The 56,696-nt window shown below is 68.7% G+C and carries 49 protein-coding genes and 1 pseudogene (2 of these 50 only partly in view); 17 read left to right on the plus strand and 33 right to left on the minus strand.

The genetic code is table 11. The features are described 5' to 3' along the window. A protein-coding gene (locus I7X12_RS04100; RefSeq protein WP_198062601.1) for a PAS domain S-box protein crosses the window boundary here: on the plus strand, window positions 1-4,102 show its 3' portion. The gene continues 1,940 nt to the left of window position 1, outside the view; only the last 4,102 of its 6,042 coding nucleotides appear in the window; the start codon falls outside the window, past its left edge; it ends in the stop codon at window positions 4,100-4,102. A 71-nt stretch (window positions 4,103-4,173) separates the two neighbouring features. Here I7X12_RS04100 and I7X12_RS04105 read toward each other — a convergent pair whose 3' ends face one another. Beyond that, on the minus strand, window positions 4,174-5,628 hold the full coding sequence (locus I7X12_RS04105; RefSeq protein ID WP_198062602.1) for an FAD-dependent oxidoreductase: 1,455 nt from the start codon (window positions 5,626-5,628) through the stop codon (window positions 4,174-4,176). 249 nt (window positions 5,629-5,877) lie between these two features. Between I7X12_RS04105 and I7X12_RS04110 the strand changes: the two genes are divergently transcribed. Continuing rightward, the gene (locus tag I7X12_RS04110) at window positions 5,878-6,285 is read left to right on the plus strand and encodes an ArsR/SmtB family transcription factor (protein ID WP_198062603.1); all 408 of its coding nucleotides are present in this window, start codon (window positions 5,878-5,880) and stop codon (window positions 6,283-6,285) included. Window positions 6,286-7,233: 948 nt separating this feature from the next. On the opposite strand, the gene I7X12_RS04115 is transcribed toward I7X12_RS04110, so the two are convergent. Continuing rightward, window positions 7,234-7,644 (minus strand): ArsR/SmtB family transcription factor, encoded by a 411-nt coding sequence (locus I7X12_RS04115; protein WP_198062604.1) that lies wholly within the window; start codon window positions 7,642-7,644, stop codon window positions 7,234-7,236. Between the two features lie 253 nt (window positions 7,645-7,897). On the opposite strand from I7X12_RS04115, the gene I7X12_RS04120 reads away from it, so the two are divergent. Beyond that, window positions 7,898-8,347, plus strand: coding sequence for a pyridoxamine 5'-phosphate oxidase family protein (locus I7X12_RS04120; RefSeq protein WP_232343028.1), 450 nt, complete (start codon window positions 7,898-7,900; stop codon window positions 8,345-8,347). Window positions 8,348-8,439: 92 nt separating this feature from the next. Beyond that, entirely contained in the window at window positions 8,440-8,622 is a 183-nt protein-coding gene (locus I7X12_RS04125) for a hypothetical protein (RefSeq protein WP_198062605.1), read from the plus strand. Window positions 8,623-8,668: 46 nt separating this feature from the next. Here the strand turns inward: I7X12_RS04125 and I7X12_RS04130 are convergent, their stop codons facing one another. From I7X12_RS04130 to I7X12_RS04180, 11 genes are all read right to left on the minus strand, one after another. Continuing rightward, a complete protein-coding gene (locus I7X12_RS04130; RefSeq protein WP_198062606.1) occupies window positions 8,669-9,922 on the minus strand; it encodes an ABC transporter substrate-binding protein in 1,254 nt (417 codons plus the stop codon). 3 nt (window positions 9,923-9,925) lie between these two features. Continuing rightward, on the minus strand, window positions 9,926-11,173 hold the full coding sequence (locus tag I7X12_RS04135) for an ABC transporter substrate-binding protein (RefSeq protein WP_198062607.1): 1,248 nt from the start codon (window positions 11,171-11,173) through the stop codon (window positions 9,926-9,928). Window positions 11,174-11,196: 23 nt separating this feature from the next. After that, a complete protein-coding gene (locus tag I7X12_RS04140) occupies window positions 11,197-12,462 on the minus strand; it encodes an ABC transporter substrate-binding protein (protein WP_198062608.1) in 1,266 nt (421 codons plus the stop codon). A 144-nt stretch (window positions 12,463-12,606) separates the two neighbouring features. Then, window positions 12,607-13,935 (minus strand): ABC transporter substrate-binding protein, encoded by a 1,329-nt coding sequence (locus tag I7X12_RS04145; RefSeq protein ID WP_198062609.1) that lies wholly within the window; start codon window positions 13,933-13,935, stop codon window positions 12,607-12,609. A gap of 87 nt (window positions 13,936-14,022) precedes the next feature. Continuing rightward, a complete protein-coding gene (locus I7X12_RS04150; RefSeq protein ID WP_198062610.1) occupies window positions 14,023-15,267 on the minus strand; it encodes an ABC transporter substrate-binding protein in 1,245 nt (414 codons plus the stop codon). Between the two features lie 55 nt (window positions 15,268-15,322). Then, window positions 15,323-17,254 carry an ABC transporter ATP-binding protein gene (locus I7X12_RS04155; RefSeq protein ID WP_198062611.1) on the minus strand — a complete coding sequence of 644 codons (1,932 nt, stop codon included), beginning with the start codon at window positions 17,252-17,254 and terminating at the stop codon, window positions 15,323-15,325. Further along, window positions 17,251-18,267 carry an ABC transporter ATP-binding protein gene (locus tag I7X12_RS04160; RefSeq protein ID WP_198062612.1) on the minus strand — a complete coding sequence of 339 codons (1,017 nt, stop codon included), beginning with the start codon at window positions 18,265-18,267 and terminating at the stop codon, window positions 17,251-17,253. Before I7X12_RS04160 ends, I7X12_RS04155 begins: the two co-directional genes overlap by 4 nt. Continuing rightward, entirely contained in the window at window positions 18,267-19,442 is a 1,176-nt protein-coding gene (locus tag I7X12_RS04165) for a FecCD family ABC transporter permease (RefSeq protein WP_198062613.1), read from the minus strand. The genes I7X12_RS04160 and I7X12_RS04165 overlap by 1 nt, the downstream gene beginning before the upstream one ends. A 2-nt stretch (window positions 19,443-19,444) precedes the next feature. Next, window positions 19,445-20,368 carry an FAD-dependent oxidoreductase gene (locus I7X12_RS04170; protein ID WP_198062614.1) on the minus strand — a complete coding sequence of 308 codons (924 nt, stop codon included), beginning with the start codon at window positions 20,366-20,368 and terminating at the stop codon, window positions 19,445-19,447. Then, window positions 20,369-21,676, minus strand: coding sequence for an ABC transporter substrate-binding protein (locus I7X12_RS04175; protein ID WP_198062615.1), 1,308 nt, complete (start codon window positions 21,674-21,676; stop codon window positions 20,369-20,371). 67 nt (window positions 21,677-21,743) lie between these two features. Next, entirely contained in the window at window positions 21,744-22,775 is a 1,032-nt protein-coding gene (locus I7X12_RS04180; protein WP_198062616.1) for a HEAT repeat domain-containing protein, read from the minus strand. Window positions 22,776-23,008: 233 nt separating this feature from the next. Here I7X12_RS04180 and I7X12_RS04185 point away from each other — a divergent pair, with 233 nt between their 5' ends. Beyond that, window positions 23,009-23,335, plus strand: a complete 327-nt coding sequence (locus I7X12_RS04185) for a NifU family protein (protein WP_198062617.1) — start codon at window positions 23,009-23,011, stop codon at window positions 23,333-23,335. A gap of 387 nt (window positions 23,336-23,722) precedes the next feature. Here the strand turns inward: I7X12_RS04185 and I7X12_RS04190 are convergent, their stop codons facing one another. Both I7X12_RS04190 and I7X12_RS04195 read right to left on the minus strand, forming a co-directional pair. After that, window positions 23,723-24,658 (minus strand): thiamine pyrophosphate-dependent enzyme, encoded by a 936-nt coding sequence (locus I7X12_RS04190; protein WP_198062618.1) that lies wholly within the window; start codon window positions 24,656-24,658, stop codon window positions 23,723-23,725. Between the two features lie 3 nt (window positions 24,659-24,661). After that, window positions 24,662-26,563, minus strand: coding sequence for a 2-oxoacid:acceptor oxidoreductase subunit alpha (locus tag I7X12_RS04195; protein ID WP_198062619.1), 1,902 nt, complete (start codon window positions 26,561-26,563; stop codon window positions 24,662-24,664). Between the two features lie 316 nt (window positions 26,564-26,879). On the opposite strand from I7X12_RS04195, the gene I7X12_RS04200 reads away from it, so the two are divergent. After that, window positions 26,880-28,007 carry a sensor histidine kinase gene (locus I7X12_RS04200; RefSeq protein ID WP_198062620.1) on the plus strand — a complete coding sequence of 376 codons (1,128 nt, stop codon included), beginning with the start codon at window positions 26,880-26,882 and terminating at the stop codon, window positions 28,005-28,007. A gap of 15 nt (window positions 28,008-28,022) precedes the next feature. Here I7X12_RS04200 and I7X12_RS04205 read toward each other — a convergent pair whose 3' ends face one another. From I7X12_RS04205 to I7X12_RS04220, 4 genes are all read right to left on the minus strand, one after another. Then, the gene (locus I7X12_RS04205; RefSeq protein ID WP_198062621.1) at window positions 28,023-29,177 is read right to left on the minus strand and encodes an acyl-CoA dehydrogenase family protein; all 1,155 of its coding nucleotides are present in this window, start codon (window positions 29,175-29,177) and stop codon (window positions 28,023-28,025) included. Window positions 29,178-29,274: 97 nt separating this feature from the next. Next, on the minus strand, window positions 29,275-30,210 hold the full coding sequence (locus tag I7X12_RS04210) for a calcium/sodium antiporter (protein WP_198062622.1): 936 nt from the start codon (window positions 30,208-30,210) through the stop codon (window positions 29,275-29,277). Window positions 30,211-30,339: 129 nt separating this feature from the next. After that, complete coding sequence (locus I7X12_RS04215; RefSeq protein ID WP_198062623.1) at window positions 30,340-30,942, minus strand: chemotaxis protein CheC; 603 nt, start codon at window positions 30,940-30,942, stop codon at window positions 30,340-30,342. Between the two features lie 130 nt (window positions 30,943-31,072). Continuing rightward, window positions 31,073-31,762, minus strand: coding sequence for an O-methyltransferase (locus I7X12_RS04220; protein ID WP_198062624.1), 690 nt, complete (start codon window positions 31,760-31,762; stop codon window positions 31,073-31,075). A 148-nt stretch (window positions 31,763-31,910) separates the two neighbouring features. Between I7X12_RS04220 and I7X12_RS04225 the strand changes: the two genes are divergently transcribed. Both I7X12_RS04225 and I7X12_RS04230 read left to right on the plus strand, forming a co-directional pair. After that, on the plus strand, window positions 31,911-33,284 hold the full coding sequence (locus tag I7X12_RS04225; RefSeq protein ID WP_198062625.1) for a cytochrome P450: 1,374 nt from the start codon (window positions 31,911-31,913) through the stop codon (window positions 33,282-33,284). A gap of 100 nt (window positions 33,285-33,384) precedes the next feature. Beyond that, window positions 33,385-33,858 carry a redoxin domain-containing protein gene (locus I7X12_RS04230; protein WP_198062626.1) on the plus strand — a complete coding sequence of 158 codons (474 nt, stop codon included), beginning with the start codon at window positions 33,385-33,387 and terminating at the stop codon, window positions 33,856-33,858. 226 nt (window positions 33,859-34,084) lie between these two features. Here I7X12_RS04230 and I7X12_RS04235 read toward each other — a convergent pair whose 3' ends face one another. The 8 genes from I7X12_RS04235 to I7X12_RS04270 all read right to left on the minus strand — a co-directional run bounded on the left by I7X12_RS04235 (window position 34,085) and on the right by I7X12_RS04270 (window position 41,099). Beyond that, window positions 34,085-34,222 carry a hypothetical protein gene (locus tag I7X12_RS04235; RefSeq protein ID WP_198062627.1) on the minus strand — a complete coding sequence of 46 codons (138 nt, stop codon included), beginning with the start codon at window positions 34,220-34,222 and terminating at the stop codon, window positions 34,085-34,087. A 125-nt stretch (window positions 34,223-34,347) separates the two neighbouring features. Continuing rightward, entirely contained in the window at window positions 34,348-35,868 is a 1,521-nt protein-coding gene (locus tag I7X12_RS04240) for an NADH-quinone oxidoreductase subunit N (RefSeq protein WP_394355628.1), read from the minus strand. A 5-nt stretch (window positions 35,869-35,873) separates the two neighbouring features. Next, the gene (locus I7X12_RS04245) at window positions 35,874-37,490 is read right to left on the minus strand and encodes a complex I subunit 4 family protein (protein ID WP_198062629.1); all 1,617 of its coding nucleotides are present in this window, start codon (window positions 37,488-37,490) and stop codon (window positions 35,874-35,876) included. Next, window positions 37,490-39,586, minus strand: a complete 2,097-nt coding sequence (nuoL, locus tag I7X12_RS04250) for an NADH-quinone oxidoreductase subunit L (RefSeq protein ID WP_198062630.1) — start codon at window positions 39,584-39,586, stop codon at window positions 37,490-37,492. Before nuoL ends, I7X12_RS04245 begins: the two co-directional genes overlap by 1 nt. A 1-nt stretch (window position 39,587) precedes the next feature. Beyond that, a complete protein-coding gene (gene nuoK / locus I7X12_RS04255) occupies window positions 39,588-39,893 on the minus strand; it encodes an NADH-quinone oxidoreductase subunit NuoK (RefSeq protein ID WP_198062631.1) in 306 nt (101 codons plus the stop codon). Next, the gene (locus I7X12_RS04260; protein WP_198062632.1) at window positions 39,893-40,282 is read right to left on the minus strand and encodes a hypothetical protein; all 390 of its coding nucleotides are present in this window, start codon (window positions 40,280-40,282) and stop codon (window positions 39,893-39,895) included. The genes nuoK and I7X12_RS04260 overlap by 1 nt, the downstream gene beginning before the upstream one ends. Beyond that, the gene (locus I7X12_RS04265) at window positions 40,279-40,548 is read right to left on the minus strand and encodes an NADH-quinone oxidoreductase subunit J (RefSeq protein WP_006885661.1); all 270 of its coding nucleotides are present in this window, start codon (window positions 40,546-40,548) and stop codon (window positions 40,279-40,281) included. The genes I7X12_RS04260 and I7X12_RS04265 overlap by 4 nt, the downstream gene beginning before the upstream one ends. Window positions 40,549-40,814: 266 nt before the next feature. Beyond that, window positions 40,815-41,099 carry a DUF7520 family protein gene (locus I7X12_RS04270; RefSeq protein WP_198062633.1) on the minus strand — a complete coding sequence of 95 codons (285 nt, stop codon included), beginning with the start codon at window positions 41,097-41,099 and terminating at the stop codon, window positions 40,815-40,817. 314 nt (window positions 41,100-41,413) lie between these two features. Between I7X12_RS04270 and I7X12_RS20835 the strand changes: the two are divergent. Next, a pseudogene (locus tag I7X12_RS20835) lies at window positions 41,414-41,794 on the plus strand (VOC family protein). Between the two features lie 72 nt (window positions 41,795-41,866). Here the strand turns inward: I7X12_RS20835 and ctaD are convergent. The 3 genes from ctaD to I7X12_RS04290 all read right to left on the minus strand — a co-directional run bounded on the left by ctaD (window position 41,867) and on the right by I7X12_RS04290 (window position 44,721). Beyond that, window positions 41,867-43,714: a cytochrome c oxidase subunit I gene (gene ctaD / locus I7X12_RS04280; RefSeq protein ID WP_198062634.1), complete on the minus strand. Its 1,848-nt coding sequence runs from the start codon at window positions 43,712-43,714 to the stop codon at window positions 41,867-41,869. Window positions 43,715-43,949: 235 nt separating this feature from the next. After that, window positions 43,950-44,195, minus strand: coding sequence for a DUF6684 family protein (locus tag I7X12_RS04285; RefSeq protein ID WP_198062635.1), 246 nt, complete (start codon window positions 44,193-44,195; stop codon window positions 43,950-43,952). A 118-nt stretch (window positions 44,196-44,313) separates the two neighbouring features. Beyond that, complete coding sequence (locus I7X12_RS04290) at window positions 44,314-44,721, minus strand: DUF7541 family protein (protein ID WP_198062636.1); 408 nt, start codon at window positions 44,719-44,721, stop codon at window positions 44,314-44,316. A gap of 255 nt (window positions 44,722-44,976) precedes the next feature. On the opposite strand from I7X12_RS04290, the gene I7X12_RS04295 reads away from it, so the two are divergent. Then, window positions 44,977-47,700 carry a DUF7527 domain-containing protein gene (locus I7X12_RS04295; RefSeq protein WP_198062637.1) on the plus strand — a complete coding sequence of 908 codons (2,724 nt, stop codon included), beginning with the start codon at window positions 44,977-44,979 and terminating at the stop codon, window positions 47,698-47,700. Window positions 47,701-47,721: 21 nt separating this feature from the next. Here the strand turns inward: I7X12_RS04295 and I7X12_RS04300 are convergent, their stop codons facing one another. Next, window positions 47,722-48,027 carry a hypothetical protein gene (locus I7X12_RS04300; protein WP_123533187.1) on the minus strand — a complete coding sequence of 102 codons (306 nt, stop codon included), beginning with the start codon at window positions 48,025-48,027 and terminating at the stop codon, window positions 47,722-47,724. 219 nt (window positions 48,028-48,246) lie between these two features. On the opposite strand from I7X12_RS04300, the gene I7X12_RS04305 reads away from it, so the two are divergent. Together I7X12_RS04305 and I7X12_RS04310 are read left to right on the plus strand one after the other, a co-directional pair. Continuing rightward, on the plus strand, window positions 48,247-49,632 hold the full coding sequence (locus I7X12_RS04305) for an adenylosuccinate synthase (protein WP_198062638.1): 1,386 nt from the start codon (window positions 48,247-48,249) through the stop codon (window positions 49,630-49,632). A 202-nt stretch (window positions 49,633-49,834) separates the two neighbouring features. Next, window positions 49,835-50,944, plus strand: coding sequence for a glutamate-cysteine ligase family protein (locus I7X12_RS04310; protein ID WP_198062639.1), 1,110 nt, complete (start codon window positions 49,835-49,837; stop codon window positions 50,942-50,944). 58 nt (window positions 50,945-51,002) lie between these two features. On the opposite strand, the gene I7X12_RS04315 is transcribed toward I7X12_RS04310, so the two are convergent. Next, window positions 51,003-51,182 carry a hypothetical protein gene (locus tag I7X12_RS04315; protein WP_198062640.1) on the minus strand — a complete coding sequence of 60 codons (180 nt, stop codon included), beginning with the start codon at window positions 51,180-51,182 and terminating at the stop codon, window positions 51,003-51,005. A 137-nt stretch (window positions 51,183-51,319) separates the two neighbouring features. Between I7X12_RS04315 and I7X12_RS04320 the strand changes: the two genes are divergently transcribed. Beyond that, window positions 51,320-51,514, plus strand: coding sequence for a methytransferase partner Trm112 (locus tag I7X12_RS04320; RefSeq protein WP_006885672.1), 195 nt, complete (start codon window positions 51,320-51,322; stop codon window positions 51,512-51,514). A gap of 49 nt (window positions 51,515-51,563) precedes the next feature. Next, window positions 51,564-52,142: a DUF7524 family protein gene (locus tag I7X12_RS04325; RefSeq protein ID WP_198062641.1), complete on the plus strand. Its 579-nt coding sequence runs from the start codon at window positions 51,564-51,566 to the stop codon at window positions 52,140-52,142. A 30-nt stretch (window positions 52,143-52,172) separates the two neighbouring features. Here the strand turns inward: I7X12_RS04325 and I7X12_RS04330 are convergent, their stop codons facing one another. After that, a complete protein-coding gene (locus tag I7X12_RS04330) occupies window positions 52,173-53,399 on the minus strand; it encodes a DR2241 family protein (protein WP_198062642.1) in 1,227 nt (408 codons plus the stop codon). A gap of 211 nt (window positions 53,400-53,610) precedes the next feature. Between I7X12_RS04330 and I7X12_RS04335 the strand changes: the two genes are divergently transcribed. The 3 genes from I7X12_RS04335 to I7X12_RS04345 all read left to right on the plus strand — a co-directional run. Continuing rightward, on the plus strand, window positions 53,611-54,636 hold the full coding sequence (locus tag I7X12_RS04335; RefSeq protein ID WP_198062643.1) for a M48 family metalloprotease: 1,026 nt from the start codon (window positions 53,611-53,613) through the stop codon (window positions 54,634-54,636). Continuing rightward, window positions 54,633-55,730: an outer membrane protein assembly factor BamB family protein gene (locus I7X12_RS04340; RefSeq protein WP_198062644.1), complete on the plus strand. Its 1,098-nt coding sequence runs from the start codon at window positions 54,633-54,635 to the stop codon at window positions 55,728-55,730. The genes I7X12_RS04335 and I7X12_RS04340 overlap by 4 nt, the downstream gene beginning before the upstream one ends. Before the next feature lie 87 nt (window positions 55,731-55,817). Next, window positions 55,818-56,696, plus strand: partial view of a LolA family protein gene (locus I7X12_RS04345; protein WP_198062645.1) — the 5' portion only. It continues 180 nt past the right edge of the window; the window shows 879 of its 1,059 coding nt (coding positions 1-879); the start codon lies at window positions 55,818-55,820; its stop codon lies off the right edge, out of view.

A 56,696-nucleotide genomic window follows, 5' to 3' on the forward strand; every position in this document is an offset into this window, starting at 1 on the left:
GCGCAAGCGCCGCCAGCGCGAGTACGAGCAGATCTTCGACGGCGTCAACGACGGGATCGTCGTTCAGGACCCCGAGACGGCCCAACCGCTCGACGCGAACCGAACGTTTCTCGACCGTCTGGGGTACGACAGCGTCGCCGCGGTCCGCGAGGCGGGCCTCGTGGGGCTCAGCGCGACCGATGCGGGGTACACGGCCGAACGGGCGCGGGAGATCTGCCGCCGCGTCATGGAGACGGGCGAACCAGAGACCGTCGAGTGGCTCCAGGAGACGAACGCGGGCGAGCGCCGCTGGGTCGAGGCGACGGTCGACGCGGCGGTTATCGGCGGCGAAGACCGCGTCGTCTCGATGCAACGGGACGTGACCGAGCGCAAGCGCCGCGAGCGGCTGATCCGCGCGCTCCACGAGTCGACCGACGACCTCCAGGAGGCGGAGACGCCCGAAGAAGTCTGCGAGGCCGCCATCGACGCCGCGACCGAGGTGCTAGACCTCTGGCTGCCCACCTGCTGGCTCCGCGGAGGCGACGACGAGAGCAGTGACGCGGACGTGCTCGCCCCGGTCGCCGCCGGCGACGCGGTCGCGGATCTCTCCCCGGGCGACGGGCCGAAGCCGCTCGAGCCCGGCGATCTGGAGTACGAGGCCTACGAGTCCGGCGAACGGGGCGTCTACGACCCGGCGGCGCTCGACGGCGGGACGCCACCGGGGGACGCGGTGCTCGTCCCGCTGGGCGAGCGCGGGCTGTTCGGCGCGGTCGACCGGGACGGCGACGGGTTCGACGACGTGACGCTCGACGCCGCGGGGATCCTCGCTCGCCACGTCACCGCCGCACTGGACCGCGTCGAACGCGCTCGGGAACTCCGGGAGAGCGAGCGCCGCTTTCGGCTGATCGCCGAGCACATCGACGAGGTCGTCTACGTGGCGACGGCCGACTTCTCCGAGATACGCTATATCAACGACGCCTACGAGGACATCTACGGACGCCCCGTCTCGGAGCTCGCGGCCGACCCCACGTCGTTCGTCGAGGCGGCCCACCCCGACGACCGGGCCGACTACGAGGCCGACGTCGAGCGCTTGATCGCGGACGTCGAAGCGGGCGACCCGGCGGACACCTACGACGGCGAGTACCGGATCGAACGCGACGGGGAGACCCGGTGGGTCACCGTCACCCGGTTCCCGGTCGAAAACGAGGACGGGACCGTCGATCGGATCGTCGGCCGCGTGCAGGACGTGACCGAGCGCAAGCGCCGCCAGCGCGAGTACGAGCAGATCTTCGACGGTGTCACGGACGCGATCACGGTGTTCGACCCCGAGGCCGGCGACATAACCGACGTGAACGAGACCTACCGGGAGATGCTGGACTACGACCTCGAGACGATCCGGGAGCTGGGGATCGAGGGGCTCAGTGCAACCGACGAGGGCTACAGCGGCGACCGGGGGTGGGACCTCATTCGCGAGGTCGCCGAGACGGGCGAGCCCGAAACCGTCGAGTGGCGCGCCGTGACCGGCTCGGGCGAGCGGGTCTGGCTCGAAGTCACGCTCGCGCCGGCGGCGATCGGCGGCGAACTGCGGGTGCTGTCGATACAGCGCGACGTGACCGAGCGCAAGCGCCGCCAGCGCGAGTACGAGCAGATCTTCGACGGCGTCACGGACGCGATCACGGTTCAGGACCCGGAGACGGGCGAGATGCTCGACTGTAACGAGCGGATGTGCGAGCTGACGGGATACGACCGCGAGCAACTGCTCGCGGACGGGATGGACGCGGTCACCGTCCCGGAGGAGGGGTACTCGAGCGAGCGCGCCCGGGAGAGAATCCAGGACGTGATGGACGGCGAGGAGCCGGGCAGCCACGAGTGGCTGCTAGAGCGCGCCGACGGGGAGCGCCGACGGGTCGAAGTGACCGACACGCCGGCGACGATCAACGGCCAGCGCCGGTACCTGGCCATCATCCGCGACATCACCGAGCGGCGTCGAACCGAGCGGCGGCTCGGAGCGATCCTCGACCGGATCGACGAGGCCATCTTCGTGACCCGCGCCCGGGAGTTAACCGTCGCGTCCCAGTCGCCCGACTACGTGAGTTCCGGCTACGAGCGGATCTGGGGCCAGTCCCTGGAGGCGATCCGCGAGACCTACGAGGACGGCTTCTTCGGGACGCTCCACCCCGACGACGAGAGCGAGTACCGGGCGTTCGTCGAGGCGGTCGTCGCCGACGTCGAAGACGGGACGGCGGCCGACAGCTACTCCCACGAGTACCGTATCGAGCGCCCCGACGGCCAGCTGCGGTGGGTCCAGTCGGACTACTACCCCACCGACTGGGAGACCGGCGCCGACCGGCTCGTGATCGTGAGCCGCGACGTCACCGACCGGAAGGCCCGCGAACGGCGGATCGCGTCGTTCGACGACGCGACCGACGACCTCGCGACCGCGGACACCCCGGCGGAGGCGACGCGGACGGCCGTCGAGGCGGCCGCCGAGACGCTCGGTCTCCCGGCGGTCGGCGCGTTCCTCTACGACGGCGACGACGGCGTGCTCCGGCCGGAAGTCCTGACCGGGCCGCTCCCCGCCGACGAGGCCGTCGACCCCGTCGGGCCGGGGGACGGCCCGCTCTGGGACGGGTTCGCGACGGGAACGATCGTCGCCCCGGACGGCGGACGCGACGAGGCCGGCTTCGTCGGCGGTGGGAACGGGGCCGACGGCGGCGGCCCCGGCGTGCTGGCCGAACTGTCGACCTGGCGCGCGCTCGCGCTCGGCAACCACGGCGTCCTGCTGGTCGGCGCCCCCGAGGGCGAACTCGGACCAGAGACGATACAGGGAGCACACGTGCTGGCCGCGACGCTGGAGGCTGCGCTGAACCACCTCGAAGGGCGCCAGCGGCTCGAAGCTCGCGAGGAGCAGCTCCGCACCCAGACCGAGCGGGCCGAGCGCCTCGACCGGATCGCCCGGCTCACCCAGCGGGTCGAGGCCGCCATCACGGACGCGACCGACCCCGGCGAGGTCGAGCGGGCCGTCTGCGAGCGCCTCGCCAGCTCCGGCCCCTACGACCTGGCGTGGGTCGGTGGCGTCGAGGTCGGCACGGACCGTCTCGTCCCGCGCGCGGTCGTCGGCGCCTCGGAGGGGTACGTCGAAGGACTGGACCTGACGACGACCGACGACACGGCCGACCCTCACCCCGCGGTCGCGGCGTGGGGCCACGAGGCGGTGCGGGTGGCAGACTCGCTCGTCGGAGCGGGGCCGGCCGACGACTGGCGGCGTCGGAGCCTCGCGGAGGGGTTCCAGTCGCTGTGTGCCGTCCCGCTGACCTACGACGGGACCACCCACGGGGCGTTGACCGTCGGCACGGACTCGCCGAAGGCGTTCGGCGAGCGCGAGCGCGAGGTGCTCGCGCAGCTGGGCACCTCGATCGCGAACGCGCTCGCGGCCGTCGAGCGCCGACGGGCGCTGGAGTCCGACGAGACAGTCGAACTGGAGTTCGCCGGCCCGGGCGAGACGCTCCCGTTCGCCCGTGCCGCCGACACGGCCGACTGTCGGGTGTCCCTCGAGCGGACCGTCTCCCGACGGGACGGCTCGGTCAGCGTCTACTACGGCTTCGAGGGCGACGTGCCCGACGACGCGCAGACCATCGCGCGCCGAACGCTGCCCGGGACCGTCGACGTGGTGGCCGAGGAGGCGTCGTCGACGCTGGTGGAGACGCGGGCCGACGAGTGGTTCGGCGCACCGCTGGCGGAGTACGGCGGCGTCCTGCGCGAGGCGACGGCCGACCCCGACGAGGCGACGGTCGTCGTCGAGGTGCCGCGCCAGGCAGACGTGCGGTCGTTCGTCGACCGGTTGGCGGGGGTCGCGCCGTCGCTCGACCTCGTCGCTCGGCGCCAGCACCGGCGCCGGGACCGGACTCCGGCGGAACTGGCCGACCGAGCGCGCGAGCAACTCACCGACCGACAGTTCGAGGTCCTGCGGACCGCCCTCTCGGCCGGCTACTTCGAGTGGCCCCGGGCGAACGACGGCGGCGAGGTCGCCGGCCGCCTCGACATCACGCAGCCGACGTTCAACAAGCACCTCCGGATCGCCGAACGGGAGGTCTTCGGGCTGCTGTTCGACACCGATAGCTGACCCGCGGTCGTCCCGCCCGTGGCCGTGTGAACCGGGGCGCCCGGACGGCGACGGCAGTCGGCCGCTCGAGCTCACCGGACACCCTCTCGCTCGAGCGCGGCCAGCCGCTCGCACAGCGCGGGACCGAGCGCGACCGTCCGCAGGCGGCCGACCGCCGCCAGCGGCGACGCGGCGGCGTCGGGAACCGGGTAGTCGTGGTCGGACCGACCGTCCGCAGTCGTCCCGAAGAGAGTCGCGAGCCGTCGGGCGCGACCCGCCGCGTAGGCGCCGACGACCGCCGACGCCGGTCGCCCCGAGCGTGTGAGCGCCCTGACGAACGCGAGGGCGTCCTCGACCGCGAGGGCGGTCCGGAACCCGGTCGCCGGTGCGACGGGACAGGCGACCGGCCCGCAAGCGGCTACGCGGCCGTTCCCCCAGGACCCGGGCGGGGGCGACCGGTCGGGTACTCGAACCTGCCGGACGGTCGTCGGCTCGGCACCGTCGAGTCCCGTCGGGACCTCGATATCGTTCGGCAACGCCGTCTCGGGGGCGAGGTCGTCGCTCGCCTGGCCGCGGTCCGGGACCCGGGCCGTCACCCGGACGCACTCACGGGACTCGTCGGGACAGGGGAGCCGTTGCACGAGCGCGGCGTCGTGGTACCGCTCCCGGATCCGATCCCCACCGAGGCCGTCGTCCGTTTCCGTCTCGTACTGGACCAGCGTCGCTGACTCGACCAGGGATCGGCTGGTCGGGCGAAACGAAGGGTCCAGTCCGCCGGCGTCGACGACCACGTCGAACCACTCGCGGACGCCGTCGGCGAACTCGACGGCGACGCCGTCGTCACGGGGGGAGAGGGCGACGACTGGCGTGTCGCGCCGGCGCTGGCGACCGCCGAGGCGCGCTTCGAGCGCTCGGCGGAGCCCGCAGGTCCGGACGAGGACCGGCGACGCCTCGGTCGCCGACCGGTCCCCGACGGACGCGGCGTCGGTCGGAGCAGTCGAGTCGACGTCTCGGACGGTGACGCCACGGACGGCGACGCCGCGGCTCCGCACCGTCGAACCGACGTCGACGGCGTCGAGAGTCGCCAGCGCCGACGGTGTCAGGGCGGTCACCCGCGACCGAACCGGCGCGTCCTCGCCAGCCACGATCAACGGGTCGTACCCCGCTCGCCGGAGCAACAGCGCGAGCGTCGCGCCGACCCCGGTGGCCCCGACGACCAGGACCTGTCTGTCGGGATAGCCGCCGATCGCGTCGTCGGTCGGCACCCGGACCGCCCGGTCGCCGGACCGGTCGGTGCGGTCGGCCTCTCCGGTCCGGACCGTCGGGTCGTCGGCGCCGTCGTCGGACCCCGACCCCTCGTCGGGACGGGGTCGCCGACCCGCCGGCCGGTCGGAATCGGTCGCCGATTCCTCGTCGGTCGGCGGGTCGTGAGACGGCCCGGCGGCGCGACCGGAGTCGGTTCGCCACCGGTCGAGCGGACGGCCGGTCCGGCTTCGCCCGCCCGACGCGCAACGGCCACTCGGATGCGACGGTCGACGATTCTGCATTCGGTGACCGTTCGCGGCGGCCGTACCTAAGGGGTCGAACCGTGTTTCAGACCGGGAAACAGCGCGCCCGACCGGGGCGCTGTCGCCGAGCGGTGACCGCCCGGCCACAGCGCGCCCGCACGGTCGACGCGGCACCCGTGCGATCAGTTGTCATCACAACGTGTGTAGCCTCCGCGACCGGGCGGGGACAACGCCAGTTGCCAGTACACCGAGGGGAGTCGGGCCGGACGGTACGGACGAGACGGACCGATGGTACTCACCGAATCAGTGCGGTCGGAGCCAGCCCAGACGCCTGCCGACGCGACGGGCGACCTCTCGACCGACGAACTCCTGGAACTGCTGGACGCGGCGTACACGAGACCGATCCTCGAAGCGATCCGGACCGAGGCGAAACCCGCCCGAGCGATCGCGGAAGCCTGTGGTGCGTCCCGTCCGACGGTGTACCGACGACTGAACCGGCTGCAGGAGGCCGGCCTCGTCGACACCGACCTCGCGTGCGACGCCGAGGGGCACCACCGGACGGTGTTCGAGGCCGCGTTCGACTCGCTGACCATCGGATTCACCGACGACGGTCTCTCGGTGAAAGCCACCGGGTCCGACGTCGGCTCCGGCGCCACCGCCGACGACCGCGAGCCGGTACCGGCCCGCTCGCGTTGATCGCCGGAGTCGCGGTTGCGCCGTCCGGACCGTCCGTGTCCGCCGATCTCCCAGTCGTTCCTCGCCGAGTCCCCGACCCCGAGGCGGCCCCGCTCGGACCCGCGTGTTTCAGAGCCCGAAACACTGGTCGCCGTTTGATTACGGTCCGGGGGCTATCACCGATCACCCGCCCGGGCCGGAGGCGGGCGCAGTATCCGGTCGCTGTCACGCCCTCCGTGACGCGGACTCGACCCATCCCCTCCGTCGAGTCGTCCGGTCCCCTCCGTCGAGTCGTCCGGTCCCCTCCGTCGAGTCGTCCGGTCCCCTCCGTCGAGTCGTCCGGTCCCCTCCGTCGAGTCGTCCGGTCCCCTCCGTCGAGTCGTCCGGTCCCCTCCGTCGAGTCGTCCGGTCCCCTCCGTCGAGTCGTCCGGTCCCCTCCGTCGAGTCGTCCGGTCCCCTCCGTCGAGTCGTCCGGTCCCCTCCGTCGAGTCGTCCGGTCCCCTCCGTCGAGTCGTCCGGTCCCCTCCGCCGGACCCGCTCGTCGTCACGGGGACAGTCCACCCACCCCCTCGGCCCACCCCCTCCAACGGGGCTGGCTCCCGCCACCACCGCTGTCGGCCCCACCGCCCTGTCGGGCCGCGCCCGCCGTCTTCGGTCCCACGGCCCGTCTCTCCCGCGGCCGATTCGAGCCGGGTCCCCGCCCGCTTCGGCCCCCACGACTCGACACGGCCCCCTGCGACCACCGACTCGACTCCGGACCCGATAGGTCTCGCTGCCCGTCGACCGGAGCCGAGCGAGCGCCGAGCCAGGGATGGAGCGACGACTCGAGTCTCCGAGTTATAGTAGAATTTGAAAGCGTTTGCACGGTCGATCGCATGCGATCATGCGATCGTCCGAGCGATGTCTTTCAAATTCTACTATAGACGGTCCGGTTCCCGTTCCGTCGCCCTCGCGCACCGTTGTCGAGGGTCACCGTTCTCCGTCGCTGGCCGTCTCGACCGCCTCGGTGTCCGCGACGGCCCGGCGTGCGTCGTCGAGCAGCCCGTCCCCACCGGCGACCAGCACCAGCGGGTCGCCCGCGGGGGCGTACACGTCCATCTCCGTCCCCTTCTCGGAGTACCACTGGTCGACGACGGTGACGAGACCGGCCTCGGCGAGGTTGTCGAGGTGGTAGTCGGCGTTCTGGATCGACGTGTCGACACGCTCGGCCAGGTCCGACTGTGTCGCCGGCTCACGGTAGAGTTCCGAGAGGATCGACCGGGCGAGCTCGGAAGAGAGGACCGAGAAGACGACACCGGAATCGACGCCGTCGAGCCCGACGACCTCCGGCTGGCCGTCCGGCTGGTCGGCTCGTGACTTTCGAGGTAACAGGTGGCTCATACCCGATACAACCAGCCAGCCCCCCAGAAGTGGTCGCACTACGTCTGTCGACACCCCGACGCTCCCGGGCTAGATATATTGATCCGACGCGTACGACCGACCCGTCACGGGACGGACGCTGTTCCGGCCTACCGATCGCTCGGATCCCACTCACCCCTCGTTCGGTGAGCCTCTCGTCCCGATTGGGGACGGTCGGTAACGATTACTCATCGGGCTCCCAACAGCTTTCGAAGCGGAGAGCCAATGAACTCGTATGCAAGGCCTTCGCTGGATCCAGATGAGCGAGGACGAGCGCGACGCGTTTCTCGGACACGGCGGGGCGGGAGTCATCTCGTTCTCGACGCCGCCGGGCGACCCCCCGTTCACGCTGCCGGTCTCGTACGGCTACGACGAGGGCCTGGGGAACTTCTACTTCAAGCTCGCCGTGCCGCCGGACAGTCCGAAAGCCGAGGCGATCGACGAGCCGGTTTCGTTCACGTCGTACGCTCGGACGGACGAAGGGTGGCGCAGCGTCGTCGCCACCGGGACCCTCGAAGCGGTGGCCGACATGCCCGAGGACTCGGTCGCAGCACAGGGGATGTGGGCGGTCGACATCCCGTCGGTCGACATCTTCGAGCGGCCGCGCGAGGACGTACCGTTCAGTGACTTCCGGCTGGCGCCCACGCGGATCTCCGGGCGCAAGGAAGCACAGACCGAACCGTGACGGGGATGGGGCCACGACGCCAGCGTGGCTCTCGTTCGTCGTGCCAGCGGGCGGACCACGACGACTCCGCTGCCGGCGGGGGGCGGTGACGCGTGGCCGACCGGGTCGGGCTCGCCGAGTCGGTAGCGATCGCGGTCGGCGGGATGGTCGGCGGCGGGATCGTCGCGATCCTCGGCGTCGTGGTCGCGCCGACGGTCGGCGTCGAACTCCTGTATTTCGAGCGCGAGCCGATCCGGAAAGAACTGCGAGAGCTGGAGGGCGGCGGGTCGCGGTGAACCGCCCGCGTGGCCACCGCCGGCGGGACCGGTGTCGTCGAGATGCTCAGATCGCCCCGTCGACGATATCCGTGACCCGCTGGCGGTCGAACAGCTCCTCGTCACTCGTCACGTCACCGAACTCCTCGGGGAACAGCTGCTTTGCCGCCCGTTCGGTGAGGAACAGGTTGTGGATCGGTCCCTGGCGGAGGTAGCCGCTCCGGTAGACACGGCCGTTCTGGACCGCCGTCAACTCGCTCGCGACGGGGTGGTCCGCCATGTAGGCGAGGACGGTGTCACGGAATTCGGCGGCGGACTTGCCCTCGTGGCCACGGACCAACAACACGTCGGGGTCGACGGTGAGGAGGTTCTCGTAGTCGAGCTCCCCTCGGTTCTCGGTGCTGAGGTTCTCGATGCCGGTCCCCGCGAGGGCGTCGCTCACGCCGAGGTCGTTCCACTGTTTCTTGCTCGTCCCCTGGTCGGTGAGCCGGTACGGCGAGAACGTCTCGGGCTCGTTCGTGCCTTCGTAGGTCAGAAACACGGTCGGCCGTTCGCTGGCCGGAGGGAGCCGCGACTGCAGGTCGGCGACGAACTCGTCGTGGAGCGACTGCATCGCCTCGAAGCGCTCGCGCTCGTCGAACATCGCGGCCAGCTTCTCGAAGGCCTGATAGAGGGTGTAGTATCGGTGTTCGTGCCACCCGTCCGACCGCCGGAAGATCATGTTCCCGAGGAACGGCGCGACGTTCTCGCGGATCTCGTCGATGTCGTCGTCGCCCCAGTCGAACCAGTTGCGCAACATCCCCGTGTCGATGAGGTGAACGTCGCTCTCCAGTTCGTAGAACAGCTCTTTCGACATCCCCGCCTCGACCAGGTCGTTCGCCTCGATCTCCGATTCGTCGACGCTCACGCCCGGAAGCTCGTCGTAGGGTTCGGTGTAGTACTCGCCGGATTGCCCGATGCCGACCATTCCCTCGGCCTGTCCGAGCGCGACGCCCATGTCGGCGTAGTCCCCCCCGTAGGGCACCCACGTTTCGGGCACCGCGTCGAAGGTCACTTTCCCCATCGGCGCCATCGACACCGAATACGACTGCGACCCGCTCGCGGTCGCCGTCTCGGTGGCTGTCGGTTCGCCGTCGGCCGGCGCCTCTGTCGCTGTGTCTGTCGGCGTGGCTGACGGCGTAGTTCCGTCGCTCGCCGGGTCCGTCGGCGCCGATTCGCCGCCCGCACAGCCGGCGAGCAGGCCGCCGCTCAGGACGGCACTGTACCTTAGATAGTCGCGTCGGGTCGGTGCGTCGGTCTCGGTGGTGTCGTCGTCGGTCATGGTTCAGATGTCTCCGTTGACGATGTCGGCCACGCGCTGGTGGTCGAACAGCCAGGCACTCTCGTCGGCGAACGTCTCGTAGCCGTTCCACTCGCCGAACACCTCGGGGTAGAACTGCTTTGCGGCCATCTCGGTCTGGAAGAGGTTGATGATCGGCCCCTGGTAGGCCGTTCCGCCGGGGTAGAGCCGGTCGTTCCGGACGGCGGTGAGCTGGCTCCCTAAGTCGCTGTCGCGCAGCACCTGCTTTTTCTCCTCGAAGGTCTCGGCGGTCACGTGCGAGACGGCGTACTGTAAGACGAGGATGTCCGGGTCGATGTCCAGCAGGACCTCCCAGTCGACGTCCTTCGCCGTCTGAGGGTCGAGGTCTTCGAAGGCGTCGTTCATCCCGAGGTCCTGATACTGCTTCTTGCCGTTACCGGCCGCCACCTTGTACAGTGAGAGGGTGCCCGTCTCGAACTCGTCGTTGACCGACAGGAGTCCGACCTCGGGGCGCTCGGACTCGGGCGGGAGCCTGGCCTGAACGTCCGCGACGAACTCGTCGTGGACCGACTTGAGCGCCTCGTAGCGCTCGCGCTCCCGGAAGACCGCGGCGACCTTCTCGAAGGCCTCGTACAGTGAGTAGTACTCGTAATCGTGCCAGTCGCCCTGTCGAAGTCGAATGACGTTGCCGATGATCGGACCGATCTCCGTCGCCACCTCCTCGAAGTCGTCGGTCTCCCAGCTGTCGTCCAGTAGCTGGATGAAGTTCGGGTCCATCAGGTGGACGTCACAGTCCAGTTCGTAGAACGTCTCCTTGCCGATGGCGCCGTCGGCCCAGATCTGCTCGACGTCCGCGAAGGAGACGTCGACACCGGGGAGGTACTCGAAGAACTGGGTCGGCCAGTTCTGCGCGAAGATGGCCGCCTCCTGGCCGTCGTGCTGGCCGAGCGCGATACCCATGTCGCCGTACGTGCTGAAGTAGGTCATCCACGTCTCGGGGACGGCGTCGAACGCGACCTCGCCGGCGGGCGCCATCTCGACGGTGTACGACGTGTCCCCGGCCGTCGCCGTCTCGGTGGTCGTCGCGGACTGCGTCGCGGTGTCGGACGGTGTCGCCGTGGGTTCGCCGGGCGTCTCGTTGTCGGCCGCCGGAGCGGTCGCAGTCGACTCGCCGCCGCGACAGCCGGCCAGCAAGCCGCCGCTCAGGACGGCACTGTACTTCAGGTAGTCGCGTCGGGTCGGTGCGTCGGTCGAAGTGGTGTCGTCGGTCATGTCAGTTCCTCTCGCATTATCGGTCACGCCTCGACGCCGTCGGTGATGATACTCGCCAGCCGGTCGCGGTCGATCAGCTCGTCCTCACTGAACTCCGCGGGGAAGTACCCTGTCGCGTAGCGCTCGATCATGAAGAGTTTGTGGAGCGGTCCGCTGTAGATCGGACCGCCGCGGAACACCCGCCCCTCCTGGACGGCCGTCAGTTCGCCGCCGACGGGGTGGTCGCGCATGTGCTCGACGACGCGCTCCTCGAACGCCTCCCGGGAGAGCCCCTCCCCGTGGGTCCTGACCAGCAGCGAGTCGGGGTCGACCTCGAGCATCGCCTCGTAGTCGAGACTGCCCCTGTCGGTCGTCGAGAGCCCGTCGATCCCCGTGTCCGCGAACGCGTCCGACAGGCCGAGAACCCGGAAGTGTTCCTTGTTCGCCCCGTTCCCGGACAGTCGATACGGGTAGAACTCGTCGGGCTCCTCTCCGCCCCAGACGAGGGCCGCGTTCGGCCGGCCGTCGGGCGCGGGCAGGCGTGCCCCCACGTCGGCGACGAGTTCGTCGTGAATCTCCCGGATCGCTTCGTATCGCTCGCGCTCCTGAACGACCGCGGCGACCTTCTCGAAGGCGTCGTACAGCGTGTAGTAGCGGTAGTCGTGCCAGTCGTCCGTCCGCCGGAAGATCACGTTCCCGAGGAAGGGAGCGACGTTGCCCCGGATCTCCTCCAGGTCGCTCTGGTCCCACGCCTGGAACCAGTCGGTCAGTGCGTTGGGGTCGATGAGGTGCAGGTCCGCGTCCATCTCGTAGAACGGCTCCTTCGAGACGCCGTCCGACCACAGCTCCGTGAGTCCCTCGAGGTCGATCGAGACGCCCGGTAGCTCCTCGTAGTGCAGCGTCTTGTAGCGGGCCTGGAGCCAGATCGACTCGGCGGCGTCGCCGTGACCCAGCGCGACCAGCATGTCGACGTAGTCGGCGGTGAAGGGCGCGACCGTCTCCGGCACCTCGTCGAACTCGACGGTACCGACCGGTTCCATCGTCACCAAGTACGACTGCCGGGGCGTCGCCGTCGGCGCCTCGGTCGCGGTCGCTTCCGCAACTTCGCTCGCTGGCGTCGCCGTCGGGGTGGCCGTCTCCGTGGCCGCGTCGGCCCGCGCGTCCGCCGGTTCCGGCGACCCCGTCCGCTCCGGCGTCTCCGCGTCACCGCTCCCGCTACAGCCCGCGACGAGGCCGCCGCCGACCACTGCCGCGTACTGCAGGTACTCTCGTCGACTCGGTGCGTCGTCTGCCCTGGCGTCGTCTGCCATAGAGTTTAGGCCGACCTAAAATAATTTAATTCCTTCGATGTGTCACCGAACCAGTCGGACGAGCTGACCGCGACCGGTCGACGGGCCGCACGTTCGTGGCGACAGCGAGGTGACCGACTCGTCCGGTCGTGCAACGGTCCGCGTTCAGCCGTCGCCGGTGACGATGTCGGCGAGTCGCTGGCGGTCGAACACCTGCTCCTCGGCGGGGATATCGGGGAGTTTGCCGGAGGCAACCTTCCCGGGCCACTCGCCGAACGCCTCGGGGTAGAGCTGTTTGCCGAGCATCTCCGTCTGGAAGAGGTTGATGATCGGCCCCTGGTAGGCCGAGCCGCCGACGTAGAGCTCATCGTTCTGGACGGCGGTCAGCTGCTGGCCCAGCGAGCTGTCGCGCATGCCCTCGACGGTCTTGCGCAGCGCGTCCTCGCCGTTCCAGTCGCGGTAGTTCACCCCGAAGTGGAAGACGATCACGTCGGGATCGGCGTCGAGCAGCCCCTCGTAGTCGACCTTCGTGCCGGACTCGCCGCCGTACTCGCCCTCGAAAGCGTCGACGACGCCCATGTCGCGGTACTGCTTTTTCCCGTGGGTCTTCTCGAAGCCCGTGTACGGGTCGTAGATGTGGAAGCTACCCTCCGTCTCGGGGTTTATCATAGCGTTGAGGACGCCGACGCTGGGCCGTTCGGACTCGGCGGGCACGCGCGAGCGCATCTCTTCGAGCGCGCCGGTGTAGAACTCGTTCAGCGCGCTCGCTCGCCCGGGCACGCCGAACAGGTCGCCGTAGCGGCTGACGTACTCCGGGATCGTGTAGTAGGGGTACTCCTCGCCCGCGGGCCACGTCGACCACCCGTCGCCGCGCTTGCGACGGCTCGCGTTGCCAAAGAAGGGCGCGATGTTGTCGCGGAGCTCGGCGGCCTCCTCCTCGGAGAGCCCGTAGTAGGTGAGATAGCGGTTCGGGTCGCTGGCGAACAGATCGGGGTCGAGTTCGTAGAGGAACTCCGTCCGGACCGCCCAGTCGTCGGTGACGACCTTGTCGAGCGAGTCCGGGTCGGGGGCGGAGACACCCGGGAGCTTGTCGTAGAACCCGGTGAACCAGAACTGGGGGCCCTCCGAGGCGACGAGCGTGTCGGCCTGGCCGAGCGCGGTCAGCACGTCGGCCTCGAAGCCCCAGCCGTCGACGACGCGCTCGGGAGCAGCGTCGAGTTCGAGGGTCCCGACCGGCGCCATCGTCGCCGAGTACGTCTGGGTCTCCGTCGGCGTTGGCGTCTCCGTGGCCGTCTCGGTCTCGTCCGCGGACGGCGTCGCCGTCGGGGTCGCCGTCTCGGTCGGCGCCGGCGTGTCGGTGGTGGCCGACCCCGGGGTGTCCGTCGCGTCGCTCCCACCGACACACCCGGCGACGACCCCGCTCCCGAGGACGGCGCCGTACAGCAGGTACTCTCTCCGCGTCGATCCAGCCTCGTCGTTCGGCTCGTCTGCCATGATTTTAGGCCGGCCTAAAAAATATAAAGAGCTTTCGGATGTGAGCCGGACCAGAGACGAACGGACTCGTCGCGCCTCGCCGGCCTCTCAGACCTCGAACTCGCCGTTGACGACGTCTGCGACGCGCTGACGGTCGAACAGCGTGAGTTCGCCCTCGCGAAGCGTCTCCATCCCGTTCCACTCGCCGAAGGCGTCGGGGTAGAACTGCCTCGCCGCGGCCTCCGTCTGGAAGAGGTTGATGATCGGCCCCTGGTAGGACGTGCCGCCGCGGTAGAGCCGGTCGTTCTGGACGGCCGAAAGCTGGCTGCCGATCGAATCCTCACGCATCGTCTGCATCTTCGCTTCGAACTCCTCAGTCGAGACGTGCGAGAAGCCGTACTGGAACACGATGGCGTCGGGGTCGACTTCGAGCAGCTGCTCGTAGTCGAACTGGCCGTAGCTCCCCTCGATGTGATCGTCGAACGCACCGCGCATCCGGAGGTCGCGGTACTGCTTGTGATTGTTCCCCTCCTGAACGGGATAGGTGTAGAACGTGCCTTCGTCGAAGTCGGAAGTGACCGATACCAGCCCGACCGTCGGCCGGTCCTCGGTCGGGGGTAGATTCTCCTCGATGGTCCCCTGCACGTCGTCGTGGATGGACGCGAACGCCTCGTACCGCTCTCGCTCGTCGAAGGCGTCCGCGACTATCTCGAAGGCGTCGTACAGCGAGTAGTACTGATAGTCGTGCCAGTCGTCGCCGCGCCGCCGGATGTAGTTGCCGAGGAACGGACCGACCCCGGTCGCTATCTCCTCGATGTCATCCCTGTCCCAGTCGTCGGCCAGGACGCCGAGCCAGTTGGGATCAAACAGGTGGACGTCGGCGTCCAGTTCGTAGAATATCTCCTTGTCGAACTGCCCCCCACCGGAGATCGGCGCGACATCCTCGAAAGAAACGTCGACGCCAGGCAGCGCGTCGTAGAACACGTTCGGCATGCCTTCGGGGTCCCACAGCCCCTGGAGGCTATCGGCCTTCCCCAGGGCGACGCCCATGTCACCGTACGTGCTGAGGTAGCTCACCCAGCTCTCGGGCGGCTCGTCGAACTCGACGCTCCCCATCGGTGCCATCGACACAGAGTACGACTGCTGGGGTGTCGCCGTCGGCGTCTCGGTCACATCGCCGTCACCGACCGCGGGCGTGGCTGTCGGCGTCCCGACTACGCCGTCGTTGGGCGTCGCGGTTGATCCACCGCCGTCGCCGCGACAGCCCGCGACGAGGCTGCCGCCGAGTACCGCCGCGTACTGCAGGTACTCCCGTCGCGTCGGTACGTCGTCTCCCGTGGCGTCGTCTGCCATGTTTTTAGGCCAACCTAAAAATTGAAAAACGTTCTGGTTCCGGTCGGCCGACAGGTCACCGCGGAGCGTCGGCCGACCGGTCCGAGGCTCCTGCCAGGAACTCCTCGGGGAGCGACTCGATCTCGCCCGCCTGGACGCCCCAGAGGTCCGCGTACAGACCGTCGGCCGCCAGCAGGTCCTCGTGGGTGCCGCGTTCGACCACCCGACCGTCGTCCAGCACGACGATCGTATCGGCGTCTTTGACCGTCGAGAGCCGGTGGGCGATCACCAGGGTCGTCCGGTCCGCGGCCAGCCGGTCGAGCGACCGCTGGATCAGGTACTCCGTCTCCGTGTCGACCGCGCTGGTCGCCTCGTCGAGCAGGAGTATCTCGGGGTCCTGCAACACGGTGCGAGCGATAGCGACCCGCTGGCGCTGGCCGCCAGAGAGTTTGACGCCGCGCTCGCCGACGCGGGTGTCGTAGCCCTCGGAGAGCCCCTGGATGAACCCGTGGGCTTCGGCGGCCTCCGCCGCCTCCACGACATCCTCGCGGTCGGCGTCGAACCGTCCATAGCGGATGTTCTCGGCGATCGTCCCGTCGAACAGAAACGTGTCCTGACTGACGTAGCCGATCGACGACCGGAGGTCCGCGAGCCGGACGTCCCGAACGTCGTGGCCGTCGACGCGAATGGCTCCATCCGAAACGTCGTAGAGCCGCAGCAGTAGCTTGGCGACGGTCGACTTGCCCGCGCCCGTCGGCCCGACGATGGCAACCGTCTCGCCCGGCTGGACCTCGATATCGACACCGTCGAGAACGGTTTCGGTAGCGGCCGCGTCGCCCCCACCGCTGTCGTACCCGAAGGTCACGTCGTCGTACTCGAGGCGGCCGTCGACGTCGTCGAGCGCGATGGCGTTCGGCGTGTCCTCGATGCGGACGGGCACGTCCATCAGCCCGCAGATACGCTTGCCCGAGGCCTTCGCGTTCTGGTACCAGTCGACGATGTTCGCGAGCTGGGCCATCGGCCCGGTCAGCCGCTGGGTGAGCAGCATGAACACGACGAAATCACCGGTCGTCAGCTCACCCGAGAGAAAGAGCGGCGGCCCCGAGAACACCCACAGGCCGCCGAGAACGAAGGTCGCCAGCAGCGCCGCACCGGTCACCAGTTCCATCCCCGGCCGGTAGCAGTAACTCAGTTTCAATACGTCCATCTCCGCGTCGAAGACGTCACGGGAGACACCGCGGACGCGCTCGTTCTCGTACTCCTCCGTGCTGGTGGTCTTGACCAGTTCGATGCCGCTCAGGCCGTTCTCGATCCGGGTGTTCAGGTCGCCGATGGTCTCGCGCTGGCGCGTGTACCGGGGCTCGATCACCCGCGTGAACCACCAGGTGAATCCGACCAGCAGCGGGACCGCCCCGAGCGTGACGAGCGCGAGCTGGGCGTTCGTGTACAGCAGCGCGGCGGTGACGCCGACCACGATGACGCCGATGCGGATGCTGTCGCCCAGCGCGTTGTCGAAGAGGACTTCGAGGTTGTTGGTGTCGTTGTTGAGGATGGACATGACCTCGCCGGTCTCCTTGTTGTCGAAGAAGGTCATGTCCAGGCGCTGCATCTTCTCGTAGGCGTCGACGCGGATCGTGTACATGACGCCGTGGGCGAAGTAGTTCATCGCCACGCCGCGGGCCCACTGGAGGACGGCCCCGCCCAGCAGCGCGGCCCCCACGACTGCCGACGACAGCCAGAACTGCGCCGTCGGGTCGGTCGGCAACGAGGACCGGGGAACCAGCGGGAGCGCGTACGTCCCCTCGCCCGTGAACACGGCGTCGATGGTCGTCCCGAGGACGATCGGGGTCACGAGTACGGTCCCGTACGCGAGGACGCTCGTGACGAGCCCCAGCAGGAGCCACCACTTCTCGCCCGGCCCGTAGGCGCGGAACAGTCGATACAGCGGCCGCGACACGCTGTCGCGGTAGGCGTCGAGTTGCGTCTCGAAGCCGTCGGTCTCGGTCACGGTCCTGAACTCGCCCCGTTCTCGCTCGCAGTCGTTCCGCTCGCGTCGGAACTCGCCTCACCTGTCGGCGCGGACTCGTCGTCGTGGCGCGCCCGGATCGGCACGATCTGCGGGCCACGCTCGGTCGTGTCGACCTCGGCTTCGATCTCGAACACCTCCGCGAGCAGGTCCTCGGTGACGACCTCCTCGGGAGCGCCCCGTTCGTAGATCGCGCCCTCTCTGAGCGCGACCATGTGGTCGGCGTAGCGGGCGGCCTGGTCGATGTCGTGCAGGACGAGGACGACGGTGATATCGCTCTCGTCACGCAGCGTCCGCACGATGTCCATCACTTCGAGCTGGTGGTGCAGGTCGAGGAACGTCGTCGGCTCGTCGAGCAGGAGCACGTCGGTGTCCTGGGCGATCACCATCGCGATCCAGACCAGCTGTTTCTGGCCGCCGCTCAACTGGCCGACCTCGCGGTCGCGCAGGTGGTCGACGCCCGCCAGCTCGATGGCGCGGTCGATGGCCGCCCGATCCTCGTCGGTGAGCCCGTCGAAGAAACCCCGGTGGGGGTAGCGGCCGTGTTCGACGAGCTTCTCGACGCTGATGCTGTCGGGGGCGACGTTCTCCTGTGAGAGCAGGCCCAGTCTCCGCGCGAGCGCCTTCGTCTCGAAGGCGTGGACGTCCTCGCCGTCGATCAGGACCGTCCCGGCGTCGGGCGAGAGCTGGTCGGCCAGTCCCTTCAGGAGCGTGCTCTTGCCGCTGCCGTTCGGACCGACCAGCGCCGTCACCTCGCCGGGCGCGACCCCGATCGACTCGCCGTCGACGACCGGCTCGTCCGCCGACGGGTAGCCGATGACCAGGTCCTCGCCCGAGAACTCGCTGGCACCGGCGTTCGAGCGGTAGGGTGGGATCCCACCCCCGCCGTCCCCGTCGGTGTCACCGTCCGTGTCCTCGCTCGGGTCCCGCGTCTCGTCTCGCTCCAGCGCCGCGTCGGCGCCGCCGTCCGGTCGCGGTATCTCGTCGTCTGCCATCAGATCTCACCCATCCGTTCCTGCTTGCGCATCAGGTAGAGGAAGTACGGCCCGCCGAGCAGGCCGGTGACGATGCCGACCGGCATCTGGCCGCTGCTGCCCAGCAGTATCGACAGGCCGAGCCGGGCGCCCACGTCGGCAGCGACCATCAGCGCGGGGCCGGCGAAGACGCAGCCGACGACGAGTTTCCGGTAGTCGCTGCCGACGATGTTGCGGACCATGTGCGGGACGATGAGGCCGACGAAGCCGACGATGCCTGCCACCGCGATGCTCGCCGCGGCGGCCAGCACCGCCACGCCCGAAAGCGCGAAGCGCACCTTCTCGACGTTCATCCCCAGCGAAGAAGCGGTGTTCTCGCCGAGCAGGAGGACGTTCAGCTGTCGGGCGCTGACCAACGCGAGGGCGAGTGCCACGAGCGTCCACGGCAGCGCCATCCGGACCTGCTCCCAGTCGACGCCGGTCAGCGACCCCGTCGTCCACGCGATGGCCGACTGGACGACGCCGATGTCGTCGGCGAAGAAAAAGAGGCCGGTCTGGAGACTGCTGAAGACGGTACCGACGATGACGCCCGCCAGGACCAGTCGCACCGGTGAGGTACCGTTCTTCCAGGCGATGACGTAGACGATCAGGAACGCGACGATCCCGCCCAGCGCGGCGATGACCGGCAACAGTGAGGAGATGCCCAGCACGAGCGTCCCGAAGACGTAGGGGATCGCGAGCGTCGCGCCCGAGAAGACCACGAGCACGAGCAGGATCATCAGGCCCGCACCGGAGGAGACGCCGAGGATGAACGGGCTCGCGAGTTCGTTCCGGGTGACCGCCTGGAAGATCGCACCGGAGACGGCGAGGTTCATCCCGACGAGCGCGGCGACCAGCACGCGTGGCAGGCGGATGTTCCAGACGATCAGGCTCTCTTTGTTCATCTCGGGCATCTCGCCACCGAGGACGAACGCCTCCCAGGCCTGGAGGTTGAAGACGACCTCCGGGTTGAAGACGGCCTGCCAGGCCTGGACGAGCGTCATCGAGTAGGTGCCGAAGCTCACCTGAATCAGGCCGCCGGCCGCGACCACGGCGAAACTCCCGAAGACGACCGTCCACAGCGACCCCGACAGCCACTCGGTGAGACGACGTCGGCGCGACAGCGGGTCGGTCGCGCTGGCCGATTCGCTCGCCATCGTCACTCACCCGCCTCGAGGGCGTCGAGGTCGGCGGCCTCGCGAGCGGCCAGGATCTCGCGGGCGCGGTCGAGGACCAGGTCGTCTTCGAGGTGCTCGAGCAGGCGTTGTTGCCCGTGGCGCTCGCGTCGCTCCCGCTCGGCCTCGTCGATCCCGCGGTCGAGGAACTCCGCTTTGAGGTCCTCGCGGGCCTGCTCGACGCGCTCGGAGTCGACATCGAGGTCTTCGACGACCATCTCCCGGTCGAACCAGTCGTCGACGTCCTCGTGCCAGCCGTCGCCACCGTAGCGGTCGTCGTCGACCACCCAGTCGACGTAGCGCTCCCCGATCGCCGGCCAGTAGCGGTCGGTCAGGTCGTCGCGGGCGAGCGCGATTGCGGCGCGCGCGCCGTCGCCGGCGTTGACGACTGCCTGGTGGACGGTGTCCCGGGTGAGCCACCCGGCGACGTAGAGCCCGTCGACGGGCGTCCGGCCGGCCTCGGTCACGAGGAAGTCGTGTTCGTCGTCCGACTCCAGGTCTGCCTCGAACGCCGACAGGTACTCGCCGTCGTAGGCACTCGCGGCGAGCAGGTACCTCGTCACCAGCGAGCGGCCGTCCTGGGTCTCGACCGCGAAGCCGTCCTCGTGGGGGTCGACCGCCTCGACGTGGTCCGCTTCGACGGTCGCCCCCTCCGCCTCGGCGTGGGCGCGCCCGAGGTCGAGGAACCGCTGGGGGCTGAGGCCGCCGGGGAACCCGAGGTAGTTCTCGAGGTGTGCGCACTGGTGGATCGCGGAGTTCCCCCGGGCCAGCACGAGGGTGTCCAGACCGTAGCGAGCGAGGAACACCGCGGCCGAGAGGCCGGCCGCGCCGCCGCCGACGACGACCACGTCTCTGTCGACCGCGGTGTCGGGGTCGCTCGCGGGCGTCTCGTCGGGCAGCGTCGACATCTACAGGTCACCCGCGATAATGTCCCGGACCCGCTGGCGGTCGAACAGCCGGTTCTCCTCGGGAACTTCGGGGAACGACTCGGGGTCGAACTCGCCGAACTCCTCGGGGTACAGTTGCTGGGCGACCAGTTCGGTCTGGAGGAGATTCACGATGGGGCCCTGTTCGCCGTACTGTCCGGGGTAGACGTTCCCGTTCCGGACGGCGCTGAGTTGACTTCCCACCGGGTCCTCCTCCATCGGGGTGACGTACTGCTCGCGGAACGCTGCCGGGGAGAAGCTGTTCGTGTCGCCGGTAGTGCCGATCCCCCAGTGGACGACGACGATCTCGGGGTCGACTTCCAGTAGCTGCTCGTAGTCGATAGTTCCCTGGTCCTCCAGTGCCTGCGGGAACGCGCTCTCTACCTCGAGGTCCCGGTAGGGCTTCATCTCGTAGCCCTCGTCCTGCGTGTTCAGCGGGTAGAACTTGCCCTTGGCTGGCTCGGAGCCGCCGTTGATCAGGCCGATCTTCGTTCGCTCGCCCTCGGGCGGCAGCCCTTCCTGGACCGTCTCCTGAACCTCCTCGTGGAGCTGTGCGAACGCCTCGTATCGGTCGCGCTCCTGGAAGAGGTCCGCCAGGCGGTCGAAGGCCTCGTACAGCGTGTAGAGCTCGTAGTCGTGGAACTCCCGTCGCCGCCGGCAGTTGTTCCCGAAGAAGGGCGCGACGTTCTCCTGGATCTCTTCGGTGTCGGCTTGCTTCCAGGAGTCGTCCCAGCCCGTTCCGTGCAGGTAGTTCGGGTCCATCAGGAACACGTCGGGGTCGAGTTCGTAGAACGTCTCCTTGTCCCATCCGCCTTCGGCCCACATCGACGTGAGCGAGTCCTGCGCGGGGACGTCGAGACCGAACGGCTCGAAGAAGAATCCCGGGATCATGTTCCCCGCCGTCTCGAACCCCTCGCGTTGGCCGAGCGCGAACGCCATGTCCGCCCAGCCGCCGTTGTAGACGACGTACGTCTCGGGCACTCGCTCGAACGTGAGACAGCCCGCTGGCTCGATACACGCCTCGTAGCTCGTGTCCGTTTCGGTCGGCGAATCGGTCGAGCCCGACGCCTCGGTTTCGGTCGGTTCCGGCGTCGGCGTCTCTGTCGGGCTCGCCGTCGGCGTCTCGGTCGGCGTTCCGTCGTCGGTTGCCCCGCCGTCGCCACCCGAACCGCCGTCCGAGCCGCTATCGCCCGCACAGCCGGCGAACAGGCCACCGCCGATGACGGCGCCGCCGTACGTCAGGTATTTGCGCCGCGTCGGTCCGCCCTCGTCGTTTACCTCGTCTGCCATGGGTTTAGGCTAGCCTAAACAGTATAAAATCGTTCCGGGTTTTAGGCTAGCCAAAAATGCTGAAGATTCACCGCGGTGCGCCACAGCGCGGGCACATCGGCGGTCCCTGTTCGGGGAGTTCGAGCCCGCAGTGTGGGCACTCGCCGTCGGCGTCGGGTGTCGTCATCGTTTCGACCGCCCGCTCGGTCGACGCGCGGATCGAATCGAGCGACCCCACTGAGCCGGGTTCGGTGACTCCCTCGGTAGCGTCGTCCGCGGCGCCTGCGCGGGCGAACGCTACCCGCTCGGCGACGAAGGCCGCCGCTTCGTCCTCGCTGTCGCCGTCCGCTTCGGCCGCGAGGTCGTCGAGGGCCGAGCGGGGGAGCGACGCCGTGGCGTCCGAGCGGGCGAGTTGACCGAGCGCTTCGGCCGCCCGAGCGCGAACGTGGGGATCCGCGTCGCCCAGTCGGTCGCCGAGCGGGTCGACCGCCTCGGCGAGCTTCCCGGGATGGAAGGCACCGACTACGACCAGCGCCGTACAGAGGTGGTACCGAACGAGTTCGCCGTCGTCGCCGAGGTGCTCGGCGAGACGACCCACCTGGTGGCTGAGCCGGTCGGGGTCGCCCAGCGCCACGCACTCGATGGCCTTCGCCAGTTTCTCTTTGACCGCCGGTTCCTCGAACTTCAGCCCGATCCGCAGATCGGCGAGGATCTCGGGCGACCCGACCTCGTCGGGACTGTCGAGGGCGACCAGCCCGAGCGCCTCTGCCGAGCGGGCGCGGACGTAGTAGAACTCCCCGTCGTCGGCTAGCCGGTCGGCGAGGGGGTCGACCGCTGGGACGACGACCGCCGGCTCGGCGTCGGCCAGCGCGACGAACAGCTTCGCCGTCGTCAGCCGAACCGAGCGCTCCTCGTCGGCCAGCAACGGCGCGAGGGCCGATGCGAGTCCATCGAACCGAGCGGGTCGATCGTCTGCGACCTGCCGGAGCTCCCGGACTGCGTCGCTGCGCACGTCCGGTGGAGCGTCCGCGAGCGCGTCCAGCCCGGACCGCGCCGCCTCTGTCGCACCGTCTTCGATCGCCCCCACGACACCGTCGGCCGCCGCCGAATCGTCGTCCATCCTTCTACACCCCGTATCGCGAGAGATCCACAAACCGCTTGCGCTCGCCCGTCCCCATCGGTCGACGGGACCGGCGTGAACCGACGGTCGTGTTTTAGGCCGTGCGAAAAATACCAATTTCGAGTACAAAGTTTCGGCAGGCCCAAAAATAAGCGCTCTCTGGCCCCGAAAGCCATGATTTTAGGCCACCCGAAACACACAGATTTATGATATATAGGGCCGAAGATGCTGGTATGAGTGCCGAAGGACTCGAGCGTCAGACGCGGAACTACCTCAGCAACAACGTGCCGCAGATCCAGGCCCACGGCGGGAACTTCGAAGTGCGCGAGGTCGACGAGGCGGCCGGATCGGCGACGGTCGCGATCGGCGGCGCCTGTTCGGGCTGTGGGATCGCACCGATGACGATGAAGGCTATCGAGGAGCGCCTCCCCGAGAGCGTCGACGGTCTCGACGACGTGGAAGTGGTCCGCGCCGGTGGGCCACGGGCCGCCGTGATGCCCTCGAAGACCGACGAGATGGACGAGATGGACGAGTACGAGGACTACAGCCCGCCGTTCTGAGAGCGGCGGTCGGCGCCCTTCGCGGCGGCCCGTCACGAGGCCGGCTGCCAACTGGATTCACTACCGTTTTTCGCCGACAACTCGACCCCGTAGCGTCGGTCGTCACGCTGGCGCGAGCGGAGCCGTCCGGCGCTTCCATCGGGTCGCGGTCGTCGCGATGCCCGGTGTCGCAGTCGCTCGCCGACACCGAGCGCCTCGCGGCCGGCCCGGGATGGGGAGCCAACTCGTCGACCACGGGGTCGCGTCGACCGACCCGGTTTGGGAGGTTCGTGACGGAGATGATCTCACACCCGTCGTCGAAGGGTTCTCGACGGACCCGGGAACGTCAGAAGCGAGGGACGGCCCGTCGCGACCGAGTGAACGGTCGAAGCTGGACGGGCGTCCCGATCAGGTGTGTTTCTCGATGAGCTGCTCGGCGCACCGTTCCCACTCGGCGTCCTCGTCGTAGTAGCGCTCGGCCAGCGGCTCCTCGGGCATCTCGCCGGTCGAGCGCTTCTCCTGGCCGTAGGAGGGCCGGTCGTCCTTGTAGAAGCGACCGGTCAGCACCTCGCCCTCGTAGAGCTTCGACTCGACCTCGTACATCATCTCGCCGGCCTCCTGGCGGTTCGTCACGTCGAAGTCGTAGTCGTCGGAGTCCTGCACGTCCGTGTAGGGGACGTACTGGCGAGCGTCCTTGTTCCAAGTCGGACACTGCGTGAGGAAGTCGACGTGGGCGAACCCGTCGTGTTCGACTGCCTCGGCGATGATCTCCGCGGCCTGGTTGGGGTTGACCGCGGCCGTGCGGGCGACGTACGACGCGCCCGACGCCAGCGACAGCGAGAGCGGCCGGACCGGGTCCTTTGCCGACCCGCTGGGCTGGGTCTTGGACTTGTGACCCTTCGGGCTCGTCGGCGAGGTCTGGCCCTTCGTGAGGCCGAAGATCTCGTTGTTGAACACGATGTAGGTCATGTCGTGGTTCTCGCGGGCGGTGTGCATGAAGTGGTTCCCGCCGATGCCGTAGCCGTCGCCGTCGCCGCCCGCCGCGACGACCTCGACGCCGGGGTTGGCCAGCTTCGCGGCCCGCGCCACGGGCAGCGAGCGCCCGTGGATGGTGTGGAAGCCGTAGCTCTCGAAGTAGCTGTTCAGCTTGCCCGAACAGCCGATCCCCGTACACAGCAGCACCTCGTCGGGATTCTTCCCGAGGTTGGCCATCGCCTTCTTGAGGGCGTTGTTCACCGCGAAGTCGCCACAGCCCGGACACCACGTCGGCTGGGGCTCGATCCCGGGTGTAAACTCGTCTTCCTCCGCTTCCTCCTGTTCGCCGATCGCGCTGAATGCACTCATTGGTTAGTCACCTGCCGCCGGGACGTACTTCATGTTGTTCACGGTCAGCTCCTCGCCGTCGATGCTGGACTCGAAGCCCTCGACGATCTCGGCCGGTTCGAACGGGTTCCCGTTGTACTTCAGCAGGCTGGAGAGCTTCGGGCCGAAGCGACCGAGTTCCTTCTGGGTGAGCCCGCGGAACTGCGCGGTCGCGTTCATCTCGACGACGAGACACTCCTCGACCGATTCGAGGAACTCGCTGACCTCCGCCTCGGGGTAGGGCATCATGTCGCTGACGCCGATGGCCTTGACCGAGTGGCCCGCGTCGTTGAGCCGGTCGACGGCCTCGAAGACCGTCCCCTGGTGGCTGCCCCAGCACATGATCCCGTACTCGGCTTCCTCGGGACCGTGGTGGGTCTGGTTGCCCTTCGCGTCGAGTTCCTCGCGGATGGACTCTAGCTTGGCGAGCCGCCGATCCATCTGCAGGACGCGGTTGGTCGGGTCCTCGCTGATGTGGCCGGCTTCGTTGTGCTCGTTGCCGGTCGCGAGGAACCGTCCGCCCTTCTGGCCGGGCACCGAACGGGGGCTGACGCCTTCCTTGCCGTCGTCGGCGTCGTACTGGAAGCGCTTGAACTTGCCCGCGTGGTGCTCGGCGGCCTCGGCGATATCCTCCTCGGTGACGACCGAACCCGGGTCCGCATCGGGCTCGCGGTCGAAGAAGCTCGCGTCGACGTTGCGCAGTTCGCCCTGGAGCTTCTGGTCGTAGATGAGGATCGACGGGATCTGGTAGTCGTAGGCCAGCTCGAAGGCGGTCCGGATCTGCTCGTAACACTCCTGCTGGTCGCCCGGCGCGAGGACGACTCGGGCGGAGTCACCCTGGCTCGTGTAGAGGACGTGTTCGAGGTCGGCCTGCTCGGGCTTGGTCGGCATCCCGGTCGACGGGCCGGCGCGCATCGCCTCGACGAGTACGACCGGCGTCTCGGACATCTCCGCGAGCCCGAGCGGTTCGCTCATCAGGGCGAACCCGCCACCGGACGACCCGGACATCGACTTGACGCCCGCGTGACTGGCGCCCAGCGCCAGCGCCGCGGCGGCGATCTCGTCTTCGACCTGCTCGGAGATCCCGCCGAACTGCGGCAGGTTCTGGGACATGATCGTGAACACGTCGGTCCACGGCGTCATCGGGTAGCCGGCGATGAACCGACAGCCGGCGTCGAGCGCCCCGTAGGCGATAGCGTCGCTGCCGGAGACGAGCGCCTGCTGTTCGTCGGGCTCGCCGTGGTCGGGCATCTCCAGGTCGTGGGACTGGTCGAACTCCTGGGCCTGCTCGAAGCCGTCCTGGATGACGGCGAGGTTGGCCTCGAGGATGTCGTCGTTCCACATCTCGTCCATGATCCCCTCGTACTCCGAGGTGTCCATGTCGAGCAACGCCGCGGTGACGCCGATCCCGGCGTTGTTGCGCATGATCTCGCGGCCGTGTTCCTTCGCAATGGCGCGCAGGTCGACCGGGTAGACGTGCCAGTCGTTCTCCTCGGCGCGTTCGTGCAGGTCGATCTCTTCGACCTGCTCGTCGTCGATGAGCCCCGAGTCGTAGACGATGATGCCGCCCTCGCGGAGGTCGTCGAGGTTCTCCGAGAGGGGTTTCAGTTCCTCGTTGCCGTAGTAGGCGTCTTCCGAGGGGTTCCGCGCGAAACTGTCACCGAGCGCGAGGAGGAAGTTGTAGCCGTCCCCACGCGAGGCCGCCCCGTCCGGGGTCGCCCGTACCTCCACGTACGTGTGACCACCCCGAATCCGGGACGGGTAGTGTCGGTGTGTGAATACGTCGAGCCCCGAGCGCATGAGGGCCTTGGCGAAGTATCGACTGTTGCTGTCGATACCGTCGCCGGAACCACCCGCGATCCGCCAGATTAGTTCCTGGTCTGTCATGTATACATCGATCGGCCCCGATTCGGGTGCCGTGAACGAAACGAGGACTGGACCCGACTAAAGCGTTTTCACTCCGTCACCGCCGAATAATCGTGAAGGTTGGGTACGGGCCGTCTCGCGCCTGAACTCGGCAGAGGGTGTCAACAGCATGCACATCGAGTCGCTTTCGTATCTCTCGACAAAAGTCGCTTTAGAGCGAAGGTTGTTCTCTATATCCGAACTGGGACAATTTATAGACATTTCGTCACTTCTGCGGCGCTTTCAGCGGCGATTCTCGGGCGGCCAGGTTTTTGTACGGATCGACCAACGGGCGAGTATGATTCGACGAACGCTCGCGGTCGGGAGCGTCGCGCTGACCGGTGTTGCACTGGTCGTCGGGGCAGTGTCGAACGTCGCCGGGGCGGAGGGCGACGGCGTCGCGCTCGCGCTCGTGGCGCTCGGGGCGGTGCTGGGCACCGCGATCGTCGCCGGGGCGAGCTATCTCTATCGGAGCGACGTGGCCACCGTCCACACGGCGCGCATCGCCGGGTGGAACCTCCTCGGGGTCGCGCTGTTGGCCGTGATCCTCGCGCTCGCTCGACTGGCGCCCGGCGTCTCGATCCCGGCCTACGTCGTCGTCGACGTGCTCGGGGTGAGTTCGGTCGCACACCTGCTCATCGGGTACAACGACGTGCGCCGCATCCGCGCGGAGGAGCTGGCTCGCCAGCGCCGCACGCTCGCGGTCGTCAACCGACTCACCCGGCACAACCTCCGCAACCGCACCCAGATCCTCACCGGCCACGCCGCCGCGCTCGCCGAGGAACTGGACGACGACGACCAGCGGGCCGCGGCCGAGACCATCCGCGCCACGGCCGCGGAGCTGTCCGACGTGGACGGCGAACTCGCCGCGATCCAGACGGCGCTCAACGGCGACCGCCCGACCGGCACGGTCGACCTCGCCGACCTGGTCGAGGACGTACTCGCCCCGTACCGCGACCGCTACCCGAACGGCGAATTCGCGATCGACGTCCCCGACGGCCTCGCTGTCCGCGGCGACGAGCAGTTGCAGGTCACGCTCGACCACCTCGTCGAGAACGCCGTGGAGCACGGCTCCACGAGCAGTCGGCCAGGGGCCGACGACGCCGTCGAGCACGGCTCGACGAGCCCTGCTTCGCAGGCTCAGCAGGACGCCGTCGAGCACGGCAGCGACGGCGACCCGTACGTCCGCGTCTCCGCCGGTCTGGACGGTGAAATCGCCAGGATCCACGTAACCGACCGCGGCCCCGGCGTCCCCGCCGACGAGGTCGCGGTGCTCACCGAGCAACGGGAGATCAGTCAGCTCGAACACGGGAGCGGGCTCGGCCTGTGGGTCGTCAAGACCGTCGCCGAGCGCTACGGTGGCGACCTGTCCGTCGAGAACGACGAGGACGGCGCCACGGTGTCGGTCGGCGTCCCGGCGGCCTGAACGGGAGCGGGCCGGCTACTTCGGCGCCTGGTTGTACACGAGGTTGCGCTGGATGTCGTTGGCCCCCTCGTAGATGACGGGCACGCGCACGTCGCGGTAGACCCGTGCAACCCGACGTTCGGTGAGCACCGACCGGCCACCGTGGAGCTGCATCGCCTTCTGCGCGCAGTCGTTGGCCGTCTCGGTCGCCTTGAGCTTCGCCATCGCCGCCCAGAAGCCGGCGTCGTCGCTCCCGGCGACCTGGTCGGCGGCCCGCCAGGTCAGCGCGCGGGCGGCCTCGAACTCGGTTCGCATGTCCGCGAGCTTGTGCTGGACGGCCTGGAACTCGTCGACCGAGCGGCCGAAGGCCTCCCGGTCGTGGACGAAGTCCCACGCCTCCTCGATGGCCGCCGCCGCCATCCCGATGCCGTGGCCGCCGACGATGACCCGACCGTGATTGAAGAAGTCGGCCAGCATGTAGAAGCCCGCGCCTTCGGCCCCGATCAGGTGCTCCTCGGGCACCCGGCAGTCCTCGAGCGTGAGATGTGCCTGTTTCGACGCCCGGAAGGCCATCTTCTCGGGGATGTGCTCGGCGTTGTACCCCTCGGTGTCGGTCGGCACGACGAACAGCGAGTAGTTGCCGTACCTGTTGTTCTCGTCGTCGCCCGTCTTCGCGTAGACGGTCACCCAGTCGGCCTCGACGCCGTTGCCGATCCAGTACTTCTCGCCGTTCAGGACGTACTCGTCGCCGTCCTTCTCGGCGGTCGTCGACATCCCCGCCAGGTCGCTGCCGGTGTCGGGCTCCGAGACCGCGAGGCCCGTGATCTCCTCGTTCTCGGCGACGGGTCGAAGGAATCGCTCCTGCAACTCGTCGTCGCCGTGCTCTTCGAGGATCTCGGCACCGAAACTCGCCAGCTGGAGCGTCAGCGCGATGCCGGCGTCCGCGCGGTAGAACTCCTCGGCGATCGCCAGTACCTGCTCCAGCGAGAAGCCCTTCCCGCCGTACTCCTCGCCGATATCCTGGGCGACCAGCTCGGCGTCCATCCCCGCCTCCAGCACCTCCCGCGGGTACTCGCCCGATTCGAAGTACGCCTGGGCGTTCGGTGCGATGTGCTCGGCCGCGAACTCCCGAGCCTGTCGCTTCACGTCGTGTGCCTCCTCGGGGACCGGCCGCTCGTCCAGTAGTTCCATACCCTCTCAAGGACCGGGAGCACCAAATAAACGCTGGCACGCTGACAAACCGACGGCGAGTTTATCGTTCACCAGTTTCGGGGCGCGGTCGGGAGCGTCATCGACCGAGGAAAGCGACGACCCAGTCGAGGGCGTTCAGCGCGACCAGCACGGCGCCTTCCGGCCGGGAGAGTGCCCGCCCCGACCACAGCAGGACGGTCGTGACGACCGAGACGCCGAGTAGCCACAGCGTCCCGGTGAACGCCGCCGGGGCGACCGAGAGCGGGTCGAGGACGCTCGCCACCCCGAGCACACCCAGTGCGTTGAAGATACAGCTGCCGACGACGTTGCCGGCCGCCAGGTTCGCGCGACCGCGGTAGGCGGCCGCCAGCGAAGTGACCAGCTCCGGCGTCGACGTGCCCAGCGCGACGACCGTCGTACCGATCGCCCACTCGGAGATCCCGAGGTCGGCCGCGACGCTCGCCGCGCCGGTCACGAGGACGTGCGCGCTGACCACCACAACCGCCAACCCGCCGAGGAGGCGTGGCGCGTCCGACGGGCGGAACTGTTCTGGGTCGGACTCCGGACCGAGCCCCTCGCCGTCCGCTCGTGCGAGGTGGACCAGGTACCCCCCGAGCGCGAGGACCAGCAACGCGCCTTCGACCCGCGAGACGGTCAGGTCCCGCAGCATCACCAGCAGGACCAGCACGGTTCCGACCATCAGAGCGCCGTCGCGGCGCACCAAGTCGGCGTCGACGGGCAACCGCCGGACCAGCGCCGTCCCCCCGAGGACGAACCCGAGGTTGACGACGTTCGAACCGACGACGTTACCGACGGAGATGTCGGCCTGACCGGTCAGCGCCGCGTCGACCGTGACGGCGAACTCCGGCGCCGAGGTGCCAAACGAGACGACGGTGAGACCGATGACGAGCCCGGAGACGCCGAGTCGGCGGGCCAGCCGACTCGCGCCCGCGACGAACTGGTCCGCACCGACCCACAGACCGGCGACGCCGACCGCGACGAGCAGTACGTCGTCGACGAGCGCGGTCACCATCGAGTCGCACGTACGAACGACCCGGGATTAACGGCGTCGGTCGACGACCTGTGTAGGTGCCCCGGACCCGGGCGTTGTCGGGAAGTGGCTCGGCGTGAACTGGACGACAGGCCGGGTCGAGGGACCCCCTCAGACCTCTATCTGCTGCATCAGCTCGACGAGTTCGTCGAGTTCGGGGAAGGTGTAGACCTTCACGTCGACGTTGGAGTCGGGCGCCTGGACGTGCGAGTCGAACATCAGTGCCATGTCCGAATCGCGGTCGCCGACGAGGTCGTCGACCATCCCGCTGCCAGGACCGAAGATGAACGACGGCGGGCCGATGTCGATGGTGGTGTCGAGGACGTTCGCCCAGCCGTCGATGAAGCCGCTGGTCATGATGTTGCCGATCTCCTGGATCGCCGACCGCTCCATGTCGGTGAACCCGCTCGCGTTCGGGTCCGTCTCGCCCATGTCGCCGATCATCCCGTGGGAGAGCTCCTTCGCGCTCCCGGCTTCGAGCAGAAAGAGGATGTGACCGTGGGGCGGCTCGACCATCTCGATGCTGATGCCGATCTGCTCGGCGTGACCGACGTGGGTCTTGATGTCCGGGATATCGATGAAGTTGATCTTGGTGATCTCCATCTCCGTCTCCATGCCCGTCATCTGGCTGAGGTGGTCCGCAACCGTGTTCCCGCCCTCCTTGGCCATCTTGTTGAACAACCCGAGTTTCCGGATATCTATCTTCAGACTCATTGGCGACCCTGCGAGGTGGGCAGGCGTTTCGACCCGACCCACATAAGCGGTCCCCCTCGATTTTCGTCAGCGAGACTCGGCGTCGGACGAACTGCGGCCGGCCGGCCCGACGGGCGGCCCGCTGAACCGACTACCGCTCGCGCTGACTGACCGCCACGCCCTCGCCCAGCGGCAAGAGCGTCGTCTCGAATGCGTCGTCGGCTTCGACCGCGTCGAGGTAGTCGGCGATGCCCTCGGTCATCCCGTTCATGCCCGAGCGGTCCGCGCCACCTTCGCCGCCGCCGTCCTCGCAGTACGCACGCAGGTCACCGGCGTCGATGGAGCCACCGGCGACGACGTTGTCGGCGGCGACGATCCCGCCCGGCGCGACCTTTTCGCGGACGGCTTCGAACGCCTCGGCGTAGCGCTCCTTCTGGCAGTCGATCAGTACCACGTCGAACGGTCCCTCGTACGCATCGATCGTCTCGATGGCGTCGCCGTGTTCGAACGAAGCTCGGTCGGCGAGCCCGCCCCGGTCCACGTACTCGCGGGCCTGCTCGAGTTCGCCCGCGTCGATCTCGGTGAGCACGACCTCGCCGTCTTCGGGGAGTTCGCGGGCGAACCAGTACGCCGAGTAGCCGAAACCGGACCCGAACTCGAAGACGCGCTCGGCGTCGGCGAAGCGGGCCAGCATCGCCAGCCACCCGCCGACGGCCGGCCCGACGTAGGGGAACCCCTCGTCGCGGGCCTGTTCGCCCATCTCGTCGAGTATCGCGTCGGGTTCGGGGCCCAGCGCGGTGGCGTACGATTCGAGGAACTCGGCTATCTCGTAGTCGGCCATGGTCGGCGTTCGACCGCCGGCCTGATAAGCGCCCTCGCCCCGGCGGGGCGTTCCGAGATCGTCCGATGGGGGGCTCGCCTCCGCTGCGGGACCGGCACGGTCCTCGTGCCGTCGAGAGATTGATGCCGATCCGACCGTAACCTCGAATATGTCACGGACGCCACCTGGCCCCAAGGGCGAGCCGCTGTTCGGGAGCAGCCGGCGGTACGCCAAGGACCCCTTCTCGTTCATCTCGGCGCTCGAAGAGACCTACGACGACGTGGTCAACTTCGACATGGGGCCGATGGAGACCTACATGGTCACCGACCCCACCGATATCGAGCGGATCCTCGTCTCCGAGGCCGATTCCTACCGCAAGCCCGACTTCCAGAACGACGCGCTGGGCGACCTGCTCGGCGACGGCCTGCTGCTGAGCGAGGGCGAGACCTGGGAACGACAGCGCGAACTCGCCAATCCGGCGTTCCGGATGTCCCGATTGATGGGGATGGCCGACCGGGTCACCGGTCACGCCGAGTCGATGGTCGACGGCTGGGAGCCCGGCGACACCGTCGACGCCGAGATGGAGATGGCGCGAGTCACGCTGCACGTCATCCTCGACCTGATGATGGGCGTCGAACTCTCGGAGTCGCGGGTCGACACCGTACAGAACCAGCTCGATCCGCTCGGGCGGCGCTTCGAACCGGATCCGCTGCGCTTCGCGATGCCCGAGTGGGTGCCGATGCCCGGCGACGAGGAGTTCGAGTCGGCCGTCGCCGAGCTCGATTCGGTGCTCGACGACATCGTCGCGGCCCGACGTGGCCGCGCGGGTGTCGAGGGAGTCACGACGGTGCTCGACGCCCCGACCGAGGGCGACGACCCGCCGATGGACTTCCTGTCGGTCCTCCTCCGCGCCCAGGGTCGGGGCGAGCAGTCCGCGGAGATGCTCCGCGACGAGATGATGACGATGCTGCTGGCGGGCCACGACACCACCGCGTTGACGCTCACCTACACGTGGTTCCTGCTCTCGGAACATCCCGAAGCCGAGCGTCGGGTGCAGGACGAGGTCGACGAGGTCGTCGGCGACGACCGCCCGAGCATGGACCACGTCCGGGAGTTCGAGTATCTCGACTGGGTGATCAACGAGGCGATGCGGCTGTACCCGCCCGTGTTCACCATCTTCCGCGAGCCAACCGAGCCCGTGGAGCTCGGCGGCTACCGCGTCGACGCGGGGTCGACGCTCATGCTCCCACAGTGGGGCGTCCACCGCTCGGCCCGCTACTGGGACGACCCCGAGACGTTCGACCCCGAGCGGTTCAGCCCCGAACGCCGCGAGGACCGACCGCGCTTCGCCTTCTTCCCGTTCGGCGGCGGGCCGCGCCACTGCATCGGCAAGCACCTCTCGCTGCTCGAGGCCAAGCTCATCGTCGCCACCGTCGTCTCCGAGTACGAACTCGACTTCCAGGGCGAGACCCCGCTGGAACTCATGCCGTCGCTGACGATGCACCCCCGCCAGACCATGGAGATGGAACTGATCGAGCGATAGCGCCGGCGGGGTCACCCCGACCGTCACGACCGCCAGCACCGGGCCACCGCAAACCCGTTCGGTACGTGATTTATCTGCCGGGCGTCCCAACGATGGACCGATGGTATCCACTGGCGAATCCGCACCCACGTTCACAGCGACGCTCGGCACGAGCGACCACGAAGACTTCGACCTCGCCGACCACGTCGGCGACGGTCCGATCGTCCTCGCCTTCTTCCCCGGCGCGTTCACGCCCCCGTGTACCAACGAGATGGTGGCGTTCCAGGAGCGCCTCGACGACTTCCGCGGCGCCGGCGCGAAGCTCTTCGGCGTCAGCGCCGACTCGCCGTTCGCCCAGGGCGCCTTCCGCGAGGAACACGGCATCGAGTTCGACCTGATCAGCGACATGGACGGCGACACCATCCGCGAGTACGGCCTGGAGATGGACATCCCCGACCTGGGCCTCTACGGCAACGCCAACCGCGCCGTCTTCGTCGTCGACGAGGAGGGCACCGTCGTCTTCGACTGGGTCGCCGACGAGCCCGCCGACGAACCCGACTACGACGCCGTCCTCGACGCCGTCGAATCGGCGTAAAACCGGCCGCTACTCCCGTTTTGCCGCCGTCGTTTCCGAACCCGCCGCTGCCCCGTTAGAGCCGCTCACGAGCCATCGGTCCGACGACCGGAAACTCGAAGGCCATCCCGTTGTACGCCGTCAGCATCGCGACGACCCAGACGACCGACACGACGTCGAAGTACAGGAACGGGACGAACAGCGCCGTGGGAAACAGGACGAGCAGCGCCGTCCCGAGGTAGACGCTCTAGAGCGTGTGAAACGCGTCGCGCTCGGCGGAGTCGGTGACGTACCGGATCACGAGCCCGCTCACCGGCATCACGAGATACGACAGCGCGGCCAGGCTCCGCCTGCTGCGCATCCGGTGGTTCGTCGCCTCACTCATCCGTCGACACCTCGTAGCGTACCGATCCGGTCATCGTCGGAACCGTTCAGTTCGCTGTCGGATAACTCCTCGGTGTCGAGCGTCGGAACGGGGCGGAAAAGCGGGGTCGCGGAATCGACGAGCGGTCAGCCGAACAGAACGCTCGCGGCGTCGAAGGCGCTCGGCGAGAGGAGGCCGAAGGCGGGCAACAATGCGAACGTGACGAACGCGGCGATGACGACGGCGGCGTAGAGCGAACTCGGGTAGCCGCCGAGGTCGAAGTCGCCCTCGGGGTCCTCGATCCACATCGCCTTGACGACCCGGCTGTAGTAGAACAGCGACAGGGCGCTGTTGACGATGAGCGAGGCGGCCAACAGCCACGCGCCGGCGTTGACCGTCCCGAGCAGCAGGTAGAGCTTCGAGATGAAGCCACCGCCGACCGGCAGCCCCGCGAGACTGAACAGGAAGATCGTCATCGCGGCGCAGGCCAGCGGCGCCTGCTTCGAGAGGCCGTTGAAGTCCTGGAAGGTGCGGCCGACGCCCCAGTACTCGGTGAGCGCGAGGAACAGGAACGCGCCGGTGTTCATGAACCCGTAGACGAGCAGGTGCATCATGCTCGCACCGAGGACGAGTCCCTGGTCGGGGCCCGACAGCGCGGCCAGCCCGATGAGGACGTAGCCGGCGTGGCCGACCGAGGAGTACGCGAGCATCCGCTTGACCTTCTCCTGGGTCGCGGCGGCGAAGTTACCGACCGTCATCGTGACGACCGCGAGGACGGTGACCGCGGTGACCCAGTCGACCATCGGGGCCGCTCCGGTCAGGCCGCCGACCTCGGGGAAGGCGGTGAGGAACACGCGGAAGGCGACGACGAACCCGGCGGCCTTCGAGGCCGACGAGAGGAACGCCGAGACGGGCGCGGGCGCGCCCTCGTACGCTTCGGGCGCCCAGAAGTGGAACGGGACGCTCGCGGTCTTGTAGGCGAACCCGAGCAGCATCATGATGACACCGACGCCGAGGACGCCGGCGGGGATCGCGGAGCCGGTAGCCAGCGCTTCGGCGACGGCCTCCAGCTGGAGGCTGCCCGTCGCCGCGTAGACGAGGCTGATCCCGTAGGCGAGCACCGACGACGACAGCGCGCCGACGAGGAAGTACTTCAGTCCGCCCTCGACGCTGCCGCGGTTGTTCTTGAGGAACGCGACCAGCGCGAACGACGGGAGGCTCGCGAGTTCGAGGCTGACGAACACGGTCGCGAGGCTGTTGGCCGAGGCCATCAGCGACATACCCGTCGCGGCCATGACGACCAGCCCGTAGTACTCGGCCTGATACTCCTGGCCTTCGAGGTAGTCGTAGCTCGCCAGCGTCACCAGCGCGGTCACGCTGCCGACGATGACGACGAAGAACAGGCTCATCCCGTCGACGACCAGCGCGCCGCCGTACAGGTCGACGGCGCCCGTGCCGCGCGGTTGCCCGACGCCGGCCACGAGGAAGTAGCCGGCGACGAGGAACGCCGCGAGCGCGCCGACCGTCGAGACGGCCGCGAGGACCGCGTTGGAACTCGTCCCCGGCTGGGGCTCGATGCTGTCCACGACGAACAGCAGCATGGCCGTCACGCCGAGGGCGATCGCCGGCGCCAGCGTGACCCAGTCGGCTACCTGGAAGCCCGCGATGTCGACTACCACGGCGCGACACCTCCGTTTGACAGCGCCTCAACAGCGCCCTGCACGGCCCCAGTAGGCGCCGCGAGGGTCGCCGCCCCCGGCGGGAGCAGCGGGTTGACCGCGTCCTGGATCATCTGATACACCAGGCCCGGGTCGACACCCAGGGCGATGACCAGTGCCAGCAGCACGACCAGCGGCGCCACGTCGTGGACGGGCGCACGCGAGACGTCGTAGTCCGTGGCGAGGCTGTACTCGCCGAACAGCGTCCGCTGCATCGCCCACAGCAGGTAGCCGGCGACGATGACGATGCCGAACATCCCGGCGGCGGTCACCAGCGGTGCGGCGGGGATGTACGGCGAGGCGAACGCGCCCTGGAAGATGAGGTATTCCGCGGCGAAACCGGCCATCAGCGGCAGGCCCATGTAGCCGAACGCGGCGGCGACGAGGATGCCGACGGTCCAGGGCATCCGGTCGGCGATCCCGGAGATGTCGCCGACCATCCGCGTGTGGGTCTCGTTGTAGATGACGCCGACCGTCATGAACATCAGCCCCGAGATGAGGCCGTGGGCGACCATCTGGAAGGTCGCGCCGCCGAAGCCGTGCGGGGTGAACGCGACCAGCCCCAGGATGACGTAGCCCATCGACGAGATGGAGGAGTAGGCGACGATGCGCTTGAGATCCTGCTGTGCAAGCGCGAGCATCGCCCCGTAGATGATGCTGAGGACGCCGAAGGCGACGATGATCGCCGCGTACTCCTGTGCGACGTCCTGGAGCATCGTGAAGTTGAACCGCAGCAGGGCGTAGGTCCCCATCTTCAGGAGGACGCCCGCCAGCATCACGGAGACGGGCGTCGGGGCCTCGACGTGGGCGTCGGGCAGCCACGTGTGGACCGGGAAGACGGGCACCTTCACCGCGAAGCCGGCGAACATCAGCGCGAACGCGACCACGCGGAGCGTATCGGGCGCGATGCCCGCGATGCTCCCGAGGTTGCCGTCGGCGGCCAGCGCCTGCGCGATGGCCGGCAGGTCGAACGTCGAGACCGAGTCGCCCAGCCCGAACACGAGCGCCATGAAGCCGACGAACATGACCAGCGTCGCCACGTTCGTGTAGACGAAGAACTTGATGGCGGCGTACTTCCGGCGCGGGCCGCCCCAGACGCCGATGAGGAAGTACATCGGGACGAGCACGGCCTCCCAGAACACCAGCCACAGCAGGAAGTCCAGCGCGGTGAACACGCCGATGAGACTGGCCTCCATCAGGAGCATCAGCCCGTAGAACTGCGACTGGCGCTCGTCGATCGGCGTCCACGAGCTGACCAGCGCCAGCGTCGTCAGCACGGTCGCGAGCACGAGCAGCGGCAGGCTGATACCGTCGAGACCGACGTGCCAGGCCAGGTCGTAGCGACCGAGACTCAGCCAGCCGATCGTCGACTCGAAGGCGATGTCGCCGTCGGCTAGCAGCGCGTTGCCGACGCCGTCGAAGGCCGTGTACATCCACAGCGAGATCCCGACGGGGACGAGGCTCACCGCGGCGGCGAGCTTGCCCGCCCACTCGTCGGGGGCGAGGAAGACCAGCAGTGCGCCCAGCAGCGTGGCGCCCAGCAGGGCTTCGACGGGCCCGGCGATCGGCATCAGGCACCACCTCCGAGCACGACGAAGACGACCAGCAACAGCGCGAGCGAGAGGGTCATCAGCGCCGCGTAGTTCGAGACGACGCCCGACTGGATGCGGCGGAAGCGCGAGCCGGTGAAGAGGCTCACGCTACTGACGCCGTTGACGACGCCGTCGACGACGCCCTGGTCGAACTTGTCCGCGGCCCGCGAGATCGGGACCGTCACGCCCTGTGCCAGCCACACCTGATACTCGTCCTGATAGTAGTTGTGCATGAGCAGCGTCTTCGCACCTCCCAACTTGTCCGTGTGCTCGACCGGCTGGTCGACGCCGTAGAGGCTCCGGGCGAACAGGACGCCCGCGATCGCCAACCCGAGGGAGATAGCCGCCGAGGCGAGCAGCGTCGGCGTCTCCCCCAGCGGATAGGCCGAACTGATGTTGGCGAAGTCGTGCATCAGTTCCTCGTAGGTGACCAGGTCGGTCGACAGCGCCGCCGGCCAGCCGCCCTCGTCGGGCCCGTGGACCCACTTGTGGAGGAAGTCGATCGGTGCGCCGGTCAGCTCCGCGACCGGCTTCATGTTGAGGAACCCGACCGTCGCCGCGCCGATACCGAGCACGGCCAGCGGCGCCTTGACGTTCCAGCGCACGGGTTCGGGGTCACGCGCCGTGTCCGAACGCGCGTCGCCGTGGAAGGTCAGGTAGACCATCCGGAACGTGTAGAAGCCCGTGAAGAACACGGCCAGCAGCCCCATCGCGTACGCGAGCAGATACATCGGTCCGAGCATCCCCTCGCTGCCGAAGCCGTGGATGAGCGCCTCGTAGAGCACCTCGTCCTTGGACCAGAAGCCCGCGAACGGGACGATGCCCGCGAGCGCGAGCGAGCCCGAGAGGAACGTCCAGTAGGTGACGGGCATCTTCTCTTTGAGCCCGCCCATGTCCCACATGTTCTCGTTGTGGTGCATCGCGATGATGACCGACCCGGCGCCGAGGAACAGGAGCGCCTTGAAGATCGCGTGGGTCGTCAGGTGGAAGACCGCGGCGACGTAGCCACCGGAGCCCAGCGCGAGCATCATGTAGCCGTACTGGCTGATAGTCGAGTACGCGAGCACCTGCTTGAGCTCCTGTTTGACGACGCCCATCGTCGCCGCGAACAGGGCGGTGAAGCCACCGATCAGCGCGATGACCGCCAGCGCCGTCGGGGAGAGCAGGTAGAAGCCGTACATGCGCGCGACGAGGTAGACGCCGGCCGCGACCATCGTCGCCGCGTGGATGAGCGCCGAGACCGGCGTCGGGCCCTCCATCGCGTCGGGCAGCCAGGTGTGCAGCGGGAACTGGGCGGACTTGCCGACGACGCCGCCGAGCACGAGCAGCCCGAGGATCGTCATCCAGGTCCCCGCGCCGTAGCCGGCGGTGAAGACGTCCGCCTCGCCGTTGAGCGCCATCTCGGCGACCTGCGGGAAGCTCGCCATCGTGCCCGAGGCGGTCTCGACGGGCGCGAACAGACCGGTTCCGAAGGTGGCGAGGATGCCGACCACGCCGATGAGGAAGAAGTAGTCACCGAAGCGGGTGACCAGGAACGCCTTCTTCGCGGCCGACGGCGGGCCGTCCTCGCGGAACCAGAAGCCGATCAGGAGGTACGAACAGAGCCCGACCAGCTCGAAGAACATGAACGCCATCAGGATGTTGTTCGAGAAGACGAAGGCGAGCATGCTCGCCGTGAACAGGCCCAGTCCGGCGTAGTAGCGGGGCAGACCGGTCTCGCCCTCGTCGTTCATGTAGCCCAGCGAGAAGACGTGGACCAACAGAGCGATGAGCGAGACGATGACGAGCATGAGCGCCGTCAACGGGTCGACCAGGATACCGAACCGGAGCGTGAGCGCGCCGTCGGCGACGCCGGCGACCCACGTGTAGAGGTTCTCGTTGTAGTAGGTCGCGGGGCCGGTGACCCCGGCGACGGTCAGCGCCGTCCAGATCGAGAGGACGAGCGAGCCGGCGGTCGCGATGATGCCGGCCTCGGCGCCGCGCTTCGGCATGTACTGCCCGGCGAACAACGAGACGACGAACGCCAGGAACGGGAGCGCTGCGATCGCGGGAACGAAGTCGAATGCACCTGCCATCTTACCACCTCATCGTAGCCGCTTTGGTCACGTCCACACCCTCGAAGTTGCGATACAGGACGAGGATGATGCCGATACCGACCGCCACTTCCGCGGCGGCCAGCGCCATGACGAACAGCGAGAACACCTGCCCCGTGAGGTTCCCGTAGTGGAACGAGAACGCGACGAGGTTGATGTTCGCCGCGTTGAGCATCAGCTCGACGGACATCAGGAATATCAGGGCGTTACTGCGCGTCAGAACCCCGTAGACGCCGATGCAGAACACCGCCGCCGACAGCAGCAGGTAGTACTGGGTCGCGATCGCCATCAGTCCTCACCTCCCTCGGAGCCGTTCGCCCCGTCGGTCCGGTCGTCGTCCCCGCGGCCCGCGAGCCGGCGGCCGCCGTCGGTCAGCGCGGTGACGACGCTCTCGTCGTCCTCGCGTCGTGCGAGCGTGACGGCGCCGTCCAGCGCCGCGTCGAGAACCAGCGCGATGATGATGAAGGCGACCAGGAAGCTCTCGGCCTCGATCGCGGCCTGGTCGACCATGTTGAACATCGCGTAGCCGATACTCGCGACGATGCTGCCGTCGGGGAAGCCGGCGGGCTGGCCCAGCTCCGCCATGAAGAACACGTAGGCCATGACGGCCAGCAGGGCCAGCGCGGCCAGCCCGTTGACGTAGTTCACGTCGGTCGCCAGCCGCGGACGGGAGGTCATGTCGCCACCTCGTCGGACTGGGTGTCTTTCTCCGTGAGCATGATGGCGAACGTGATGAGGATGAGGACCCCACCGACGTACACCAGTATCTGCATCGCGGCGATGAACTCGGCACGGAGCATGACGTAGTACACTGCCACCGAAAGCAGCGCCACGCCGAGCATCAGCGCCGAGTGCCAGACGTCGCGCGCTAACACGACGCCGAGGCTGCTCCCCAGTGTAACTATGGCGAACAGCGCAAACGCGATTGACTCGAGCAATGCCATCGTTGTCTCGAACCTCCTACCGGACGCCCTTTGAAGATTTCTGTATCGTCCCGCGCGTGGCCGCTCAGGCGCCCGAAACCGTTAACGATTCGACGCAAACCGCAGGTCGACCCGCCGTCGACACCCGTATCGACGCCTGCCGTGTTCGGGACGCGTCGCTCTCGGCCCCGTCCGCTCGTTCGGGTCACGCACCGCGCCACTCGCGCGCGCTCGACCGCCCGCCCGAACCGGCGTCCGGTCGGCGTGCGGCCCCGGCCCGCGTCGACCTATTCGATCCGGCTCTCGTCGTAGCGCGAGACGTACCGGACCGCGAGCAGGAGCACGCCCAGGCCGACGCCGACGGTGACCACTCCGAACGTCGCCATCCCGAGCGGCGACGCCGGTAAATCGACGACGAAGAACAGGGACGGGTTCATGCCCTCGGGGTTGACGTACCCCAGCAGGGCGCCCATCGCGCCTGCGACGCCGAGCACGGCCAGGTACACCGCCAGGACGACGCGCGAGCCCGCGACCCGCCCGCCGAGCGCCAGTCGATCGGTGTTGGCTGTCACGACCGGCCGTTAGACCTGCGGGTGGTTAGCCTTTTCACATCGCAGCCGTATCCTCTAGCATGAGCGACTTCGACGACGACTCCGGGTTCTCGGAGAAAGAACTCCTGCTGTTCGTCCTCACGGGCATCGCGCTGCTGATGGGCGCTTCCACCTTCGTCCTCGTGCTGGGCGGGTGAGACACCCCCAGATCACCCCGTTCACCGGCTCGCCAGCGGCGGCCCCACGATAGCGTCCTCCGGGGCGGGTCCGGGACAGCGGCGACCGCGGTCGGTATCGAACGCGTACGTTTCGCCGGGCGGGCCGTATCCGGGGTGATGGATCCCGAGCGCTCACTCGCGACTCTCGGCGTCGGAGCCCTCTACGACCCCGTCCGGTTCTATCGGGACGGACTCGGCTTCCCGATACAGGACCGGGAGCCCGATAGCGACGTGGCTTTCTTCGAACTCGACGGCGCGTGACTCTCGCTGGACCCGCGGGACCTCCTCGCGGAAGACGCGACCGTGCCGGCCGACGGGTCCGGATTCTCCGGCGTCACGCTCACCCACACCGTCCCGAGCGAGGACGAGGTCGACACGGGCCTCGCGGAGGCGGCGGCCGCGGGCGGTCGGATCGTCGAGCCGGCACGGGAGACTTCCTGGGGCGGGTGCTCCGAGTATTTCGCAGACTCCGACGGTCACCTCTGGGAGGTCGCGTAGCCGGGTCTCACCGGGGAATAGCTCGGTGGCGTTCGAATCTTCCGGAAAAACGTCGTTCGGTCGCGGTCGCGCTCAGTTCTCGGTGTCGCCGGCGCCGTCCTCGTCGACGACTTCGCCACCGTCGGGACGGGGCTCCGAAGCGGCATCGTCCGCGTCACTCTCGACACCGCCGTCCGTGACGGCCTTCTCTTCCTCACCGCCGTCCGCCAGCGCGGTCGTGATGCGGCGCTCGTGCCACTCGAACTCGCGGCCGTGCTGGTCGGTCTCCTTGAGGTCCCACGGGTCGGGGTCCTCGAGCTGGGGGCCTTCCAGCCAGGAGGAGAGCAGGTTCCAGACGAAGATGATCTGGCCGATCAGCAGGATGACGGCACCGACGGAAGCCGCCTGGTGCATCAGCGTCACCATGTTCAGCGGTGCGATGGCGCTGTTGAAGTCGTAGGTCGCGTACCGGCGGGGCATGCCGAGGTAGCCCAGGAACAGCATCGCGAAGAAGGTGATGTTGGTCCCGATCATCGACAGCCAGAAGTGGGCCTTGCCGAGCGTGCGCTGGTACATCCGACCGGTGAAGATGGGGAACCAGTAGTAGATACCGGCGAATCCGGCGAACGCGATGGCGCCCATCACGACGTAGTGGAAGTGACCGACCACGTAGTAGGTGTCGTGGAGGATCTGGTCGACGGGGACGCTGGCGAGGAAGACGCCGGTCACGCCGCCGATGATGAAGTTCGCGACGAAGCCGATGCAGAACAGCATCGGCGTGGTCAGCCGAATGCGGCCGTTCCACATCGTCGTGATCCAGTTGAACGTCTTGACCGCGGAGGGTATCGCGATTGCGAGCGAGACGGCCATGAACGAGGCGCGCAGCCGCGGGTCGATGCCCGTCGTGAACATGTGGTGGGCCCAGACGCCGAAGCTCAGGACGCCGATGGCCAGCGTCGAGTAGACGACGAACTTGAACCCGAACAGCTTGCGGCCGGAGAACTTGGGGATGACGTAGCTGACGATCCCCATCGGCGGGAGCACGAGGATGTACACCTCTGGGTGGCCGAAGAACCAGAACAGGTGTTGCCAGAGGATGGGGCTCCCGCCGTCGACGGTGAAGAACGTCGTCGCGAGGTTGCGGTCGAGCAGGAGCATGATGAGGGCGCTGCCCAGCAGCGGGAACGCGAAGAGGATGAGCGCCGACTGGGTGAGGATGGTCCACGAGAAGATGTCGAGGTTCGCCCAGCTGACGTCGTCGTCGCGCTCGGTGAAGATGGTCGCGATGAAGTTGATCGCCCCCATCGTCGCCGAGACCCCGGTGAGGTGTAGACCGAGCAGCATCAGGTCGACGCCGGGGTTGGCCTGTTCGGCCGACAGCGGCGTGTACATCGTCCAGGCGGTCTGTGCGCCCGTCATGTCCGGCAGGAAGAAGCCGGCCCAGATGAGCAGCGCACCGGGCGGGAGCAGCCAGAAGGCGATAGCGTTGATCCGCGGGAACGCCATGTCGTCGGCCCCGATCAACAGCGGGACGAAGTAGTTCGCGAACGCCGCGATGATGGGCGTCCCGAACAGGAACAGCATCGTAATCCCGTGGCTGGTCAGGATGGCGTTGTAGAAGCCGTTTTCGAAGACCGCGCCGGTCGGCGCGATGAGCTGCACCCGGATACCGAAGGCCATCAGGCCACCGACGGCGAAGGCGATGACGGCGTACGTGCCGTAGAGGATGCCGATGTCCTTGTGGTCGACCGTCGTCAGCCAGCGAGTGATGCCCGCCGGCTTCTCGCGGTGGACGACGGCACCGGCGTCACCGTACCCGCCGCCACCACCGCTCACCAGCGGTGTATACGAGCGCCAGTCTTCGACCCGTGAGAGAAACGCTACGACGCCGACGAGGAAAACCCCCATCAACACCGTGAGCGTGAGCTGCGCTGATACCATGCAGGGACCTCGGGACTGGTACCATATGAATGGTTAGGAAACCCTTCCGTAGTACCTGTTCGCGTGTCCGGGTGCCGCGGGCAGAATCGGGCGCTGTGTTCGACTGGGAAGGACAGGTTCGCGGAGCGGGGGGAGTGGCGAGCGGCGATCGTTCGAGCGCGAGAGAGGCCCGTCGTTCGATGGCGGTCCGCGCGGTCGGGAGGAGTCGACGCCTCGACCGCGGCCTACGGCCGTCTCACTCGTGGTCGACGTCCATCTCGTTCTCGGCGGAGGAGATCGCTTTGCCGGCGTAGTACGTCAGGATGACGAGCAGAACGGCGGTCACGCCGACGATAGCGAACTGGAGGCCCGTGACCAGCGGGTCGACGCCCCACGGGGCGAACAGCGCGAACGCACCGATGAAGAAGATCAGGATCCCCAGCGGGATGAAGTTGACCGTCAGGTCAAGCAGCGTCTCGCGGTCGAAGACCTTCTCTGACATACCACGGGATTCGGTCAGGCGGCTAAATATACTGTCGGTTCGCACCGGCGGCGCGCGACTGGGCGGCGAACCCGTTCGGCGGGGGGCGAGGTGGGATCGAATCCGCCCGACGGCCCGTTCAGACTCCTTGCTGACTCCGGCCGACGGCCTGGCTGGTGACGCCGGCGGCGACGAGCATCACGCCGGCGACGGCGACGGCGAGGCCGCGGCCGACGATGCCGTTGGGCTCCGTGACGACTTCGAGCAGCCCCACGGAGGCCCCGGGAACCTGCGTCGCCACGAGGACGCCACCGAGTGCGGTGAAGCCGACGCCGAGCAGCGCGAGCGTCCGCCAGGGGCGGCGAGCGTAGCCCGACTCGCCGAGGATGCCCGCGACGCTCCCGCCGAGGAGGAGAACCCCGCCGACGGCGAGCGGGAACACGCCGAGGAAGACGCCCACCTCCGCCAGAGCGAACCCCACCGCGACGAGGAGCGGCCACGGGCTGGCCGTCCGATACTGGTCCGACAGTCCCGGTTGCTCTTCCATGTTCCCGCGTTGGAACCGGTCCGTCATAGGTACACCGAACTCCCGCGCGCACGACCTCGGAGACGACCGGCGTCTCTGGCGTTGGGTGGGCGGTCGGCCGCCGACGCGGGGAGTCGGCCACCGACGCAGTGGCGGTCGGCCGTCGACGCGAGAACGGTGGTCGCCGGTTCGGGTTCGCGGGCGCCGCGGATCCGGGCGTCGACCGGTCGAACGTGGGCGCAAAGTATTTGGTTCGCATGGGGCTTGTCCAACACAATGACTACGCGCGCTGTGGAGCAGTTCGACGAGTGGGAGTCGTCGCCGTTCCGCGACGGCTATCGCGGCCTGCACGACCTGGCCGATTCGAGCTTTTCCGGCGTCGTGGAGGTCGGCCACGCCAAGCTCTGTATGCTCAACGGGACGGCCGTCGGCATCCTCGAGGGGGACATCGACGACTTCGACGGGGCGTCGGGGACCGCTTACGAGGCGCCCTCGCCCGCGCTCCCCCTGCTCGCGCTCATGCAGGAGCGCTCGGAGGAGGTCCGGGGGAAGTACTACTCGGAGGACACGCCGCTCTCCGAGGTCGACGACACGCTCGCAGACGGGGGATTCACCGGCTTCATCGAACTCTCGGAGAACGTCCTCAGCGGCGACTACTACGTCGTCTACCACCGCGGACGCTCGATGGCCGTCGCCTGGGTCGGCAACAGCGGCCAGCTGCTCACCGACGACGAGGCCTTCGAGCGCGCCGACGACGAGGTCGGCATCTTCGCGGTCCACCCCGCGGAACTCGATCCCGTCGAGCTCCCCGAGGTCGACGACGGTACGGACGCCACCGGGGGCGACGACGCCGACGACACCGATACGGCGGCCGCCGCGGGGGGCGCGGCCGTCGGAGGGGCAGCCGCGGTCGACGACGCCGACCCGGATGCCGCAACCGACCCGGACCCAGCCGCGGCCGAAGATGGGGCCGCGGGGAGCGAGTCGGACGGCGTGGCCCGGACCGAGCCGGAGGACGCGGCCCGGGCCGCCGAGTCGGACCCCGCGGATCCCGAGCCCTCCGATTCGGACTCCGCCGCGGAGTCCGGGTCGGCCGATGCCGACCGGGCCGCCGACGAGACGACGCCGAGAACCGCGGAGGCGGCCGACGAACCGACCAGGGACTCGAGCGTAGTGACAGACGACGGCCCCGACGAGGGGGCCGCGAACGCAGCCGGCGGGGACTCGGTCGACGATCCCGCGGCGGCCGGTACGGGAGGCGGATCCGCCGAGCGACCGGCGGCTGACGGACGCGAGGGGGGCGACCGAGGGGACCGGACCGACCGCTCCGACGACCGCCCCTCGGTCGGGGAGCGAGAGAGAGCCGACCGCACACGCGAGCGCTCGGCGACGGACGCCGACCGAGGAGACGGAGCCGACGGACGCGCGGCCGACCGCGAGGGGCGCGAGCCGACCGAGTCGCGGCCGAGCGACGCGCGGTCGAGCGGGTCGAGCCGAGACGCGGTTCGCGACCGTGCCGCGACCGATTCGCCGGACCGGACCCACGACACGAGCCGCGCGGAGGAGTCGCGCGCGGTCGACCGGAGCGCCGACTCCGCCGGGTCGGCGGGAGCCGCCAGGAGCCCCGACCAGCTGGAGACCCATTCGATCCCGTCGCTGGACCCCTCGCGGACGACGACGCGGGAGTCCGACGACGGGACCACGGCGGCTTCGGACGACCAGGCAGGGGGCGGGTCGGCGGGTGTCGGGGCCGCCGCGGCGTCGGCAGTGGAGGATCGCACCGACGGCTCCGCTTCGGTCGCTCGCGAGCCCGACGACCGGGGAAGCGGTCGAGCCGAGGACCGTGACCAGCGAGTCCCGGCGAGCGCGTCGGAGACGCACTCGGAGTCCGAACCGACCGAGCCGCGGACGACGGAGGCCGTGCCGGCCGACTCGCGAGCGAGCGAGCCGGGGCCGGCCCGGGCCGACGAACGGGTAGCCGACCTCGAAGACGAACTCGCCGAGCGCGAGAGCGAGATCGACCGCCTGGAGGCCGATCTCGCGGCCGCCGAGTCCGAGCGCGACGACCTGCGATCGCAGCTCGAGGAGGTGCGGGCCGAGCGCGACGACCTGCGATCGCGGGTCGAACGCGTCGAGACCGACCGCGACCAGCTGGAGCGCGAGCGCAACGGACTGGAGTCCGAGGTCGCCGACCTGCAGTCAGAAATCGAGCAGCTCGAGGGGCAGCTCGCCGAAATAGAGGAAGAGTTCGGTGCGGCGGTCGACGCCGAACAGCGCCTGAGCCCGGGCGAGGCGCTCGACCAGACGAACCTCTTCGTCCGCTACGAGTCCAAGGGGAAGGCGACGCTGGAGACGGCCCACGCCGGCGAGGCGAGCCGCCAGGAGGTCGGCGAGAACCTCGGACTGGAGTACCACACACAGTTCGACAGCGCGACGGCCTCGGTCGGTGGCCGGCCGTTCGACGAGTTCCTCCGCGACACGATGCAGTTCCGCTTCGTCACCTGGGTGATCAACGACCTCCTCTACGAGATCCGCGACACCGGCAAAGTGTCGGCGCTGCAGGACCTGTACGACGCGATCCCGCAGATCGACCGCGCCGAACTCAACGGGTCGGTCAGCACCGAGTACACCGAGGACGGCCAGGAGCGCCGGTCCCAGGAGTCGTTCGACGTGGTCATGCGCGACCGGATGGGCAACGCCCTGCTGACCGCGAACATGAACGACTCCCGCCAGGCCGCCTCCGAGAGCATGATGTCGGCGCTCGTCACCGCGTCCTCGCACGTCGGCGAGTCGACCGAGTCGCTCGGGGCGTCGCTCCTCGTCACGTCGAGTTTCTTCGAGCCGGAGGCGCTGGAGACGGCCGCCGACGCGACCAGCGGCGGGCTGCTCAGCCGTGACAAACGCGAGAGCTTCGTGAAGCTGACCCGCAAACAGGGGTATCACCTCTGTCTCGTCGAGGCGCGAGAAGAGAAGTTCCATCTGGCCGTGCCCGAGCTGTAGCACGGGCGACGACTCCGAAAATCAGTTCTCGACTTCGGCCGCTTCCTCGATTTTCATCCCTTCGAGCTTCTCGATGATGTGGTCGATCTTGCCGTCCAGGTCCTCGACGAACTCCCCTGTCTGTTCGGTCGTGATAGCCCCCTGGCTCGACGGCTCGATGAGGTTCTCCTCCTCGAGCACGCGCAGCGAGTAGCGCACCTTGTGGTGCGGGTAGCCCGTCTCGTTGGACATCTTCACGATCCCGATCGGTTCGTTCTGGATCACCATCCGCAGTACCTGCAGATGCCGCTCCAGCATGTCTACTTCCTTCTCAAGTCTGTCTATCATGGCAATTGTTAACTTGTGTTTGAGGGTTTTAAAGGTTGCTGTCGGGCAGAGAATCGAAGGAGGGCGGACGGGCTTGGGGTGTCGCGCCGTCGTCGGACGGTCGCGCGACGAGCAATCAGTTTCGAGCTTCACTGTGGTAGCAGTTAACGATTCCGGTCACAGGGACGGTCGACCGCCGGACCGTAATCTGTTTACACCGGCCCACGGAATCTCGGGTGTATGACCGTCACCATCGTCGGTTCGCAGCTCGGCGACGAGGGGAAGGGTGGCATCGTCGACGTGTACGGCGCCGAGGCCGACGTCGTCGTTCGCTACCAGGGCGGCGACAACGCCGGCCACACCGTCGTCCACGAGGGCGAGGAGTACAAGCTCTCGCTCGTGCCGAGCGGCGCGATCCGCGGCAAGGTCAACGTACTCGGTAACGGCTGTGTCGTCAACCCCCGCACGCTGTTCGACGAACTCGACGCTCTCCGCGAACGCGGTCTCGATCCCGACGTGCGCGTCGCCCGACGCGCCCACGTCATCCTGCCGTATCACCGCCTCCTCGACGGCATCGAAGAGGACGTCAAGAGCGAGGACGACGACGAGATCGGCACCACCGGTCGCGGCATCGGCCCCACCTACGAGGACAAGGCCGGTCGCCGCGGCGTCCGCGTCGGCGACCTGCTCGACCCCGAAGTGCTCCGCGGCCGCCTGGAGTACGCCGTCCCGCAGAAGCGGGCGCTCGTCGAGGAGGTGTACGACCTCGACATCGAGGACCTCGAAGACCCCGAGGCGCTCGACCTCGAGGCCCTCTACGACGAGTTCGCCGGCTACGGCGAACGGCTCGCCGAAGAGGACATGACCGTCAACGCCGGCGACTTCCTGGCCGACCGACTGGCCACCGGCGACAACGTCATGTTCGAGGGCGCGCAGGGTACCGTCCTCGACATCGACCACGGCAACTACCCGTTCGTCACCTCCTCGAACCCGACCGCGGGCGGCGCCGCCGTCGGATCCGGCGTCGCGCCGGGCGTCGTGGGCGACGGCGAGGTCGTCGGCATCGTCAAAGCGTACCTCTCGCGGGTCGGTAGCGGGCCGATGCCCACCGAACTCGGCGGCGTCCCCGGCGACACGCCGGGCTACGACGGCGACCCCGAGAACCCCGAGACCGAACGGGAGGAACTCGCCACGCACATCCGCGAGGCCGGCGGCGAGTACGGCACCGTCACCGGTCGCCCGCGGCGGGTCGGCTGGCTCGACGTGCCGATGCTTCGCCACGCCGCTCGCGTCAACGGGTTCACCGGTCTGGCCGTCAACCACATCGACACCCTCGCCGGCCTCGACGAGGTGAAGGTCGGTCACGCCTACCGGCTCGACGGCGAGGACCTCGACACGATGCCCGCCACCACCGAGCGGTGGGCCGACTGCGAGGCCGAGTTCCGCAGCTTCGAGGGCTGGGCGGACTGTGACTGGGCCGAGGTCGCCGCCGAGGGCTACGACGCGCTCCCCGAGAACGCGAGGACCTACCTGGAGTACCTCGAAACCGAGCTCGACGCCGACGTGTACGCCGTCGGCGTCGGCCCGGGTCGCGGAGAGACGGTCGTCCGCGAGAACCCCTTCTGAGCCGGCCGGTCGCCGGACCTCTCGGTCGATCGGGCCCGGACGAGACCCGCGCAATATTTTCCGCTCCGCGAAAGCTACTTGTTCCGTCGCGCCCGCATGCGAATGTGTAGCAAAGGCACGCGAACCCTCGCCCGAGTACCAGATATCGAACACCGAACAGCTGGGCAGTGGTGGGCCGCGGCCGGAATCACACGAGATCACAGTGTCAGCACACGACTCACCGATACGGCGGAGCGTCGAGGTCGAGTACTGGGTGATAGACGAGCGGGGGCGACTGACGACGCCGGGGTCGCTCGTCGAGGCGACACCCGGTGCCGAGCGCGAGTTCGTCGAGCCGCTGCTGGAGATAAAGACGACACCCTGCGAGACGACGGGCGCCCTGCGCGACGAACTCCGCGAGCGCGTGACCGCGGTGCTCGACCGCGCCGACGAGGTCGGCAAAGGGCTCGTCCCGCTCGCGACGCCGGTCCACGCCGAAGCGATAGAGGAGATCCCTTCCGACCGGACCCGCGTGCAGAACCGAGTCGTCGGGTCCGACTTCGAGTACGTCCGCCACTGCGCCGGGACGCACGTTCACGTCGAGCAACAGCCGGGCGTCGCGGTCGACCAGCACAACGCCTTCGTCGCGCTCGACCCGGCGCTGGCGCTGGTCAACTCCTCACCGTACTTCAGGGGCCAGCGCCTCGCCGCGGGCGCGCGTTCGAAACTCTACCGCTGGATGGCCTACGACGACCTGCCACATCAGGGTCGGCTGTGGCCGTATGTCGACGACCGCGAGGAGTACACCCGGCGACTGGAACGGCGATACGAGGACTTCGAGACGGCGGCCATCGACGCAGGAGTCGAGCGCCGCGCGGTCGCCGAGCACTTCGACCCCGAGAGCGCCGTCTGGACGCCCGTGCAGTTCCGCGAGCCGTTCTCGACCGTCGAGTGGCGTTCGCCAGACACCGCGCTCCCGAGCGACGTGGTCCGCCTCGCCGACCGGCTCGCCGCGCTCGTCGAGCGTCTGGACGAGGTCGAGGTGCGAATCGAAGGCGACCGCGGCCGGATCGGTCACGACGAGATCGTCTTGCCGGAGTTCGACGCCATCATCGGCCACGTCAACGACGCGATCCGGGACGGCCTGGCCTCGGCGTCGATCCGGAACTACCTCGACCGGATGGGGTTCGACGTGGACGCCTACGACCCGGTCGCCCACGAGATCGACGGCCGGGCGACGGTCTCGCCCGACACGGCTCGTGACATACGCCTCGAGCACGCCGACCGGCTCGCGGCCGACGTTCGACGGGTCGGACCACTCACCGGCGACTGACCGTCCGCCACGAACCGACCGCGCCGACGCGACGAACGACCGCCCGGCCGCCGCCCGCTCACGCGTGGTGGTGGACCCAGTCGCCGAACTCGACGAACGACGAGCTGTCGCACCCACCGCAGGACGCCGGCGGTTCGAAGCTGTGGTCGCCGCCCGACTCGTGGATCGGGGTCCCGGCGTGGACGATCTGGCAGCGTTCGCAGACGTATCGTTTCGGTTCTTCGGCGACGTGTGCCATGCAGTCACTATCGTCGTGGACCCGATAGCGCTGCTGCCGGCATCTCCCGGCCGGTCGATCGCGGGGGGTGAGCCGAAGTTCGAGGCGCTCGCCACCCGTCCGGCACGCTTTTTTGCCACCGTACCGGAGGTGCGGGTATGAAAGAGGACCTGCTGGACATCGTCTGTTGCCCGCTGGACAAGCACGACCTCGAACTCGACGCGACCGAGCGCGAGGACGGCGAGATCGTCACGGGGACGCTGACCTGCACCGAGTGCGGCGAGACGTATCCGATCGAGGACGGCATCCCGAACCTGCTGCCGCCGGACATGCGCGACGAAGCGCCGGCCTGAGGCGGAACGGCCCTGAACCTTTTTCTATCGGCCGCGCCGACTGAGTGACGTGCCAGGGGATACGCTGCCCGTCCACGTCAACCGGGAGTCGCTCCACGCGCTGGAGGTACCCGACGCCTTCGAGACGGACGGGTCGTTCGACGTCGGCGTGGTCAACCACGGCGGGTCGGTCCACGTCCACATCCACCTCGACGACGACCTCTCGGAGATCGCGACCGTCGAGGCCGGCAACCACTTCGTCGACAGCGAGAGCCGACGGACGGTCCACGTCAGCGTCGACGGCGCGGGCGAGGCGACCGGAACGCTGAAGATCGCCTCCGCCTACGGCGCCGAGACCCGCTACGTCACCGTCCAGATCACCGAGCCCGAGGAGACCGAACGGACCGTCGAAGTCGACGAGTCCCTCTCACAGCCCCAGCCCCGCCAGTCCGACGCCGGCAGTGACGGCGCCGCGACGGGCGCGCTCGCCGCCAGCCCCCAGCTGGTCGTCCTCGCGCTCGGCGTCGTCGCGCTCGGCGTCGCAACGGCCCTCGCCCTACTGGTCGACGAGGTCGTCGTCGTCGCCGGCGCGCTCGCGGTGCTGGTCGGCGTCCTCGTCGCCGTCTACATCGCGCTCGCCGGGGAGTAACCGTCGGACTGTGCGGCCCTGCCGTCGCGCTCACTCGCTCGCTTCCTCGTCTTCCTCGGCCTCGTCGGCCGACTGGTCGTCCGCACCCTCGGCGTCGGCCACCTCGGGCTCGGTCGGGACGCCCGAGAGGTTCCCCTCGTCGTCGAACCGCTTTGCCCGCAGGAACCGCGCGCGATAGCGGTTGGCGTCGTCTTTCACGTCGGCCTCGCGGATCTCGTCGGCGCGGCCGTCGGCCACCGCGTCGACGATCGCCTCGACCTGTTCTTTCTCGCTCGGCGTGAGCTCGAACTCGTAGGTCCGGGACTGTTCGCCCTCCAGTTTCGTCCACCGACGGGCCGCGGAGACGACGACCGAGCAGGGCTCGCGACACGGGAACTCACCGTCGCCGCCGTCCACGTCGAGGTCGGTCTCCTCGTCGTACTCCCATTCGCGTCGTTTGAGACACTGCGAATCGTCGCAGCAGGCCTCGGCGACCCAGTTGACGTGCTCGTAGCCCTCGCCGCGGTCCCAGGTCTTGACGACGCCGTAGATCCCGCTCTGGCGGTCGACGGTGTCGCGCCAGTGCGTGACATCGAGGTCGGCCTCGCGGCTCGCGGGTCGGTCCTCCCCGCTCGTTCCGTCCGCGGGCTCCCCCTGGTCGCCCGCGCGTTCGCGGTACCAGTTGGCGACCGTCGCCGGGTAGAACCGCTCGACGGCGGTGACAAGGTCGGTGGGACTCAGGTCGGGGAAGCGCCAGCCGGTCTGTAGCGTCGGCGCCGTCTTGAGCGGCCGGTAGCGGTCGCGGTCGTCGTGTTTGGCGATGTCCCGGGCGTCCAGCGGGTCGTCGTGGTCGTCGAGGTCGGCCGGGTCGGCGTCGGCATCGTCGACGTGTCGTAGCTCGTAGCGCCGCGTCCCGGTCTCGTCGGCGGTCACGGTGATCCGGAGTTGGCCCCATTCGCGGGTGACGCCCGCTTCGAGCGCGTCGTAGCGGTCGGGGACGCGTTCGTCGTCGGCGCGTTCGAGCCAGCGGAGGAAGGCCCACCGCTCGTCGGCCTGGGGCGCCTCTGCGTGCCAGAAGTACCAGTTGGTGACGTGGGCGGCGTAGTCGGTCGCGGCGTCGCTCAGGTCGTCGTCGTGGACGACCCGCTTCGACCCCTCGTCGGTGGCGAGGACGTACCCCTCGCCCTCCCGTTCGGCCGCGAACCCGTCGAACTCGATGCCGTCCGCAGCGGCCTCGGCGACCGCCGCCACCTGCGCCGGGTCCACCTGCGCGTTCATACTCGAAGCGAGGGACCGACTCGGAATAAAGCCCTCCGTCTGCGCTCTCGGGCGGCCCCGGGCCCCTCCGCGACCGCCTCGGTCGCCGGTCCACTCACCGGAAAACGTATGACTCCCTCGGACGGATCGGTCGAGCGATGCGACCTCGCCCTCCACGCGACACCCGACGCGACCGACCGCGGACGCACCGACGACCACCGAGGTGACCCCCATGGAGTGGGAACCCGACCGCGGGCTGACGGCCCGGATGGCCCTCGCCCTGGCGCTCGTGGCCGTCCTCCCCGTGGCGTTCGTCTACGCGTTCGTCTTCGCGGCCAACACCGTCGGCGTCGAACTGCTCGCGTGGGCGACCGAAGAGCCCTGGAACGGCCGGTTCTACGTGAACCCGCTGCTGGCGGTCGGTGCCGTCGCCGTCGGCTTCGTCGCCCAGTTCGCCCTCGGCGACGCCGTGGCGCTGCGGTCGGTCGACGCCCGCCGCGTCGACCGCGAGGACTATCCCGACCTAGTCGCCCGCGTCGACCGCCTCGCGCAGGTGGCCGACGCGTCGACCCCACGGGTCGCCGTCAGCCGCTCGTCGGTCCCCAACGCCTTCGCAGTCGGCGCCCGCCCCTCGAAGGCGACGGTCGTCGTCACGGAAGGGCTGCTCGACGCGCTCGGCGACGACGAACTCGACGCCGTGCTGGCCCACGAGATCGCCCACGTCCGCAACCGCGACGTGGCCGTGATGTCCCTCTCCTATTTCCTCCCGTCGCTCACCTACTTCGTCGCGATCGCGGCGTTCTACGTCCTCAAAGGGGTCTTCTACGTCGGCGGCGGCCTCGACGACGTGGACGGCGACGGCGCGAAGGGGGTCGTCGTCGCCATCGCCGTGCTGGTCGTCAGCGCACTCGTCACGCTGGCGATCTCGGTCATGTTCTGGCTGGCGAGTTTCCTCCTCTTTCGCGTGCTCTCGCAGTACCGCGAGCACGCGGCCGACCGCGGCGCCGCTGCGCTCACCGGCGACCCCGCCGCGCTCGCATCGGCTCTGCGGGTCGTCGACGACGAGATGAGCGACGCGCCCGACCGGGATCTGCGAGCGATCGACGGCGGGCTCGAAGCGCTGTACGTCGCGCCAGTCGACACCTACCAGTTCGGCGAGGAGCGCGAACTGCTCTCCAGCGACATCTTCCCCGCCACGCACCCCTCGACCGAAGAGCGCGTCCAGCGGCTGGAGGAGATGGTGGGTGAGCGGGCGTGACCTCCCGACGGCGGTTTCTCAGGCGTACCGGTGGTGCGCTCGGCCTCGGGCTCGGCGGCGGGCTGGCGGGCTGTGGCTACCGACCGGGCGGCGGGGACGTCCGGTGGCGGGCGAGCGGCAACTTCGCCAGCTTCCCGACGGGGGCGCTCGAGGTGACCGACGGGCTGGTCGTGACCGTCGCCGACTCGACGACGAGCTTCGACATCGACCGCGAGGAGTGGGTCTCGGGCGGTCGGGTCACCGCCTACTCGACGGCGGACGGCACCCAGCTGTGGAGCGACCACCTCGACGCCGACCTCTCGTGTCACGCGGTCGGCGACGGCGGCGCCGCGGTGGGGTTCGACGGGACGGTCGTCCGGTACGGCGCCGACGGGAGGCGATGGCGGTTCGCGGTGGACGAGCCCCTGCTCGCGCTCGGAGTCGCCGGCGAGTGGGCGTACGGTCTCACCGAGTCGGGAGCGCTCGTGGCCTGCTCCGACGGCGTCGAACGGTGGTGGGTCGACCTGGAGCCGGAACTCGGCGGTGCCGACGTCGGGTTCGACCCGGTCGTCGCCGCGAGCGCCGACGCGGTGCTCTGCTCGGTCGGCGGGACCGTCCATTGCGTCGACCCGAGCGGCCGGCGACGCTGGGCCCGGTCCGAGGTCGACGCGCGCCGGTTCTCGGTCGTCGACGGCGAGGTCTTCGCGTCGAGCGGAACCGGACTGGCCGCGCTCGACGGCTCGACGGGTGAATCCCGGTGGATAACCGACGACCGGGTCGGCCGGTTCGCGGTGACGACCGACGCCGCCTACTGCGCGTTCGACGCCGAGCTCCGTGCGTACGACCGCTCGGGCGACCTGCGGTGGGCGATCCCGGACGACCGTCGATCCGGTCGGAACCGTCCCGGGCTGGACCGACCCGACTATCAGGGCCGCGTGGCCGCCGATTCCGAGGGCGTCTACGTCGATTCCTCGGCGGGGCTCGCCGCCGTCGCCCCTTCCGACGGGCGCGTCCGCTGGCGACTGTCGAACAGGACGCTCTCTGCCGGCCCGTACCTCGTCGAATCGGGGGTGCTCGTCGTCGACGATGGAGAACTGGTCTGTCACTACCGGTGATCCGACACTCATAAACCTTTCCCAGACTCGCCGGGTCGACAGAACTGCGTCGGACCCTAAGTACGGTCCGCGGGTAGGAGAGAGTGCATGGTCCCTACTGACCTCCGACCCTCCGCGCTCGGCCTCCTCCTGGCCGCGGCAGTCGTCTTGAGCGGGTGTTCCGCTGCGACCGGTCCGCTCGGCGACGGCCAGCAAGCGGCCGTCGCAGACAGAGTCGAACAGCGAATGAACGACATCGACGGGTTCAGCGCCACTCGAACGAATACCGTCACCGTCGACGGCGAGACCCAGACGAGCCGCGCCGAGGTGTGGATCCGGCCCGACACCGGACAGAGTCGTTCTGAGGCGCTCTCGCCGGAGCGTCAGGCCGGTGACGTGACCGTCGTCGGCGACGACGTCACCTGGTACTACGACGCCAGCGAGAACCTGGCGACTCGAACGAACGTCACGATCCCCGACTCGACCGGCGCCGGAATTGGCGGGCAGCTGAGCCGGCTCGTCGAAGACCGGTCGGTCGTCTACGACGGCGAGGTCCAACTCGAGGGCCAGTCCGTCTGGAAAGTCCGGCTCCTCCCCGGCAACGAGAGCGACGACCGAATCACGAGCAACGTCACGATGTGGGTCGACACGGAGAAGCGATTCCCGGTGCAGGTCCGCTACGCGACGTCCGGCGAGCTGAACGTCACCGCCACGGTCCACTACGACGACCTGACGATCAACCCCGGAATCGACGACGCGCGGTTCACCTACGAGCCGCCCGCGAACGCCACCGTCGAGCGTAACTCTGTCGACCTCCGAACGTTCGAGACGCGCTCCGAACTGGTCGCGTCGGCGAACGCGACCGTGCCGGACCCAGAGGTGCCCGACGGGTTCGACTTCGAGAGCGGGTCGACCATCGACGGCGCCGTCTCGATGCAGTACTCGAACGGCTCCGCGTCGGTGTCGGTCACGCACGCGCCCGACGCG

The organism is Halosimplex litoreum (assembly GCF_016065055.1).
Taxonomy (GTDB): Archaea; Halobacteriota; Halobacteria; order Halobacteriales; family Haloarculaceae; genus Halosimplex; species Halosimplex litoreum.

What these genes read in the sequence shown, in the direction of transcription:
- I7X12_RS04175 (WP_198062615.1), bottom strand. Translation starts at nt 21,676, where the DNA reads ATGGCAGACGAGGTAAACGACGAGGGCGGACCGACGCGGCGCAAATAC.
- I7X12_RS04265 (WP_006885661.1), bottom strand. Translation starts at nt 40,548, where the DNA reads ATGGCATTGCTCGAGTCAATCGCGTTTGCGCTGTTCGCCATAGTTACA.
- nuoK (WP_198062631.1), bottom strand. Translation starts at nt 39,893, where the DNA reads ATGGCGATCGCGACCCAGTACTACCTGCTGCTGTCGGCGGCGGTGTTC.
- I7X12_RS04305 (WP_198062638.1), top strand. Translation starts at nt 48,247, where the DNA reads ATGACCGTCACCATCGTCGGTTCGCAGCTCGGCGACGAGGGGAAGGGT.
- I7X12_RS04135 (WP_198062607.1), bottom strand. Translation starts at nt 11,173, where the DNA reads ATGACCGACGACACCACTTCGACCGACGCACCGACCCGACGCGACTAC.
- I7X12_RS04220 (WP_198062624.1), bottom strand. Translation starts at nt 31,762, where the DNA reads ATGGCCGACTACGAGATAGCCGAGTTCCTCGAATCGTACGCCACCGCG.
- I7X12_RS04170 (WP_198062614.1), bottom strand. Translation starts at nt 20,368, where the DNA reads ATGTCGACGCTGCCCGACGAGACGCCCGCGAGCGACCCCGACACCGCG.
- I7X12_RS04205 (WP_198062621.1), bottom strand. Translation starts at nt 29,177, where the DNA reads ATGGAACTACTGGACGAGCGGCCGGTCCCCGAGGAGGCACACGACGTG.
- I7X12_RS04115 (WP_198062604.1), bottom strand. Translation starts at nt 7,644, where the DNA reads ATGAGCCACCTGTTACCTCGAAAGTCACGAGCCGACCAGCCGGACGGC.
- I7X12_RS04225 (WP_198062625.1), top strand. Translation starts at nt 31,911, where the DNA reads ATGTCACGGACGCCACCTGGCCCCAAGGGCGAGCCGCTGTTCGGGAGC.
- I7X12_RS04105 (WP_198062602.1), bottom strand. Translation starts at nt 5,628, where the DNA reads ATGCAGAATCGTCGACCGTCGCATCCGAGTGGCCGTTGCGCGTCGGGC.
- I7X12_RS04210 (WP_198062622.1), bottom strand. Translation starts at nt 30,210, where the DNA reads ATGGTGACCGCGCTCGTCGACGACGTACTGCTCGTCGCGGTCGGCGTC.
- I7X12_RS04320 (WP_006885672.1), top strand. Translation starts at nt 51,320, where the DNA reads ATGAAAGAGGACCTGCTGGACATCGTCTGTTGCCCGCTGGACAAGCAC.
- I7X12_RS04290 (WP_198062636.1), bottom strand. Translation starts at nt 44,721, where the DNA reads ATGGAAGAGCAACCGGGACTGTCGGACCAGTATCGGACGGCCAGCCCG.
- I7X12_RS04180 (WP_198062616.1), bottom strand. Translation starts at nt 22,775, where the DNA reads ATGGACGACGATTCGGCGGCGGCCGACGGTGTCGTGGGGGCGATCGAA.
- I7X12_RS04215 (WP_198062623.1), bottom strand. Translation starts at nt 30,942, where the DNA reads ATGAGTCTGAAGATAGATATCCGGAAACTCGGGTTGTTCAACAAGATG.
- I7X12_RS04245 (WP_198062629.1), bottom strand. Translation starts at nt 37,490, where the DNA reads ATGCCGATCGCCGGGCCCGTCGAAGCCCTGCTGGGCGCCACGCTGCTG.
- I7X12_RS04335 (WP_198062643.1), top strand. Translation starts at nt 53,611, where the DNA reads ATGGAGTGGGAACCCGACCGCGGGCTGACGGCCCGGATGGCCCTCGCC.
- I7X12_RS04235 (WP_198062627.1), bottom strand. Translation starts at nt 34,222, where the DNA reads ATGAGTGAGGCGACGAACCACCGGATGCGCAGCAGGCGGAGCCTGGCC.
- I7X12_RS04185 (WP_198062617.1), top strand. Translation starts at nt 23,009, where the DNA reads ATGAGTGCCGAAGGACTCGAGCGTCAGACGCGGAACTACCTCAGCAAC.
- I7X12_RS04145 (WP_198062609.1), bottom strand. Translation starts at nt 13,935, where the DNA reads ATGGCAGACGAGCCGAACGACGAGGCTGGATCGACGCGGAGAGAGTAC.
- I7X12_RS04330 (WP_198062642.1), bottom strand. Translation starts at nt 53,399, where the DNA reads ATGAACGCGCAGGTGGACCCGGCGCAGGTGGCGGCGGTCGCCGAGGCC.
- nuoL (WP_198062630.1), bottom strand. Translation starts at nt 39,586, where the DNA reads ATGGCAGGTGCATTCGACTTCGTTCCCGCGATCGCAGCGCTCCCGTTC.
- I7X12_RS04130 (WP_198062606.1), bottom strand. Translation starts at nt 9,922, where the DNA reads ATGACCGACGACGACACCACCGAGACCGACGCACCGACCCGACGCGAC.
- I7X12_RS04200 (WP_198062620.1), top strand. Translation starts at nt 26,880, where the DNA reads ATGATTCGACGAACGCTCGCGGTCGGGAGCGTCGCGCTGACCGGTGTT.
- I7X12_RS04110 (WP_198062603.1), top strand. Translation starts at nt 5,878, where the DNA reads ATGGTACTCACCGAATCAGTGCGGTCGGAGCCAGCCCAGACGCCTGCC.
- I7X12_RS04140 (WP_198062608.1), bottom strand. Translation starts at nt 12,462, where the DNA reads ATGGCAGACGACGCCAGGGCAGACGACGCACCGAGTCGACGAGAGTAC.
- I7X12_RS04285 (WP_198062635.1), bottom strand. Translation starts at nt 44,195, where the DNA reads ATGTCAGAGAAGGTCTTCGACCGCGAGACGCTGCTTGACCTGACGGTC.
- I7X12_RS04190 (WP_198062618.1), bottom strand. Translation starts at nt 24,658, where the DNA reads ATGAGTGCATTCAGCGCGATCGGCGAACAGGAGGAAGCGGAGGAAGAC.
- I7X12_RS04150 (WP_198062610.1), bottom strand. Translation starts at nt 15,267, where the DNA reads ATGGCAGACGACGCCACGGGAGACGACGTACCGACGCGACGGGAGTAC.
- I7X12_RS04315 (WP_198062640.1), bottom strand. Translation starts at nt 51,182, where the DNA reads ATGGCACACGTCGCCGAAGAACCGAAACGATACGTCTGCGAACGCTGC.
- ctaD (WP_198062634.1), bottom strand. Translation starts at nt 43,714, where the DNA reads ATGGTATCAGCGCAGCTCACGCTCACGGTGTTGATGGGGGTTTTCCTC.
- I7X12_RS04260 (WP_198062632.1), bottom strand. Translation starts at nt 40,282, where the DNA reads ATGACCTCCCGTCCGCGGCTGGCGACCGACGTGAACTACGTCAACGGG.
- I7X12_RS04160 (WP_198062612.1), bottom strand. Translation starts at nt 18,267, where the DNA reads ATGGCAGACGACGAGATACCGCGACCGGACGGCGGCGCCGACGCGGCG.
- I7X12_RS04165 (WP_198062613.1), bottom strand. Translation starts at nt 19,442, where the DNA reads ATGGCGAGCGAATCGGCCAGCGCGACCGACCCGCTGTCGCGCCGACGT.
- I7X12_RS04195 (WP_198062619.1), bottom strand. Translation starts at nt 26,563, where the DNA reads ATGACAGACCAGGAACTAATCTGGCGGATCGCGGGTGGTTCCGGCGAC.
- I7X12_RS04295 (WP_198062637.1), top strand. Translation starts at nt 44,977, where the DNA reads ATGACTACGCGCGCTGTGGAGCAGTTCGACGAGTGGGAGTCGTCGCCG.
- I7X12_RS04120 (WP_232343028.1), top strand. Translation starts at nt 7,898, where the DNA reads ATGCAAGGCCTTCGCTGGATCCAGATGAGCGAGGACGAGCGCGACGCG.
- I7X12_RS04300 (WP_123533187.1), bottom strand. Translation starts at nt 48,027, where the DNA reads ATGATAGACAGACTTGAGAAGGAAGTAGACATGCTGGAGCGGCATCTG.
- I7X12_RS04230 (WP_198062626.1), top strand. Translation starts at nt 33,385, where the DNA reads ATGGTATCCACTGGCGAATCCGCACCCACGTTCACAGCGACGCTCGGC.